Source organism: Acinetobacter sp. UBA3106 (assembly GCA_002365595.1).
Taxonomy (GTDB): Bacteria; Pseudomonadota; Gammaproteobacteria; order Pseudomonadales; family Moraxellaceae; genus Acinetobacter.
The window spans coordinates 137,982-195,652 of record DFAM01000017.1 but is presented as its reverse complement, the minus strand read 5'-3'; the positions used below and the strand labels follow the sequence as shown (position 1 = coordinate 195,652).

Here is a 57,671-nt window from a genome sequence, read left to right as displayed (position 1 = left end):
AATTTCTTACCGCTTACATCGTGGCTTACCCAACAGTTTTAATCTGATCTATGGCAATGCCGATGTAGAACATTATTATTTTAATCGTCAGCAAAAAGAATTTGTATTAAAAGAAGAAAATGCTGATTAAATGAAGAAAGACGTATAGTTGAATAAAAAAAATACAAAAAACAGGACTTTTTTTTTGCTTGCCCCTTGAAGCGTTTTTTTCCATCCCCACAAAAGTGTCATCGAAATTATTTGATGATGACCGAGGGAATAACAAAGTCATCATTACTTCACTATAAAAGACTTAGTCTGATGGAGTTTCCAATGAGCAACATTCGTCCATTACATGATCGCGTAGTTATTCGTCGCGTTGAAGAAGAAACTAAAACTGCTGGCGGTATTTTACTTCCAGGTTCTGCTGCTGAGAAACCTGCTCAAGGTGAAATCATTGCAGTAGGTAATGGTCAAATCACTGATAACGGTGTACGTGCGTTAGACGTAAAAGTTGGCGACAAAGTATTGTTCGGTACTTATGCAGGTACAACTGTGAAAGTAGACGGTGAAGAACTTCTTATTATGAAAGAGTCTGACATTTTAGCTGTGCTTGAAGCTTAATTCTGAGCCAGAAAATTCAGACCTGATTCTTTATATAGATTCTTGAAAATTAAAAATATTTGGAGTAAATCATGTCAGCTAAAGACGTAAAATTTGGTGATTCAGCTCGCAGCAAAATGATTGCAGGCGTAAACGTACTTGCAGATGCGGTAAAAGTAACTTTAGGTCCTAAAGGCCGTAACGTTGTGATCGACCGTTCTTTCGGTGCGCCGCACATTACTAAAGATGGTGTCACTGTAGCGAAAGAAATTTCACTGGCAGACAAATTTGAGAACATGGGTGCTCAACTGGTTCGTGAAGTATCTTCAAAAACCAATGATATCGCAGGTGACGGTACCACAACTGCAACTGTACTTGCTCAAGCAATTTTGAACGAAGGCATCAAGTCAGTGACTGCGGGTATGAACCCAATGGACTTGAAACGCGGTATCGACCTTGCGGTTCGTGCTGTAGTTGAAAACATTAAAGCTACTGCTAAACCAGCGTCTGATACTAAAGCGATTGAACAAGTGGGTTCAATCTCTGCAAACTCTGACGAAACCGTAGGTAAACTGATTGCGCAAGCCATGGAAAAAGTGGGCAAAGAAGGCGTGATCACTGTTGAAGAAGGTTCAGGCTTCGAAGATGCTTTGGACGTTGTTGAAGGTATGCAGTTTGACCGTGGTTATATCAGCCCGTACTTCGCGAACAAGCAAGATACATTGACTGCTGAACTTGAAAATCCGTTCATTCTGCTTGTTGATAAAAAAATCAGCAACATCCGTGAATTGATTACTGTACTTGAAGCAGTTGCTAAAACAGGTAAACCCCTGCTTATCATTGCTGAAGATGTTGAAGGCGAAGCACTGGCTACGCTTGTCGTAAACAACATGCGCGGCATCATTAAAGTATGTGCTGTTAAAGCTCCTGGTTTTGGTGACCGCCGTAAAGCAATGTTACAAGACATCGCAATCTTGACTGGTGGTACTGTCATTTCTGAAGAAATTGGCATGTCACTTGAACAAGCGACTCTAGAGCACTTAGGTACAGCACATAAAGTGACTGTTTCTAAAGAAAACACAGTACTGGTTGATGGTGCTGGTGATGCTGCTCAAATTGCAGATCGCGTTCAACAGATCCGTGCGCAAATTGAAGAATCAACTTCTGAATACGACAAAGAAAAACTTCAAGAACGCGTTGCTAAATTGGCAGGCGGCGTTGCAGTAATCAAAATCGGTGCTGCAACTGAAGTTGCAATGAAAGAGAAAAAAGACCGTGTTGACGATGCGCTTCATGCAACTCGCGCTGCGGTTGAAGAAGGCGTAGTTGCCGGTGGTGGTGTTGCGCTGGTACGTGCAGCTTCTGCGCTTAATGGTGTAACTGGTGCAAACGATGACCAAAATGTCGGTATAAACATTTTACGCCGTGCGATTGAAGCACCGCTTCGTCAAATCGTAGCCAATGCAGGCGATGAGCCATCTGTAGTCATCAATGCAGTTAAAAATGGCGAAGGTAACTTCGGTTATAATGCTGCAACGGGTGAATATGGCGACATGCTTGAAATGGGTATCCTTGACCCAGCAAAAGTAACGCGTTCTGCACTTGAACACGCTGCTTCTGTTGCTGCATTGATGCTTACAACTGAATGCATGATCACAGACATCCCGGAAGATAAACCTGCAATGCCTGACATGGGCGGCATGGGTGGTATGGGCGGTATGATGTAATTCATACAGGTCTCAGATCTTAAAAAAATCCCCGCTTTTTGCGGGGATTTTTTTTAAATTCCTATTCATATTATTAATATCCTTTGTTTGACTAATCACCTCAATTCTCTATTCTAATTATCTATAACCAATAGTTCTTATCTGTTTAAGGTTGGCAAAATCAATGCAAGAGGAGCTGGAAAATATAATTATTGAACAAATTTATGATGCTGCCTTAAATGCCAGCTTATGGCCTAAAGTGATTCAGCAAATTGTTCAATATACTCAAGGTCAGGCAGCTATTTTTACTGCCTTGGACCAATTAAACCCTCCCTATAACTTTGTTCATACGTACAATATTCCGCTAGGCAGTTTGGAAACCTATCAGCAGGAAAAAATAAGAATAATAAGTCAAAAGTTACATTTGCCATTTTGGCTGCAATTGGGTGTTGGAAATGTATCGAGTCAGAATCTAGCGCAATATGCTCACATCTTTGCCACAGATGAAGCTGTATTTTATGAAAAATGTTTAAAAGCGACTGGGGTGGGTTTTATTGCCAACCTATTGCTAGAGCATGGCGATCATCAATGGTCAGTATTGGGGATTCATCGCGGAAAACAGGATCAACCCTTTAGTCAGTATGAATTGGATATTCTAAAAAGATTGGGTGTGCATTTGCGTAGAGCCTTGCAGATTCACAAACAATTGACTTTAGTTCGACTCAAAAACAAGTATTTGTATCGAATTCTCAGTGCAATTAAAACAGGTATTTTACTCATCGATATGAATCGGGAATTGTATTATCACAATCAGAAAGCACAGTATTTTTTCGAACAATCCAAGCTATTCGAACTTGATCAAAATAACCAGCTTAATGTAAGCAAGGTCTATCAATCAGATTTAGAACACTTAATATCAAGTATCAGGCCAGAAGCTAATTACGCGAAAAAACAGGTAGGCGGAGTGTTGGCGCTGGAAGATCAGCATGGACAAAAATTTATGTTAACCATTGCCCCTTTTAGCAGTCCGCGACATTTTACCGATTTAAAAGATCCTTTTAAGCCATATGCCATGCTATTTATTACCGAAACCGAACAGAAATATAAGCTGGCTTCAGCTTATCTCAAACAAATCTATGGTCTATCCCACCGGGAATTTGAACTGTGTGAACTATTTATTAATGGCTGTAATTTGGAAAAAATTGCTGCACATTACCAATTGGCTCTAAGTTCTGTACGAACCTGGCTAAAAAATATCTATGCAAAAATGCAGTGTAAATCCCAAGCAGAATTTTTGTACAAACTTATGGGAGTAAGCATCGATTTTGAGTATGCAGGTTAAAAGTAAATAATAAGAAAAGTTGATCTTGGTGCCGACGCTTAAAATAAGAATATTTTTAACTACAATCCTAGCCTTAGGGGCGCTAAAGTCTCAGGTGATGAAATATTTTTCTATTTATACGGTGTCATAAGAACTACAGAAAAGATGCAATTAAATCGCCATTTTCCAGGTTTTTTAATTGCATGCAGGTCGAGATTTTAATAAAAAATTAATTCATATCTTTTTGCAATTTGTCATTCATTTTGGAATCAATTACTTTTCCTGAACGTGGATCACGTACCTGAATAAAATTTTCGCCAATAAAGAATTTACGATTTTCTCCTGCTTGGTCCAGGCTAATCATGGAAGGATTATTCGGATCAAAACTAAAAGAGCCTTTTACCTTGGACTCCTTGTTTTTTCCCTTACCCAAATATTCTTGGGTCAATTCATAGGTTTTATCTGCTTTTAATTCCAGTTCGGTTTCAATACCTTCGCAGTCAGCGCAGGGTAGGACGCCTTTATATTCACCTGGCCAATCCAGTGATGTTTCAGCAGTATCGTTTGTAGGAGCAGCGGTTTGAGATGGGGCAGCTGATGGGGTAGTGGTTTGAGTCATGGGGCGGTCAGGTGCTGTATTGCTTTCATGAGTATCGGTATTGGGTTTGTTACATCCAATTAAGGCTAAGCTACTCAGTGACAGGATGAATATTATTTTTTTCATGACATTGTTCCTTTTGGCTGGTACAACTTTAAAAACTATATAAAAATGCAAATTGATTAAATATTCATCTTGTTATGCCTTTGTGATTTCTGGTTTGTATGGATTTTAATCTGTAATGAAAATTGGAGATCACCCTAAGAAAATTTTGGTATAAATAAAACGGCAAATTTCAACTTTTTTCTTTAAACCTGCAAAGCTATACATTTATATATTAACTGGTTATTTAATGCTCATATTGCACTTTCATATTTTAATCACGTTGTTAAACTCTGCGCACTTGATTAAGTGGTGGTGTGGTAAGTGTTTGAGAAATTAGCTGAACAAAGTTTAAAAATGATGGGCTGGGAAATCGATAATCATTGGGCACTTGATTTAGATCAATGTGTGATGATTGCTGCACCGCACACCAGCAACTGGGATGCCTTATACGCACGTCTGGCACTCAAGGCATTAGGGGTGAATGTTCGTTTAACCATTAAAGACAGCTATATGAAATTTCCATTTGGTCCATTTGTACGGGCAATGGGTGGAATCGGGATTGACCGGACAGCGAAAAAGGAAGGTGAGCCACGTCCTAGTATGGTTCAAGTAATGGCGGATTTATTCAAGACTCATCCAAAACTGGTGATGCTGGTTACACCGGAAGCCACGCGTGCCAAACAGGAACAATGGAAAACCGGTTTCTACCATGTGGCAATCAATGCAGGCGTGCCCATTGCATTGGCTTATATGGATTATGCCAAGAAGAAAACCGGGGTAGGTAAAATTGTTTATCCTACTGGCGATTATGAGAAAGATATGGCTGAAATCATGGCTTTTTATGCACAAATTCATGCCAAATTTCCAGAACAGTTTAGTGTAGATAAACGTTATTACCCTTAAACATCACTACAAATACAGGGTTTTTCTGTCGAGTCTTTAAGTAAAGCTAAGAGCGCGTAATGGCAACATCTTAGCTTGCTGCAGATGATTGATCATTCAGCATGGAACTCACCTTCGCCTGAAGGAACTAGGGGTTCTGTGCTGGATGAATTCCGCCTAAATGTTGGCATGCTTCCTGATAAATATAATATTGTTCCTCGATTACTTCTGTTAATGGCAGATTAAATAACTCGTCCCCATCTTTATAGCTTTGCACATAGGATTCGGCTTTTTGGCGGCTAGAAGCAAGCGCCTGTTCATGATAAGAGGTGATCGAACTATGCGCCATTTGGGCACTTTCAATTTTATTGCACTGAAAATCTGCAAGCATTTTTTCCGCATGTTTAATCTCACGCGAAGTACTGAGCGAGCAGCCAGAGAGAAAAATCATTCCTGCTAATAAAATCAAGGTTTTCATTTCTGGGAAAATTAATGATGGGGTTAAGTTATTGTATAAAGTTTTCCTGCCGATAAATTTGCTCAGCCTGGCTGATTGGGCGTTTTTTGTTTAAATGAGACTAATCGTCCTTTTGATATGTGGTTATAGATAAATAACACTGCAATATCTCAACATATGCAATTAATTTTTTTCGGCAAGAATTAGTTCTTACAGCAGTGTATTGAAAACCAGGAAGCAGCCCGAAGCAAATAAAAGGCTTAAAACAGTGTGCTTAAACTGTTTTTCCGAAATGTTATAAAATAATTTTGCCCCTAAAATTGCGGGAAAACTGACGCTGATCAGCAGGATAACAATATAAGGCCAGAGCTGGATGTCAAGCGTACCTTGCAGTAAATAGGTCAGCAGCGTAAACAGCTGAATGCCAAAATTAAAATGTCGTAAAATGTAACGTTGTTGCTGTTTGGACAGATTTTTCAGCATGACCCAGGCAGAGGGCAATGAACCGCAAAATCCGCCTAAACCACCCAAAATCCCGCCGATAAATCCAATCAGGCTATCAGCCAGTTTTCCAGATTGCTGTAAGCGGGGAAATGCCGGATTGAAAAACATCACTGGGCACCACAATACCAAAAAAATGCCTAGAACGACTTTAAAGGTTTCAGGTTGAATAATATGCAGCAAATATGTGCCTAAAGGTACGCCAATGAGACCGGCAATTAAATAAGGCAACACCAGAGTTTTATGCAGATGAGGATGCTTTTGTTCATTGGATAATGAAATGATATGGCTCCATACCGAAGCAAAGACCACCAAGGGTGCAGCAATTTGCGGGGGCAAGGCCCACACCCAGAATGACATGGCAATCAGGGCAAAGGCAAAGCCGGTCAGTCCCTGTACAAAACCTGCGACCATTGCACCAAGAATAAATAACAACCAAGTCATAGCGATAGGTACAGATGAAAAGTCAGTAGTATTCAAAAGATACGTCAAAAAGCCAAGCTTATAGTTAGCAATATTTCTGCAAATAAAAGGAGAACTTTGTATAAAACCCACTTCAACATTTAGTGAGGCAATTTAGCTCATGCATAAAAAATGAATAAATCACTACAAGAATTCAACACGGAATCCCATCGCTCTTCATTAAATCATTTAATACTAGATGTATGCAGTAAAAAGGTGAGGAATATGATGAAAAAAGTGATCTTACTTTCTGTATTGGCAGTGTCATTAACCGGCTGTGTCCTTGATCCTTATGATGACGATTATGGTCATCGAGATGGCAATGGACACTATGATCGACACCATGGTGACCGAGACTGGGACAATAGAGACCGTCCGGACTGGAATCATGACAGAACCGATCGGGATAGACATTATAACCGCTAACAGCTTTATAGCCTGAGCTTAAACAGGCAGACTACATTTGACAAAAAAGGATTCCATTCAGGAATCCTTTTTTATTGTAGATTAGGGTGCGTTCTTTTGATACAACCCTGCACGGACGGTGCCTGCCTTGCTTTGTTTAACCTGCTGCCAGGAAGCAGGAAGTTTAAGCTGAGTTAATTCACGATCAGCTTCCACATAAATAAATGCCTGATCTTTAATGAGCGGGTCGGCAAGCTGAGCCAGTTCTTCCCACAAATCTAAACTATAAGGTGGATCTAGAAACACCAGATCAAAGGATTGTTTCAGGCTGGGTAAAGTCTGCTGTGCTGTGGCTACTTTTAATTTGGCGTGTTGACTGGTCACTTTCAGCAACTGCAAATTATCCGTTAAAAAAGCAGCTTGTGCACGATTCGGTTCAATCATCACCACCTGCGCTGCACCACGTGATAAAGCTTCAAAACTTAAGGCCCCTGAGCCGGCGCAGATATCGAGAACCTGTGCATTTTGAATATCCCACATCAGCCAGTTAAATAAAGTTTCACGGACACGGTCGGGTGTAGGACGCAAGCCTTCAATACTGGCAAAAGGAAGCTGACGGCGTTTCCATTCACCGCCAATAATACGGAGTTGATTTTTCATAGATCATTCACCTTCAACTTCTGCGGGTTGTGCACTGGATGCTGCTTGGGTAGTTTGCAGTGTCGCTGCCGTGGTGGTATCCGCCTGAATATTGCTACCGCTACCACTTGGCAATTCACCCGGTTTAATCCCCGCAGTCATTAAACCGCCACTCATTTGATGAGCTGCCGGGCGGATCGGATTCTTTTTACGGGTCAATAACCAATAATCAAAAATAGGTTTAGCCAATTGTGCAGCTGAACCACCGTGTTTACCATTTTCCCAAACAACCGCAATGGCAATTTCCGGATGTTCAGCCGGGGCGAAACCGACAAATAAACCATGGTCAAGTTGACGCTCGGTTAATAAGGCCTCGTTATACTTTTTACCCTGGGCAATACTTTTAACCTGTGCTGTACCGGTTTTTCCTGCGATTTGATACATGGGGGTACGAATACCGCGACCGGTACCGCTTTGAATTACATCCACCATAGCATCACGCATTTTAATCCAGTCTTCGGGTTTGCCATTAAACTGAATTTTGCCATCCGGTGCATTATGCATTTGAAACGGTTTGGCACCGTGACTTTCACGCAATACGTGCGGGGTAATATGCGAACCTTGATTTGCGGTAATCGCAGTCGCCATCGCCAGTTGTAAAGGGGTGGCAGTAAAAGCACCTTGTCCAATACTCACCGAAATGGTTTCACCTTTCAGCCATTTGCTTTTACGGGTACGCATTTTCCAGTCTGGGTTTGGATACAAGCCTGTACTTTCGCTCGGTAAATCCACGCCCGTTTTTTCACTAAAACCAAACTGGCGCATCCAGGCATTCATTTTTTCGATACCCATGCGATAAGACAGGATATAGAAATAAGTATCACAAGATACCACCTGGGCTTTATGCAGATTTACCGCACCATGACCGGATTTTTTATGGTCACGGAAGCGGTGGCTATCACCGGGCAAGGTGAAATAACCGGGGTCAGAGATGGCCGTAGCCCAATCGACATAACCATAATGAATTCCGCCTAAACCAAACATGGGTTTAATGGTTGAACCCGGAGGATAAGCACCTTGCACGGCACGGTTATAAAGCGGCTGGTCCAGATTGTCCCGAAGGGCACTATAATCAGTACTGCTAATCCCGGTCACAAATAAATTCGGATTAAAACTTGGGCTAGAAACCAGGGCCAGAATTTCCCCTGTTTTCGGGTTCATCGCCACAATGGCACCACGACGGCCCGCCAGTTGCTCAGTCGCTGTAACCTGTAAGCCGTAGTCAATTGACAGGTATAAGTCATTACCACGTACCGGTTCTTTACGACCTAAATTACGTAATACATTACCGTGAGCGTCGGCTTCTACAGATTCATTGCCGGGCATTCCATGCAGCAGATCTTCATAAGATTTCTCCACCCCGATTTTACCAATCAGGTTGGTGCCGGCATATAAATCTTTATCAATCGATTTTAATTCTTTGTCGTTAATACGTCCCACATAACCAATCACATGGGCAAACAGGTCACCATGCGGATAATAGCGGGTCATTTGGGTTTCAATATTGACCCCGGGGAACTGAAATTTGACTTCGCTAAATCTGGCAATATCGGTTTCGTTTAAATTTAATTTCAGTGATACGCGTTCGGTTTTTTTAGAGGTTTTAATACGACTGCTAAAACGGTCGATGTCTTCTTGGGTCAGGCTTAGAATGGGGGTTAAACGCTTTACAGTATCTTCAATGTCCTGCACATCAGCTCGAGACATGGTTGCGGAAAAGACGGGATAGTTATCTGCCAGCAAAATACCGTTACGGTCATAGATATAGCCGCGTGCCGGTGCCAAAGGTTGCAGCCGGATACGGTTCTGGTCTGAGGCAGTTGAAAACTCATTAAAATGCGCAATTTGCAAATAGGCATAACGCACAATAAGCAGCAACAGAAAGAATGCCACGATCCCGATGGAGATAAACACCCGATTGCGATAAATGCGCTTTTCTTGTTGAACGTTTTTTAAAGGAAAGTGCTGCTTCATACGCGATCGACTTACATGCAGGGGAGTGAAAAAATCTGGTGGCACATTCTAACGCAAGTCAGCATTTTTTGATATTTGTTCTGGTGAACTGTGGGACTGGTTTAGCTTAAACTTTGACTTTACAGACATTAAAATTGTAAAGTGAAGTATATAAGAGTTCTGATAATTCTGCTAAAGTCAAAATTCAAAAAAAGGACTGTTTCAAAAAATAAAATTTAGGGACAACGATGAAAATAATCACAAAATTATATCCTTTGCTGGCTTTTTTTGCGCTGGCAAACATTGCGCATGCACAAGACAATCCATATTCACCTGAAGCGAAATTGACATCAGACAGTGCTCAACCATGGAATGTGGGCGCTGGATTTACCAAAAAACTTCTGCATTTGAATGCAGAATGGGTGAATCCTTATGGCATCGCTTATGCTAAAGCAGGCGTATTTTATAATGATGACTATAATGCCGGTGGTCAGGTCGGGTTTCGTTATCCTTACTATCTCACCGGAAAAGATAAAAATGGTTACTATGTGGGTGTTTATGCAGGGCATCTGGAAAGTAAAAAAATTGATAATGAATATGAAGCAAGACTGGGTGCAGGTATAGATTTAGCTTATGTCTTGCTGAGTAAAGAGCGGATTAGCAGTTTTAGTATTGGGATTGGCGCTGGTGAAAAAATGGAAGATCAGAATGGCAATGTGGTTGCAGAAACAGAGCCCATGCTACAATTTTCCTATACTCTAAGTGTCGGTTTATAGTGAAAATAGTGAGCTTTTATAATTAAGTATTTTGTGATTAAAAAATTAAATATGGATATCGTGCATGTTTGAGTACGTCAACGAATTGTGGCAAACCTTCTTGAATCGCCCTGATTTCTGGGCAGTACTTAGCATCATTCCTGTGACAGCTTTTGTAACTTGGGCGCATGTGTGGATGGCGCTGAAAATGGTCTTTTATCCCTTGACGTTCTGGGGATTTCATTTAGGACCTCTCCCTGTCGGTTGGCAGGGGATTGTGCCACGTAAAGCCGGTCGCATTTCTGGAATTATTACAGATAATACCTTGTCAAAATTGGGTTCATTGCGTGAATTTCTAGATGCCATGGATCCAGAAGATATGGCACGGGTCATTGGTGAGCAGGTCGGTTTTGAACTTGAACACCTGATTGATGAAATGATGATTGACCGTAATGCGGTGCTTTGGGAAAACTTGCCTTATTCCATTAAACGCCGTATTTATTCTCAAGCACATAAACAGCTGCCGGGTATTTTAAGAGAATTAGTGACTGAGCTGACCATGAACGTCGAGTCACTTGTGGATATGCGTGAAATGGTGGTTCGCCAGATGGAAGGTGATCGCCGTTTAATGGTCAATATGTTTCTTAAGGTAGGTCAAAAAGAAATCAACTTTATTTGGCATATTAGTGCTTTAATCGGGATGTTCTTTGGTATATTCCAGATGATTGTCTGGTTTGTGGTGCCTTGGCACTGGACAGTTCCTTTTTGGGCAGCGGTTTGGGGTTTTTTGACCAACTGGATTGCGATCTGGATGGTATTCAATCCGCTTGAACCGCACTATATACGCTATCCACAGTTTTTTGCACGCACGGACAGTCGCAAGTTTCCATGGCTGAAACCGGTGATTCCGCGTATTGGCACCTATAATATTCAGGGTGCGTTTATGAAACGCCAGGATGAAGTCTCCGATGTTTTTGCGCGAGTGGTCACAGAAGACCTAATTACGTTAAAATCCATCATGACTGAAATGATGTATGGCGGGAAGAAAGATAAAACTCGCCGTATCGTTAAACGCCATATTAATGAAATTATGGAAACCCCGGTTGTTCGGACCTCTTTGCAGCTGTCTTTAGGTCCAAAAGAGTATGCAAAACTCAAGACGGACTTGATCGATCGCTCGATTGAAATTACGATGGTGCCTGTATGCGACCCGGCCTTTAATGCGAGCCGTGCACAGAAAATCTATCAAATGTTTAGAGACCGTATTCGCGAGTTGACGCCAAGAGAGTTTCAGAATTTATTGCGTCCTGCCTTTCAGGAAGATGAATGGATTCTGATTGTCTTGGGTGGCGTAACCGGATTTATAGCGGGTACAATACATTTGTTTGTGGCTTTCTTATAATTAGATGCTGGACTACATGACAAATAGCTAGATTTGTCATGCAAACGCATCACATATATTTGTTAAATGAGGATGTTTTTTTATGCGCATTATATTACTCGGACCACCTGGAGCAGGTAAAGGTACACAAGCTCAGTTGATCTGTAAGCGCTACAATGTCCCACAAATTTCAACCGGTGATATGCTCCGTGCTGCAATTCGTGAAGGTACTGAATTAGGTCTTAAAGCTAAAAGCGTGATGGAAAGCGGCGGTCTGGTATCAGACGAGCTTATCATCGGTCTTGTGAAAGAACGTATTGCTCAGCCTGATTGTGTAAACGGTTGCATCTTTGATGGTTTCCCTCGCACGATTCCGCAAGCAGAAGCTTTGGAAAATGAAGGCATCAGCATTGATCACGTGATTGAAATTGATGTTCCAGACGAAGAAATTGTGAAACGTCTTTCTGGTCGCCGTCAGCACCCGGCTTCTGGCCGTGTTTATCACGTGGTTTACAATCCGCCTAAAGTGGAAGGTAAAGATGATGAAACGGGTGAAGAGCTGGTTCAACGTCCTGATGACCAGGAAGAAACTATTCGTAAACGTTTAGGTTCATACCACACTGAAACTGAGCAATTGGTAGGTTTCTACCAAGGCCGTGCAGCATCAGGTGAAAATGCACCGACTTATGACAAGTTGAATGGTCTTCGTCCAATTGAAGAAGTTCAAACTGATTTGTTCGCCATTCTAGATCAATCAAAATAATTCATCTGCCTTCGCAGTGAATGTTTTGACATTAAAAGAGTCCTAAGTCATATTAGGGCTCTTTTTATTTATCTTACTGATGGGAACGACCACTGTGAAAATGGGTGTTTTGTTTTTAATGTTGTTGTTTCTGGTCATTTTGGTGGCGTTGTTCTATTTGAGTTTTAAAATGCTGAGCAAAATTCGCCAACAAGAGCGCGCAGAAAGTGCAGCTAAAACACTGCAGCGTCAATTACATCCGAAGTTACAGGCGCAACACGAACAACAAAAACGTGAGCAAGAAAAAGCTGAACAAGAAAAAAATAAATAAACTGTTTATCCATCAAAAAAGTTGAACTTAAAGTTCAGCTTCAATGTTTTTGACTGCAATGCTACGTGCAGCACCAAATTCAAAACGGTCTGGCCAGTTGCAGACATCTGCTACCACACATTCGTGACATTTAGGCTTACGGGCAATACAGGTATAACGACCGTGTAGGATCAGCCAATGATGGGCATCGACTATAAATTCCTTTGGAATGACTTTCACCAGCCGATGTTCAACTTCCAGCACATTTTTGCCAATAGCCAGACCAGTGCGATTACCTACACGAAAGATATGCGTATCGACTGCCATAGTGGGATGGCCGAAGGCGGTATTCAGCACCACATTAGCAGTTTTACGTCCAACACCCGGCAATGCTTCCAGCTCAGCCCGATTGTTAGGCACTATACTGTTGTGTTTTTCTATCAGTATTTTGCAGGCTTTAATCACGTTCTCGGCTTTGGCGTTATATAAACCGATGGTCTTGATATATTCTTTTAACCCTTCCACGCCTAAAGCATAAATAGCTTCCGGTGTATTGGCCACCGGAAACAGCTTGTCAGTGGCTTTATTCACGCTGACATCAGTGGCTTGAGCTGAAAGGGTAACGGCCACCAAAAGCTCAAAAGGATTGCTGTAATTCAGTTCGGTTTTAGGGCTAGGTCTTTGCTCACGTAAGCGTTCAAAAAAAATCTGAATCTGCTTTTTGGTCATGTTTTTAACCGCCATCATGAGGCTCCCAAAGCAGTCAACTGCTGTTGCAAATCATCCAGCACGGCACGTTTTTGCGGATCTTCCCGAACACTGAGCTGTTTTTCTAACTTTTTGATTTGCGTACGAATTTTTGCCAGTTGAATAGTAGTTGCTGCATCGTGGCTCACGACAGGTTTAGCTGTTTTTTCCACAACTTGAATCTCTGGAACCTGATCACTTTGCGCGGAAAATTGGGCAAATAAGGCAGTATCAATATTGGCACGGACCACCGGACCCTTACGGTTGATGCGTCGTTTTTCTTCCCGTTGAATATGGGCGTAATAGCGATTGCGCAGGTCGGTTTGTTCAGCAATGCGCATCTCTTCTGAAGGGATGCTGTGGTGATCTTCCACAAGGTCAATACAGTCAACAGGACACGGGGGAATGCACAGTTCGCAACCGGTACACAGGTCAGTCAAAATGCTGTGCATGAGTTTGCCTGAGCCAATAATCGCATCGACTGGACAAGCACTAATACATTTGGTACAGCCAATACATTCATCTTCACGAATAATGGCTTTCATGCGCTGCGGCCGGCCATCACTCTGAATTGGCCAGACACTTTCTTCTGCTTGCAGTTGCGGTCGATCCAGCAATGCAGCCAAAGCATCGGCAACCGGCTGTCCGCCTGGTACACATTTATTGGCTTCCTCACCTTCGGCAATGGATTTTGCATAGGGCAAACATCCATCTCGATGGCCGCAAAGTCCACATTGGGTTTGCGGCAGCAGGGCGTCAATTTTTTGAATTAAGGTAATTTGCGTGTTCATGAATAACCGGGATTGCTGGGCAAGCAGCATGGAACAATTTGCTGGAGAGCAATACTAGCATGTTTTTAGATAGAATTCCTGTGCTCGAAAATGGTACCAAGAGTGCATTAAATATGAGCAAAATATGACATTAAAATATAGCTAAAAGTTATTTAATATATAACTAAAATGACTGAATGATTAATTTAAATATATGTTCTTTAAAGATAATTGAAGTTTTTTTTAAAAAACTATTGCTGAATAGGTGCAAGTGATATTTAATGTTTTGCGCCAAAATATATCATTGATTGAAATATTGACCGATTTTGATCCATTTCTGCTGAGGATTAAGTGTTGAAATATAACAGCCTTAACGACTTCCTAGACTACGTTAAATCACGTGACCAACATCAACCAGAGTTTCTACAAGCTGTAGAAGAAGTGATGACCAGCCTTTGGCCATTCATTGAAAAGAATCCAGAATATGCTGATCATGGATTACTTGAACGTCTGGTAGAACCTGAACGTGCGATTCAGTTCCGTGTTTCATGGGTAGATGACAAAGGCCAAACTCAAGTTAACCGTGCTTTCCGTGTACAGTACAACTCAGCGATTGGTCCATTTAAAGGGGGGATGCGTTTCCATCCTTCAGTGAACCTTTCAATTCTGAAATTCCTGGGCTTTGAACAAACTTTCAAAAATGCTTTGACTACATTGCCAATGGGCGGTGGTAAAGGTGGTTCAGACTTCGACCCTAAAGGTAAGTCTGAAGGCGAAATCATGCGTTTCTGCCAAGCGTTGATGATCGAGCTTTATCGTCACCTTGGTTCAAACACAGACATCCCTGCGGGCGATATCGGTGTAGGTGGCCGTGAAGTAGGCTACATGGCCGGCATGATGAAAAAATTGAGCAATGACACTTCATGTGTATTCACTGGTAAAGGTTTAACTTTCGGTGGTTCATTGGCTCGTCCTGAAGCAACGGGTTACGGTACTGTGTATTTCGCTGAGGAAATGCTAAAAACTCGTGGCGACAGCTTCAAAGATAAAGTTGTAACGATTTCCGGTTCTGGTAACGTTGCACAATACGCTGCTGAAAAAGCAATGTTCCTGGGCGCGAAAGTGGTTTCACTTTCTGACTCTGCAGGTACAGTGTTCGTTAAAGACGGTTTCACTGACGAACTTCTTGCAGAAGTGATGGAACTTAAAAACGTGAAACGTGGCCGTATTTCTGAATTCGCGTCTAAACACGGTTTTGAATATCTTGAAGGTCAACGTCCTTGGGGTATCAAGTGTGATATCGCACTTCCATGTGCAACTCAAAACGAGTTAGATGCAGATGACGCAGCTAAACTTCTTGCAAATGGTGCAATCTGTGTGGCTGAAGGTGCGAACATGCCTTCTACACTGGATGCTGTAGAGAAATTCGTTGAAGCGAAAATTCTTTATGCTCCAGGTAAGGCATCGAATGCCGGTGGTGTAGCAACTTCTGGTCTTGAAATGTCTCAAAACGCATTGCGTTTAGGCTGGACTTTCGAAGAAGTGGATGAGCGTTTACACGCAATCATGAAAGAAATTCACCGCAACTGCGTGAAATACGGTACGAAAGAAGATGGTACTGTGAACTATGTTGACGGTGCGAACATTGCAGGCTTCGTAAAAGTGGCTGATGCCATGCTTGCTCAAGGCGTATTCTAAGTCTGACTTGGTTTAAGCTTTAAAAAACCGGGGCAAAAGCCTCGGTTTTTTTATGTCTTGAATACGCTATTTACTTCACTGTTGAGCGTTCAACGGTCATGTCATGGATATAAGCATATTTCGACTGATCTGCAGCGGGATGCTTGATTTCATAACGTTTGACCCGGATGATCTGGCGTTCATTCGGGGTATGAGTAAAGCCTTCGATTTTGTCATAGAACAAAGTCCAGTCTTTATCGACCTGAGTTTTTACCCCATTTTCGGCATATTTAACTTCACGTACTTGGAGACAGGTTTGTGGAGCAACGCCAGTACAGGGTTTTGTTTCAGGTGATATTTCCAGAAAAATGGTTTCAGCCTGACTTTGATATTTGCTTTCAGGTGTCATGGTGCCGGTGAAAACGTATTTTTGACCTGTCGCTGAAACAATGGTTAATGTCGGTTGCTGTGGATCTTTTAAATCTAAAAGGAACGGTGCTTTACGATTGTCAAGTAAATCGGCAGCAACTTTTTCCTGCTGCATGGCTGAGTCTTCACATGCCATTTGGGTAGAGATCAGGTTGCTGGTGACAATCTGATTATTTTCAACTTTCCAGCTCCCGCCCATACCATTACAGCTGGTCGCAATACTTAAATGCCCTTTATGATCAAAATTCAGAACCAAAGGTTTTGGCGCAGTGCCTGTAGTGGTACTCCATTGATAAGTACTGAGCGTTTGATCTGCATTTTGTTGTTGTAAGACTGAAATGGCAACATCTCCAGCTTTCTGTAGATCACCAGATTGGCAGGCCATAAGCGTAAGAGGGAAAAGGGCAATTGCTAAAAGCTTAAATTTCATTTTAAAAGTATCTGGTTTTGAAAAATTTTTAAGAGCATAAAGTATAAGCATTTATAAAATATGGATACATTTTGGTGAATTCAGTTTCAAAATGTATCCATAATTATAATTTTGTTAATTGTTAATAAAAAGTTATGAGTTGATGAGCGGTTTTTTTAAATGCTGTATGAAAAGTCCACGATTAATGAATTAATCAAAACGGTAAATATCCATGCCCAGAGAACCCATACTGAAACTACTATGTACAATACTAAAACGGTGACCCGTGCCCATGGCAAAGAACAGTGGAGCAAAGTGTTCCAAGGTAGGATGATTACGTTGTACATGGGGAATAGTCTGCCAGTCCAGAACCGCAGCATAATCACTGTGATTCATTTTATTGACCACATAATTCCGGAAAGTCGATGCCCATTCAGGTACTGCAGCAGAGTCGCCATGCCAGGACAGTTCGCTTAAGTTATGGGTAATACTTCCCGAGCCGATCATTAAGATCTGCTTTTCACGTAATGGTGCCAGGGTTTGGCCAATTTTATAAATATCTTCTGCCGACAGGTTCATGGGCAAGGAGATTTCAATGACAGGAATATCAGCCTCAGGATACATATGCAGCAAAGGCATCCATACACCATGATCACGTGGACGGGTGCTATTGGCATGCGCGGAAAAGCCGGCATTGGCTAACAGATGCAGAATTTCTTCTGCAAGTTCAGGCTGACCCGGTGCAGGATAGCGTATTTCATACAGCTCCGGCGGAAAACCACGGAAATCATGCCAGGTTTCAGGACGTACACTGCTACTGACTTCGAGTGCATTACTTTCCCAGTGTGCAGACATCACAATAATGGCTTCAGGCTTAGGCAGATTTAAACTCAATCGCTCCAAAGCAGGACCCACCTGTTCCGGATTAAGCGCCAACATGGGTGATCCATGTGAAATAAATAAACCGGGTAAAGTTTGTAAATTCATGATGACGCGCCTAATTTAAATACTATCGATTGAGGATATGATGCCAAATAAAGAGAAATAGAATAAATAAAATTTATATCAACATATTGTTTCGTTTGTGGAACGATAACGCAGAGCCCGATCTGGTTGATGACTCAAGCTCAGAAATAGCTTAGTTTTACACTATTTTTGCGAGCTTAAATCATCCTGTTATGAAGTTTTAACCGGCTCGGTGATAAGGATGATTATGGTTAATACTCATTGCGCGGTAGAGCTGCTCAATCAGCATGACGCGAACCATAGGATGAGGCAAGGTCAGTTTGGACAGCGACCAGTGCCATGCAGCAGCTTTACGCACCGCTTCAGAGTGGCCATCCGGACCCCCAATTGCCAACACCACATCGTTGCCTTCAAGCATCCAATGTTTCATGGTTTCAGCCAGTTTTTCAGTACTGAATTCTTTGCCACCAACTTCAAGGGCAATCAGGGTTTCATTATGCTTAAGCGCATTCAGAATACTGTCACCTTCAATCTGGCGATATTTCAGGATATCGGCTTCGGAATCGTTTTTGCCGCGTTTTGCCATAGGTAATTCAATAATTTGAGTCTGCACAAAAGGCTGAATACGTTTGAAGTAATCTTCAAAACCGGTGAGCACCCAGGCTGGCATTTTTTGACCGATGGTAATAATACGGATTTTCATAAGATTCGACGATTTGAAAGTCATCTTCATTATAAACGTTAAAACGGGTTTTACCTGTTTTTGAGCAACAAATTGCAATTGAAAAGCCGTATGAGATGCTGCTTTAATCTTCGGTAATGGATGAAAGATGAATAAGAAAAGAGGAAGAAGAATTAAATGCGATTAAAAAGGAATAAACATTTAGGCTTATCATTGAGCATCTTCCTTTGCACTATGTTGTTAACTACTTCAAGTTGGGCATTACCGAGTATAACTCCCGCCAGTAGCGATAATTTAAAAGTGTATCTCGAGCAAATCATCGGCCAACAGGGACATCGTCATTATAAAAACAGAGAACAATTACAACGTGTTTCTGCATGGATTAAAGAACAGATGCGTTTGTTTGGTATTCCATGCCAGTATCAGAATTACATGGTCAATGGTTTGGGTTATCGCAATGTGGTCTGTACCTTAACAGCAGGTCACGCTGACAAAGTGATTGTCGGTGCGCATTATGATGTGTTTGGGGAAACGCAGGGTGCAGATGATAATGCCTCAGGAGTGGCAGGAGTGATTGAAACGGCGCGCATACTCTCACAGCTGAAATCTCAATTGGCCCATAATGTCGAATTTGTGTTTTATACCTTGCAAGAACCGCCATTTTTCAAGACCGAGCAGATGGGCAGTTTTGTGCATGCGAAATCAATCCAGGCTCAAAAAAATCAAATCCGGGGCGTTTATATTTTAGAGATGATCGGGTTTTTTGATGAAAATCTGGTGCAGCAATATCCTACGGGCTTGAAATGGGTCTATCCGCAACATGGAAACTTTATTGCCGCGGTCAGTAATTTGCAGTCCTATGACTTGAGTGCGAAATATTGTGAATCGATGCGCATACTGGACCGGTTGGAATGTCAACGACTGGTCGCACCGTCCTTTATTGCGGGAATGGAATTTTCAGATCATCTGAATTACTGGAAGTTCGATATTCCCGCCATGATGATTACCGATACAGGTCATTTTCGTAACAAGCACAATCATAGCGCGACTGATACTTTAAAAACCCTTAATATTTCCAAAATGGCCAATGTCATAAATGGACTGACTTATAGCTTAATGCTTCAGCCTGATGAATAGGTACAATAAAAAACGCAGCCCCTGAATAGAATACTGGGACTGCGATCAAAAAGGTCATCCACCTGGAGATGTAGATGACCATTCACATAACTTGTTAACTATAAATAAATTAGAAATCTACACTACATCTATAGCGTATCTGTGCCTCTATAATAAAACATGAGGGCTACATGTATTTTTTTCAAGCTGATGCTCTATCAATATCGTAAAACTTTTACACAAAAAAAGAGAGCCGAAGCTCTCTCTTTTTTGTATCGAAATACGATTAATGACGGGCTGCTTTACCTTCTGCAATCGGCTTCACAATTGGTGCTTTCACCAAAGGTTTTGGCGCTTCGGTCAAGGCGAATGGCAAGATCTCATCGATGCTTTTCACCGCCTTAATTTCCAGGCCAGCTTTGACATTTTCTGGAATTTCCACCAAGTCACGTACGTTTTCTTGAGGGATGAATACCGTCTTAATGCCACCGCGATGTGCAGCTAAAAGTTTTTCCTTTAAGCCACCAATGCGCATTGCACGGCCACCGAGGTTGGTTTCACCAGTCATGGCAATATCAGCACGTACCGGAATGCCTGTGAAGGCTGAAACCAATGCAGTGGTGAGTGCCAAACCTGCTGACGGACCATCTTTCGGTGTTGCACCTTCAGGTAAATGCACATGAATATCGGTTTCTTCAAATCTTGAAGATTCAATACCAAGCGCATCTGCACGGGTACGCACCACAGTCATTGCGGCAGTAATCGATTCTTTCATGACATCACCGAGTGAACCGGTGGTAATGAATTTACCTTTACCTTTGACCGCAGCAACTTCAATCGAAAGTAATTCGCCACCAACTGATGTCCAAGCCAAACCATTGACACGACCGACTTGCGCTTCTTCTTCTGCCATACCGAAGTCGAACTTGTGTACGCCTAGATAATCAGACAGGTTGTCAGCAGTCACATCGATATGCAGGTTTTTAGCTTTTTTGCTGACCGCTTCTTTCACGACTTTACGCGCAATTTTTGATACTTCACGTTCCAAGCTACGCACACCTGCTTCACGCGTATAGCGGCGCACGATGTCACGAATGGCTTCTTCATGAATGGTCAATTCTTTGCCACGTAAACCATTGTCCTTAATCGCTTTAGGAACCAGGTAGCGCTCAGCAATATTCACTTTTTCCTCTTCGGTATAACCCGGAAGACGAATTACTTCCATACGGTCTAAAAGAGCCTCAGGAATATTCATGCTATTTGCAGTACAGATGAACATCACTTCAGACAAGTCCAGATCAAGATCAAGGTAGTGATCGTTGAACTTGCTATTTTGTGATGGATCAAGTACTTCAAGCAAGGCAGAAGCAGGGTCGCCGCGGTAGTCTTGTGCCATCTTGTCAATTTCGTCGAGCAAGAACAGTGGGTTCTTTACGCCGACCTTGGTCAACGACTGCACCACTTTACCTGGCATCGCACCGATATAAGTACGACGGTGACCACGGATTTCCGCTTCGTCACGCACGCCACCTAAAGCCATACGCACAAATTCACGACCTGTGGCTTTGGCAATCGATTCACCCAGTGAAGTTTTACCTACCCCTGGAGGACCCACCAGGCAAAGAATCGGACCTTTAAGTTTTTTCACGCGTGATTGAACCGCTAGGTATTCAACAATACGTTGTTTCACTTCGTCCAAACCATAGTGGTCGGCATCCAGAATCTCTTGCGCCTTGTTCAGGTTAATACTGACTTTGCTGGCTTTATTCCAAGGCGTATCTAAAATCGCCTCGATATAATTGCGCACCACAGCCGCTTCACTTGAAGCAGGTTGCATCGCTTTCAGCTTACGGAATTCAGACTCGGCTTTTTTACGCACATGTTCAGGTAAATCAGCCTCTTCCAGACGACGTTCAATTTCTGCAACATCATCTTCAGCACCGCCGTTCATGTCAGAAAGTTCGCGCTGAATCACCTTCATCTTTTCATTCAGGAAATATTCGCGCTGGTTTTTCTCCATCTGACGTTTGACCGAGTCATGCAAAGTTTGTTCAATCTGCTGTTCTTCAGACTGTTGTAACAAATAAGTCATGAGCTCAGTCAAATGTGCTTCAAAGTCATCATGTTCCAGGAACTTTTGCTTGATATCGATGTTTAATGGCACACGAGTGGCCACAAAGAACAACAGTTGCAACAAGTCATCGATTTTATTTGCAGCAGTAATCAATTCACGTGCATTACGTAATTTGGCTTCCGCATATTGAGCAAATAAAGCTCGCAACTCTTGCACACGTGTTTCTTGAGCCTCAGATTCAACATTCACAGTCATTGGGCTGAGAGCATGTTCGGCTGATAAATATTCATCGTTGTCGATGATTTTGACCAGTTTAGAACGATGTAAACCTTCAATGAGTACTTTTATACAGTTTTCATCATTTTCATGATTCACAACTTGCACAATCTTCGCGACAGTACCGTATTGATATAAGTTGTCGTGATCAATTTCTTCTGTAAGAGAATCTTGTTGTGCAACTACAAATACGAGATTGTCACTGTTACGGGCCACGTCAACTGCTTTGATCGATTTTTCACGACCTACGAATAACGCAATTTGCATATGTGGGTAAACCACCACATCACGTAGCGCTAAAAGGGGTAATACGTTTGGAACCTGTGTAGCTGAGGTTTCTTGATTCATAATAATTTCAGACATGGGCACTCCTAATGAATAACAATGGTGTTGCCATATTTTTATAGTGAAGTGTATTTCAAAAAATACAAGGGCAGGGCAAATGAAAATGTATAAAAAATGAGTAAATGTGTGATTCTACAGTGTTCCTGAGTGACCAAAATGACAGTTTAACGTTTGAAAGATAAATATTCTGAAGGCGTCAGTAGGGCATCTAGCGGTTGATCCCATGCTTCGCGTAGCAAGCGTTGCTGGATCAACTGAAAGTCATGCGCAATCCCCAGGCGAAAAGGATTATTTGGCGCACTGGCCAAGGTTTTGTCATAGAAACCGCCGCCCATACCAATGCGTGTACCATAAATATCACAGGCTAATAAAGGCATGATTAAAAAGTCCAGCGTCGAAACATGCACACCGCGTCCGGCCATAGGTTCCTGCATACCAAAAGGATGATAGGAAAAACGCTTATTTCGGTATTGTTGCAGACTGATTCGAACCCAGTGCAATTGCTGGTTCATGGTACAAATCATTGGCAGATAAACCTGCTTATGCTGTTTAAAACAGTACTCGATAATTTGATTGGTATTAATTTCTCCAAAAGCATGCAGGTAAACCCCCACTTTTTTTGCATGCTGAAAAGATTTTAGCCGGATCAGTTGCTGGAGTACTTTTTGTTGAGCTTGTTTTTGTTGAAAGTCGGAGACGGCTCTACGTTGATGTCGAAGTTGCTTGCGTAAAACTTTTAAATCCACTGACATCTTTTATTCGTTCCCAAAAAATATATCAATATTCATGCTAAAAGGAGTTTAACTGTTTTTCAGCTCTTTCAGAATCGGGCAGCCGCTTTGATTTGTGCTCTTGCATTCATCTACCCAACTGCTTAAACGGGTTTTCAGCGCCTGCAATTCCTGAATCCTTTGATCAATTTTTTCTAGGCGTTGTTCGATGACATGTCTTACCTGTTCACGGTCCTCGAGTTGAAGTTGCAGTAACTCCTGTATTTCACTGAGTTGCAAACCTGCATCTTTACCTTTTTGAATAAAGCTTAAAGTTTCAATGTCTTTGTCATTGTAATAACGGTAACTCTGGGTAGTTTCAGGCACGCGCATTAAACCGATGCGTTGATAATAGCGAATGGTTTCGACATTAATATGACACTGTTTGGCCAGTTTTCCGATGGTGAGCATAAAATATCCTCAAATGACTTGACTCTGTACCTAGGTACAGACTTTATGCTAACACAATGCAAAAATAAAACAGGTGAGTCGGATGAATGAGCAACAAAAATCTTCCTGCTGTGCAAAACAGGATTCAGTTCTTGAATTAGTGAAAGTTGATCCGGTTTGTGGCATGAGCGTTTCTGAACCTTCAGAGCATGCTTTTGAATTTGAGGGGAAAAAATATTTATTTTGTTGTGATGGCTGCAAACAAAAGTTTATTAAAAATCCTGAAACTTACCTTCAACAAACCAAGCCTAAATCAGGCTGTGGCTGTGCAAATAAAGCTAAAGTTGTAACGGCCTCATCTTCATGTTGTGGTGGTGAGAAAAAACCACAGCAGCAATATGTTGATCCGGTCTGCGGCATGACCGTGACAGATTTATCCAAACCGCATATCGAATATTCAGGACAACTTTATTATTTTTGCTGTCCGGGCTGTTTAAGTAAATTTCAACAAAATCCGCAACAATATCTGGCAAAAGAATCTGCCAAAATTTCGGGTTGTGGTTGTGCATCGCAGCCTAAAACACTAGAACAAAAAGGATGTTGTAGCGGCAATTCACAAGCTAGATTAGATATGCAAACTGTCACCGATCCAGTCTGTGGCATGCAGGTTAAAACAGATTCTAAATTTCACACTCAGTTTGAATCGCAAGACTATTATTTCTGTTCAGAACGCTGTTTGACTCAATTTACCCAGCAACCTGAGCAATATCTACAAATAAGTCAGAAAGCATCCTCTTGCTGTGGTTCACAAGCCAAAAAGATAGTGGAAGAAAAGACATCTGACTGTTGTTGCGGAGCGCATCCTGAATCAGTGCAGAGTGCGGAAATTGATCCTGTTTGCGGTATGTCGGTGGATACTTCAACCGATTTAAAAACAGAGTATCAGACTAAAACTTACTATTTCTGTAATCCGTCTTGCCTAGACAAGTTTAAGGCTGATCCTGAGTTTTATCTGATTCCAGCCGATCAGCGACCTGTACCTGAAGGCGCGGCGGATATGGATTATACCTGTCCGATGGACCCTGAAATTGTGCAGAAAGGGCCGGGAACGTGTCCGATCTGTGGTATGGCTTTAGAGCCAATGCAACCAAGCTTAAATGATGCACCGAATCCTGAACTGGTCGATTTCAGTCACCGTTTCTGGATGACGTTGCCGCTGACTTTAAGTGTATTTGTCATGGCCATGGGTTCGCATATTCATGCCTTTATTCCGCAGCATATTCAGCCGTGGATTGAACTGGTGCTTTCTATTCCCGTCATTCTGTGGGCAGGAAAACCCTTTATTGAACGTTGCTGGATTTCGTATAAAACCCGCAACCTGAATATGTGGAGCCTGATTGGGGTCGGGGTGCTGGCGGCCTTTATTTACAGTGTTGTGGCGACGGTTTTTCCCTCCCTGATTCCCATGCAGGCCAAAACCGGTCATGGCGTCGCCGTGTATTATGAAGCAGCCTGTATGATTGTGTCCTTGAGTTTGCTCGGACAAATCATGGAACTGAAAGCCCGTGCCAAAACCGCAGATGCATTAAAATCATTGCTGAAACTGCAACCGCACACCGCAAAACTGGTGCAGCATGATCAGGTGGTGGAAGTGGATGTGGGTATGGTGAAACAGGGCGATATCTTGCAGATTTCTTCAGGGGACCAGATTCCACTCGATGGCATTGTGGTGGAAGGCAAAACCTATGTCGATGAAGCGATGATGACGGGTGAACCGGTTCCGGTGAAAAAAGAAGTCGATGATCGGGTCATTGGCGGTACGGTGAACCAGCAGGGCAGTATTCGCATCCAAACCACGGCAGTGGGCGCAAATACCACTTTAGCGAAAATGATTCAGACCGTGGCCGAAGCACAGCGTTCCAAGGCGCCGTTACAAAGACTCGCCGATGTATTTGCCAAATATTTTGTGGTGATTGTTTTAGCGATTAGTGTGCTGACCTTTATGGCCTGGATGGTGTTTGGTGAAGCACAGTTTGATCTGGCGCTGATGTGTGCGGTGGCTGTACTCATTATTGCCTGTCCATGTGCCTTAGGTCTGGCAACGCCAATGTCGGTGATGGCAACCACAGGTCGTGCCGCGCAAAAAGGCGTGCTGTTTAAAGATGCGGAAGCCATTGAAGCCTTAAGTAAAGTTACGACTTTAATTGTCGATAAAACCGGGACCCTGACCGAAGGTAAACCGAGCCTGAAAGAGATTAAACTGCTTTCAGATAAGGTTCATCAAACCCAAGTAGAACAATGGATTGCCTCTATTGAACAGTATTCAACCCATCCAATTGCGCAAACCCTGACAAAACTTATTCCACATGAGCAATTGCTAAAAGTCAGTGACTTTGAAGATGTCACCGGTTTTGGAGTGAAAGGGCAGATTGATGATCAAACCCTCTATGTAGGCAGCCAAAAACTACTGGATCAATTGGGTTTAAAACTAGATAGAGCAAGGCAGGCAAAGCTAGATCAGCAACGCTCTACAGGGAATGTGATTAGCTTTTTGGCCAATGAGCAGCACGTTCTGGCTTATATCTCGATTCATGATGCGATTAAACACAATGCCCATCAGGTAATCGACCAACTGATTGCCGACGGCGTTGAAGTGGTGATGGCGACAGGTGACCATGAACAAAATGCCAAACTGGTTGCAGCTGAGCTGGGAATTCAGCAGGTCTATGGCAACTGTAGCCCGACTGAAAAATTAGATATCGTGAAAAAATATCAGGCTCAAGGCAAAGTTGTAGCAATGGCAGGCGATGGCATTAATGATGCACCGGCACTGGCCCAGGCCAATGTCGGCATTGCAATGGGTAATGGTACCGATATTGCCAAACAAACAGCTCAGGTGACTTTGGTGAAAGGAGATATTCGTGGTGTGGCGGATGCCATTCATATGGCGAAACTGGGTGTGAAAAACATGAAGCAGAATCTGGCCTTTTCCTTTGTCTATAACGGTTTGGGTGTGCCGGTGGCGGCGGGTGTTTTTTATCCATTGACTGGACTGTTATTGACCCCGATGCTTGCTGCGGTTGCCATGTCATTGAGTTCTTTGTCTGTCGTGATTAATGCACTTCGTTTGCAAAAGTCTGAATAACTGAACCTGTAAAGGAAAGTAATAAACCCAAGATACAAGTCTTGGGTTTTTTGCATAGATGATCGGTGAATAGATGGAGGAGCACGAAATCAATTTAAAAATGAAAATTTTTTAAAATGAAAATAGGTGAATAGATCTTGTAATAAATATGACTAAGAAAAAGAAAAAACACTCCGAAGATGCCGCTGCATGTCGTTACCCTGAACCCGAAGAAGTTCAAGGTGGACGCGACGCATACTTGCTGGGTTTCCCATACGAAGATGGGCATACACTCTAAATATGCAGAACACAATCCGTAGATTTAAGTATCGGCAGGGATATAGACTCGCTGGCGAACACCTCAGAGATAGAGTAAGTATAACCAATAATGAAGTATTGGCAAATCCTCAGTGTTCAACAACTGTAAAGTTAAATCCTAAATGATGATTGTTTATGCAATTTAAATCAGAAATTAAACCAAATCATCGACATCTTCTAAAATGGTGGTCAACAGGCGTTCACAATGTGCATATTCTTGCAGAGACTTATTCATGGCCAGTACTTCCTGCATCAGTTCAAGCGCCACCATAATAATCAGTTTGCTCGGTTCAAGACGTGGTGCTTTACGGCGAAAATCATCATATTTTTCATTTAATAATTCAGCTGCACGCTGTAAATCAGCTTTTTCCTTTTCAGTGGTTGCTAAACGAAAATTATGACCCAATACCCGCAATTCAACCGCAATTTGTTCACTCATGATTAAATGTCCTCATTGGCATCGGTAGGATGTGCAAGTTGCTGAATTTCTTGCGCATGCTGGTCTTGAGCTGTACCTAAAATAGAGAGGCGCTGAATAATCGCTTCTACTTTAGCTTTGGCGTGTTCATTTTTTTGTAACAATCTTTCACGTTCCTGCTGCAAACCCTGAATTTCCTGTTGAGCCAGGCGCTGTTCATTTTGCATTTTTTCTTTAATGATACGTAATTCATTACGTTCAGCCAGAATTTCCTGAAAGCGGTTTTTAAGATCGGTACAGCTTTTTTCCAAACGGCTATAACGGTCAGCTAAAGAAGCTGCATCGGTATTCAATTGCTTGAATTGCGATTGGGTTTCGTTTAATTGCTCGCTCAGATTATCTATTTCTTCTTGTTTCTGGGTGATAATGCCATTTTTTTGCACAATTTGGGCATGATGGTGCTCATTGGAATCTGCTTTTGCAGCATTGAGTGCATCATTTTCACTTTTAAAATGCGCAAGTCGCGTTTTTAAAACGCCAATATGCGCCTGTAGACGCTGTAATTCTTCTAACATATCGTAGTCGCACAGTATCGCAAACAAAGGTAATATATACGAAGTATAGAGATTGGATAAACGAATGCAAGACGATATTTCAGGTTGGTCGGAATGGCACCACAATTTTTCAAAAATTGAAGAGATTTCAAGCCCAAGTGAGTTACATGGGCTGCTAACGGGTATTGTTTGTGTTACTCAAGCACCGACATCAGATGAGTGGCAACAAATTTTAGCCACCCTGGAAATTCCGGCACTCGAGCAGCAGGTTTTAGAGATATTAGCCGATGAAGCGGAAGATATTGCCCATGCTTTATCTGAAGATGAACTCGACTACTTACCTTTGCTCCCGGATGATGAACACGTTCTTGCGGATCGTGTACAAGCCTTGGCGGACTGGTGTGCCGGTGTGGTATTGGGATTTGGTCTGGCCTCTGGACATATCCGTCCGGATGAAATGGAACTGATTGAACATCTGCAAGATGTGGCTGCAGTTGAGTTTGATGAATCGGATGATGACGAAGAAGGCGAAGAAAGCTATCAGGAGCTTTACGAATTTGTGCGTTTAATTCCTGTGAGCCTGTCATTGGGACGTAAAAAAGTGGAAATTGCAGAAACTCCATTGCTGCAAAATATCCAGCCACAATTGCAAAAAAATAATGCTACTGAAGCCAGCAGTGTTGTTGAAATGTTTACACCGCATCGTCCGAGCTAATTCGGGCGATTGTGTTCACAAACAGAGCATTTAAAATTTATAACCTATTCATAAAAGACAAAAGTACACTTAATGATGAAACTGACTCAAGCAGATTTTCAGGAACGTCGTGACCGCCTGGCAGAAGAAATGGGTCCGCACAGTATTGCAATTATTGCAACCAGTCCGGTGGCCATGCGTAACCGCGATGCAGATTATAAATTCCGTGCAGACAGCAGCTTTTTCTATCTGACAGGGTTTGCAGAGCCTGAAGCTGTGGCGGTGATTGAGACTTTTGAATCGATTGATGAAGGTTATACCTATAGTCTGTTCTGTCGTGAACGTAACCGCGAGATGGAAATTTGGAATGGTTACCGTGCCGGTGTAGATGGTGCAGTGGATGATTATGAGGCGGATGAAGCCTATGCCATTGATCTGCTCGATGAAGAAATTATCGAGAAATTGCACAATAAACAAAAGCTGTTCTATCGTATTGGCCAGCAGGCGGATTTTGATGCCCGCGTAGCGAAATGGCTGGTCAAAGCCAATGGTGAATCACGTAAAGGTACTTCAGCACCGGCACAAGTGATTCAGCTGGATCGCATTCTGGATGAAATGCGTTTACATAAATCTGAAAAAGAAATCAGGTTAATGCAGCTTGCATCAGATATTTCAGCAGAAGCCCATACCCGTGCCATGCAAATGGTACGTCCGGGCATGATGGAATATGCATTAGAAGCAGAATTGAATTATGTTTTTGGTAAAAATGGCTGCTTGCCTTCATACAACAGTATTGTTGGGGGAGGGGCAAATGCCTGTATTCTGCATTATGTGGAAAATGACAAAGAGCTGAGAGAGGGTGATCTGGTACTGATTGATGCTGCCTGCGAATATCAATTGTATGCTTCAGACATTACCCGTACTTTCCCGGTGAATGGCAAATTCAGTACTGAGCAAAAAGCCTTATATAACTTGGTACTCGATTCGCAAATTGCTGCAATTGATGCGGTGCGGATTGGGAACTCCTATAAAGAACCTCACAATGTGGCAGTACGCATTTTGGTTCAAGGCTTATTAGACCTCTGCATTATGCAAGGTGATCTTGAGGAAATTATCGCAAAAGAAACTTTCCGTCAGTTCTACATGCATGGCACCGGCCACTGGTTAGGAATGGATGTGCACGATGTCGGTTCATATAAGCAAGATGGTGAATGGCGTGCTTATGAAGAGGGTATGGTCGTCACGGTAGAACCGGGGCTATATATTGCACCGGACGATGAAACTGTCGATGCTAAATGGCGTGGTATTGGTATCCGTATAGAAGATGATGTGGTGGCTACCGAAAACGGGCCACTGGTGCTCACCAAAGATGTAGTAAAAACAGTCGAAGATATTGAATTACTGATGGCAAAAGCCAAAGTAGCCTAAGCGATTTTGGGTAGGTAAAGCCGGTCAAATGACCGGCTTTTTTCAAGATGCAATATTGCTTGAAACCAAGTTGGTGAATATTTTATGAAATTAACCTGATTCGGGCAGTGCATGTAAATGTAAAGCATGCACATTTTGTTCTTCATCAGCGTGCTTCTTACAGCCTAGAATCGTTGAAGAAGTTTTTAGTTATTCTGAAACCTATTTAGGAAAAGTCCAATGTTGAAATATAACGATTGAATGTAACTGAAAAGAATACTCATTGAAGCAAAATGCATTTTAATTTACCTAGATCGCGAATAATTCAAATAAAAATAACCAAGTTAAAATTTAGAAGCTATAAAGTGACATGAATTCAACATAGGAAATCGGTTTTTTGCATCAAAGCAACATATTAATTCTAGTTTCTTTCACATACTTTCTCTGATCCTTAAATAAACTTAAAGAAGAGTGGGAGAAAAACTATGAGATTAAATACTATAGACTGGATTGCCTATGCTTTAACCATTATTGGTGGCATCAACTGGGGCTTAGTTGGTGCATTTGACTTCAATTTGGTCTCTGCAATCTTTGGTGAAATGAGCACCTTATCGCGAATTGTGTATGTCTTGGTGGGTTTATCTGCACTTTATTTAATCTATACAGGAACTAAGTTAGGTAAATCAGTACATCATGAGCCTCAGGCCAGAGTTGTGCGTTAATAGCCAATCAGTAAATAGAGAACGTATTTAGATCTGCATGAAGCTAATTTCTGTAATTGAGATTATTGGCTGATTTGGCTGACCTGATTTTGTTAAACGGAGCTTAAGCTCCGTTTTTTATGCGAGCGGTAAAGCTTATATCTCTTTCCGTTAATAATTTTATCTTCAGATACAAGCTAGATAGCTGAAATTTACTCACACTCTTGCCTCACTCAGAACCGAAGCGCTAATTCATTATAAAAATGAAAATCTTTGAGGTAATATAAAATCAATTATGATTAGACGTATCTAGACTTTATAGATACCACAGATAAGGATCAAAGCATGCAGCAAGAAGTCATCATTGTCGGTGGTGGGATGGTGGGCTTAAGCCTCGCACTGATGTTGGCGAAAACCAAAATTGCCGTAAAACTCTTAGAAGCAATCAAATACCCAAATTATGACGATGCTCATCTTGCGCCTTATCACTCCAGTTTTGATGCACGTAATAGCGCATTATCTCGTCGTACGGTACAAATCTATCAAGAACTCGGTTTGTGGAATGCCTTGCAGGAACATGCCACGCCTATTTTAGAGGTGAATATTACCGAGCAAGGCAGTTTTGGTAAGGCACGTTTAAAAGCAGAACAAGAAAAAGTCGAAAGTTTTGGGCAGGTTATCGAAAATGCCTGGCTGGGGCGTGTGTTACTCACGGAAGTGCGCAAGCAGCCATTAATTGAACTGATCGATGGCATACAGGTGACTTCATTAACGCAAGATTCAGACCATGCATATATTGAAGCACAACGTGGTGATGATTTACTGAAACTGCAATCTAAAATTGTGATTGCTGCCGATGGTCGTGATTCGTTTTGCCGTAAAGCTCTAGGCATTGGTGCCTCTGAGCATGACTATGACCAGGTTGCTATTGTCACAACGGTACAAACCTCTAAACCGCATAATCATGTCGGTTTTGAACGCTTTAGCCCGCTTGGCCCTCTAGCCTTATTACCACTACCGGGTGAATACCGCCGTTCAGTGGTTTGGCCAGTGAAAAAAGGTACCGAAGGCGAGTGGTTAGGTGAAGAAAATGATCAACATTTCTTGGATGCCTTGCAGCACACCTACGGTGATCGTGCGGGTAAATTCCAAAAAACAGGTCGCCGTTTCAGCTTCCCGCTCTCACAAGTGTTGGCGGAAAAACAGGCAGTGGGTCGTGTAGTACTAATGGGAAATGCAGCCCATACCATTCACCCGGTTGCAGGTCAGGGCTTTAACCTGTGTATGCGTGATGCCCATGTCCTGGTGCGTTATTTAAGTGAACAAGTCGCACAGCAAGCCGATTTAGGTGATGCCGCAATGCTGCAAGATTATGAAAAATCCCGTCTGACCGATCAACAACGTGTGATTAAATTCTGTGATTCGGTCGTGCGTGGTTTTAGCAACGCCAACCCTTTTTTAAAATTCATTCGTAATACTGGCTTGGTCGCTTTTGAGACCATTCCGGGGATTAAACCTCTGGTGGCCAACTATGCCATGGGGTTAAAAGCATGAGCCAAGTTCAATCAGATGTTTTAGATGTCGTCATTATTGGTGGTGGTCTGGTCGGTGGTCTGACTGCATTATTATTGGCCCAAGGCGGGGTACAGGCAACTGTACTGGATGCTGCTCCAATCCTGGATGCCGAGAAAACCAAAAGTGTTGCTAACCCGCGGGTCTTGGCACTCAGCCAGGCGACCATTCATTTATTGAAAACGGTCGGAGTCTGGGAAAAGCTTGCCCGTCAAATGCCTTATAGCGGTATGCAGGTCTGGAATAAGAATGGCTATGGTGAAATCAATTTTGGCCAGGCTTCGATAAAAACGCCATCTGCCGATCAGACTTTGGGCTCGATGGTGGAACCCAGTATTTTGAATCTTGCGATTCAGCAAAAAATGCTGGAGCAACTTGAGGATTATCGTACACAGGTCAAGGTCACCGGTGTAGAGCAGGGTATTGCAGGAATTTGGCATATTCATCTAGCGGATGGAACACAGCTTAAAACCAGACTGGTGATCGGCGCGGATGGTGCAAACTCCTTTGTCCGTGAGCAAGCCTTTATTGATCTGGATGTTCTGGATTATAAGCAGGCCGGTTTGACCTGTGCCATTCGAACTGCTCAGCCACATCAACATGTAGCCCGTCAGATTTTCCTTGAAACTGGACCATTGGCATTGTTACCTATGGCGAGTTTAAATCCGCAACAGGATGGCTATTGGCAATCCATCGTTTGGACACTACCAGATGATTATGCCGAAGAATATGCAGCTTTGAATGATACCGACTTTACTGCCTTACTTACGCGTGAAAGTCATCACATGCTGGGTGAGGTTTTAGAGGCCACACCACGGGCACAATTTCCACTCAAGGCGCGTGCCGCACAGCAGTATGTTAAAGCTGGTTTGGCCCTGATTGGAGATGCTGCGCATGTCATTCATCCGCTGGCCGGTCAAGGGGTCAATATAGGCTGTCTGGACGCAGCCATTTTATCTGACGCCCTGCTGCATGATTTAAAACGTGGCGTATGGGCACATGAACAAACCTTGCAACGCTATGAACACCGCCGAAAAGGTCAGAATGATGCCATGATGCATAGCATGTCTGCGATTGGATGGATGGAAACGACCCAGCTTTTCCCCGTAGTTTGGGCGCGCAATTTTGGCTTAAAGCAAGTGGAGCAGCATGCAGCATTAAAAGATAGCTTTATGTCACAAGCCAACGGTTTGCAGATATTAAAAGATACACGTTATGCAGTTTGAGGCTGAAAAAATCGTTTTTTGTACAAATATTTATACAAGGTTACTTTTTTGATTAAAAAAGATACGATTTTTTTAAAATTGACTCTATGCGAAACGTGCAGAGATTGTTAAATTTCTTCCTAGTTCGCAATCAAATTTAAATTGGATTGATATAAGTCATTTTTGGGGAGAAATAAAGATGACAGATATGAATGACTACGATGATGTAGAAGAAACCGCAGTCGATGAAGATGAAGCAAAAGCCGCTGAAAAAGGCGCGTCTGACAGTGATACAGTTGCAACTGATGGTGATGTTGCAGAAGCTGAAACGCTGACAGTGACTGCCAAACTTAAACAGCGTCAAGCGCTGGAAGATGAAGTGGCTGCTTTCCTTGCTCGTGGTGGTCGCATCACTGAAGTGCCTGCAGACGAGTCAGTAAAAGATTAATTCAATCTTGTACCGGTTTTAACTGTGGTATAAAAAAGCATCACTTTGTGATGCTTTTTTGCTTTTGAACCCAAAGTCCCTCAGATTTTATTGCTGAGTTCCAAAGCGCGTTGATACGCCACTTTCTTTTTTATTCCAGTTAAATCTGCCGCCAGTTGCGAAGCGGCCTTAACAGATAAGTCCTGTAGTAAACGGGTCAATAACTTGTCCAGTTTTTCTTGGTCCAGATCCTTTTCTGCAGTTGCACCGCCAATCACTAGTACAATTTCACCTTTTTGCTGGTTATGGTCAGCTTCAATAAACTGAACCAATTCTGCCAAAGTCATTTTTTTAATGGTTTCAAAGGTCTTGGTAATTTCACGGGCAAAACCCACAGCTCGGTCTGCACCAAACACCTGTGCCATATCTTTAACCGACTCTAAAATACGATGCGGCGCTTCGTAAAAAATCAGGGTCTGGGTTTCATCTTTCAGCTTTTCTAACTGAATCAGGCGTTGTGACTGGCGAGAAGGCAAAAAGCCTTCGAAACTAAAACGGTCACTGGGCAAGCCGACAGAACTGAGTGCCGCAATCGCTGCACAGGCACCAGGCACTGGTACAACACGAATATTGTTTTCTTGGGCTGCACGAACCAGTTTAAAACCCGGATCGCTAATCAGCGGCGTACCTGCATCACTGATCAGTGCCATATTTTCGCCCTTCAGCAATCGCTGGATCAATATGTCAATTTTATTGCTTTCATTATGTTCGTGACAGGCAGTAAGCGGAGTTGTAATATTAAAGTGCTTTAATAATTGAGCAGAAGTACGTGTATCTTCTGCCGCGATGACGCTTACAGACTTTAGAATATCAATAGCACGATAAGTAATGTCATCTAAGTGCCCAATTGGGGTCGCTACAACAAATAACTGAGCACTCATAAGGTTTCTCCAATGTTGAATAATAAAAAAATATTGATGAGCTTCATCCTGTATTGCATTTTTAACCACGCCCAAGCTGAAGTGCTGGTCATTTTACCCGAATCGGGACCTTTGGCGCGAGCCGGATTAAGTATCAAACAGGGTTTTATGGGTGCTTATCAGGCATCAGAGCTGAAAACCGCAATTAAATTTGTAAACTCGGACAAAAAACAAATTGCGCAGTTGCTTAAACAAAATGTCAATAAAAAAACTCAAATGGTGGTTGGACCTTTGGCACGTCAAGATGTAGAAGCAGTAATTAAGGCGCAGCCAAAGGTTCGGGTTTTGGCCTTGAATGAAGTGTCATCACAACTTGCCAATGTGGGACAATTTAGTTTGTCCAAGCAGGATGATGCAGTGGCGCTGAATCAGGTATTACAAAATGACCAGATCAAGGAACTGTATGTGTTGCAGCAAAAGGATGCCGAAATTGATAACGAACTGTTTCTGATTTCCTTACTGACCCAGACAGATTATCCGCTGAATATCATCGAGGAAGCACCAAAAAAGTTAAATAAGCACACCGGTTTATTGTTGCTAGGCAATAATGCCTGGCTGAATAACCAGACCAAGTTGCCGCATAAAAATATCTATATTTTACCCAATTCTATTGAACAAGGTCAGATATTACCTGTAGGTGTGAAATTTTGTGATGCTCCGGCCTTATATGGCTCAGAATGGCCGGATGTGATACCAGCCAATCAGCCAAACGCGGTTTCTATGGCTTATCAGCGTCTGATCGCTTTTGGCGGAGATGCCTGGCATATTGCAAGCCAATATCTGGCAGAGCCCGACTTAAAAAGTATGCAGTTTCAGGGGCGCACCGGATTAATTCAAATTAATAATAATCAAATCCAGCGCATTCCACATTGTTATGAAAATACTAAAAAGGGAATTCGGGCATTGTAATGTCAAATCTTCCGACACCTTTAAAGTTAGGCCAATGGGCGGAACAGCAGGCTTTGAACGTATTACAGGCTCAAGGCTTTCAGCTGGTTGCAGCAAATTATCATTGTCGTTACGGTGAAATTGACCTGATTGTACAGCATGCTCAGGAACTGGTTTTTGTTGAAGTCAAAGCACGTTCAGTGACTCAATATGCTCATTCCTTTGAAAGTATTTCTTTATCCAAACAGCGCAAAATTATGAAGTCGGCAATGTGCTTTTTAGATGCCCATCAGGAGTTTCAAAACTTTTATAGCCGTTTTGATGTGATTTGTTTTGATTTTCTTCAACAATTTGCAAAAACCATACAGCAAGATTTTTCTAAATTCACTTATGATCAACAATGGATTGAAAATGCTTTTACTTTTGATCAAGAGTTTATTAATCTTTGAACAAAATCATAGCGTAAATGCTGACATAAAATAGAACTGAATAATGAGGAGTCTTGCTGAGTGTTTAACCGTATTGCAATGACGTTACTGTGTGTAGCAAGTTTATCTGGTTGTGCAAGTTTTATCTCGAGTGGCACAGGATCCGCCCCGGTAGGTACAGAAAGTGGAGCGCGTTCTCTTGGACAGGTGTTTATCGATTCCTCTATAGAGCGTACCGCCAAAATCAATTTATATAAATTAGACAGTCGCTTTAAACAATCTCGCATCAATATTGAAAGTTTTCATGGCAATGTATTATTAACAGGTCAAGTGCCTGATGCCCACTTAAAACAGTTGGCTGAAGATAATGTGCGTGCCATGAGCGATGTGAAAACCGTACATAATTATATTGCTGTCGGTAACCAGATTGGTTATAGCACGATTATGCAAGATACCACGGTCACTGCGAATACGCGTGGCCTGATTATGAAAGCGGTAGTTGTTTCTGACAGTAAAGTGCGTATTCACACCGAAAATGGTGTTTTATATGTCATGGGACGTTTAAATACGGCAGAAATTAATGATTTAAATCAGGTGCTGCAACAAGTGGGCAATGTCAGCAAAATCATTACGCTGATTGATAATGTAGAACAGTCCGGTGCAGTGACTTCAAGTTTTAGCAGTCCTGTAGTGAATGCTCAGCCGGTTGAACAGACACCGGTAGCGATTGATCCGGATCAGGCTGAACCAACCTATGCTCAATAAGGTTGTACAAGCGGTTAGAAAGGAAATCCAGCAAAAAGTCGAAAAAGTGAAAATACAGTACAAGAATTTTCGCCTTTACGATTTTGGTAGTTATGCATTGAATCGTTTAACCCCGCGAAAGGGTTATACGCTACATGAAAATATTGCTTACGGCTTAAAAGCACGACAACGCCTCGATATTTTCTCTGCTGCATCACCTCTCGAGCAGCGGCCTTTAATCGTGTTTGTTCATGGCGGCGCATGGCTGCATGGTGATAAAAAAGATTATCACTTTGTCGGTGAGGCCTTTGCCAAAGAGGGCTATGATGTTGCAGTGATCAACTATCATCTTGCGCCGCAGCATGTGTTTCCCAGTTATATTGATGATCTGAGTCTGGCGCTGAATTATTTGACTCAGCATCAGTCCAAATTAAATATCCAGACTGAAAAAATAGTGCTGATGGGGCATTCTGCCGGTGCATTTAATATCATGTCAGCCCTTTATCATCCGACGCCTTACAGTTTGCAATGCCGCAGTCAAATTCGTGCCATTATTGGATTGTCTGGACCTTATCATTTTGATTATAAAGGTGATCCGATTTGTGCGGATGCCTTCGATCAGACTGTGCCATATCAGCAGGTAATGCCTTATTATTTTGTAGAAACCAATACGGTGCGACATTACCTGTTCTTAGCTGCAAATGATCAGGTGGTGGGTCATAGTAATTCAGAAGATTTACATCGTATTTTGCAGGAAAAGGGCAATCACAGCCAGATGATTACCATTCCCGGTACCGGTCATGTGTCGATTATGGGATCAGTTTCCAGTTTGTTTAGTCGCTATTTCCAGACCAAAAAACAGATTTTAACGGTGCTGGAAGAGGCGCTAAAACCCTAACTTAGAGCCATTCTCGGGTGTCATCTGCAACCGGATGACCTTCGGTAATGTGTTTAATCATGGCGTAGGCAATACTGCCTTTAAATGGAATTTCAGGCAGTTGATCCATTTTAAAGAATTGCGCATCGCTAATTTCTTCCTCTTGTAGCTGAATATCGCCAGATGCATATTCAGCACGGAAGGCGAGCATCAAGTTACTTGGAAAAGGCCAAGGCTGACTGGCAAGATACTGAATATTTTTTAATTTTAAACCCACTTCCTCAAAAGTTTCACGGCGTACCGCTTCTTCCAGGGTTTCTCCTACTTCAACAAAACCAGCAATCAGACCATACATATTGCTTTTGTTGTTCGCATTTTTTGCCAGCAGAATTTCATCGTCGCCCCGTGTAATGACCGTGATGACACAAGGTTGTACCCGCGGATACTGATGATAACGACAGGCAGGGCAAATCATGGCATATTCAGTCGGATGGGCTTCGGTTTTATGCCCACAATGGCTACAGAACTGATGATTTCTACGCCATTCTAAGAGCTGGATGGCACGGCTGGCCGTTTCAAACTGTTTGCTATCCCAGAGTGTTAATAATTGGCGGATAGGAACCAGTTGCAAGCCTGCGGGAAGCGGCTCATTTTCGAGAAGATCACGGGCAATCACCTGATCACCCGTGTTGACCTGAAGGTCACTTGCCAAACGTTCTACCCGGGGGAGTTGAAAGTTTTCATCGACTAAAAGTTGATGTTGATGAAAGATATAAGCAAGTGACAATTCAGACATTAGGCTACAGTTTTCAGTTTTTCACTACTTTCCAATGCTACATTAAACATCGACTGTAATACAGGCTGTTTCGATTTTAAATTGTCAATCAGCATATCGGCACTGGCCAAGGTATCAAGCGTGTGATTGATTTGTTCAGTACTGATAGTCGCAGAATTTTCAATTTGCTGTTGAACAAACGCTGCGGCAGTATTTAATGACTTCTGACCAGATTCAGCATTTAAGAACAGCAGGGCGCCACCAATTTCACGTAATTGGGTTGGAATGTTTTCCAGAGCTGCCAGGTTCTGATCTTGCAAATATTGCATTAAAGATTCACTAGTCTGGCCAACCGCTGCTTTAGTTTCATTGAGTAAAGCATCATGCGCTTCATCTAAGCGGTCTAAAGAGATGTTCATGTTGTGGACGCGAAGCTGTAAACGGCTTGAAGTGTGGTGACGTTCCAGAACGCCAATGGAATTCATGGCCGATAAAATACAATTCATCAATTGTTGAGCAAAACTTTCATCTTTCAGCACTTCGGTCTTGTCCAGCAAGCTGGCTTGACGAGATAAATCATTGAAGGCTTCATTCAGATTGAGCACTTTGAAAATGTTGGCAAGACTGATTAATTTGTCTTGGAGTTCCCGCGTTTTCTCGGCGGTCATGTTTTGATAATTGAATTCGATATCATTACGAATTTGTGCCATTTCCGTGGTCACAAGTTCACTAATGGTATGCATGGTATCAAAGTCAGGTCCATAAAGATGGCGGCTAAATACCTGCAATTGCGTATCGGTCAGATGATCTTCACCAACGTTTAACTGGCTACGAATATGCTGGGCCGTGTCATCTTCCTGACTAATACACAAACTCAAGATGTTAGATAAATCCGGCAGCGTTGGCTTGAAGCGATCTGAAGCACTGAAATATTGCGCCATATTTCGTTCAATACTGATCAAGGTGCGTAAACGTGGATCGTTTAACAGCAAATGATCCATTTGACTAAATGCCACATGTACCAGATTCCAGTATTGCTTGCTTGGCGTGTTTTCTGCCAGACCTGCCAAATATGCACCGACCAATTTGATCGCTTGCAAATCAAATTCAGTTTCTTCCTGCTTAATCAGCTTGTTTAAAGACAATTTATACAGGCGGTGTACATATTGTGATTTTTCCAGACTTGGCGCTTGAGGCAGCTGAAAATCAGGCGTGATACAGTCCAGTAATGACTCGATATGCTGACCTTCATGGGTAAGAGGTTTACCCAGTACAATTTCCAGGCGATTCAGTGTGTCGAGCAGGAATTGCGGAATTTTAACTTCACGCAAGCAAATAAATTCGATATAGCGTTTCAGCATGGTGGTGCCTTCACTTAAGGCAATCACTTCCTGAGTATTAATTTGCGCAGGATTCCCCATAATCTTGCGCATTAACTCTGCTGAATACTGGGCAATTTTAGCCAGGCTTTGCATATCAATCAGGGCAAGAACCTGGGCACATTGCTCAAACTGATTCAGTGCATCATCAATACCAAAAGGTAAAGTCTGGTCTTCTGCCAAGGAACTAACCGCTGATTCAACTAATTTAATTGAATTATCAACCTCATTTTTTATTATCAGCAATGCAGTCGGGTCAAAATGAATAGAGGTTTGGTAAGACATGTATCTGCACCTTTCCTAGTGTTTTATCTGTTTATGAGTCGCCTGTTCAAGGCGAGACTTCTTTGCGTTTAACTATAACTTAACTGTTAAACGTTTAAATACAAAAAACCACTAGAAATGTAGATTTTATTTTGCAAAAAGACAAGCTGTTCCATGTTTTTCTTCAAATAGTTTGATCCAATTCTCATGTGCTTCCAGTTCTTCAGCGGAAGGTAAAATCACAGGCAGGTCTATTTGCACAGTAGAACGGGTGATTTGTGCCTGTTGCTGCTCGCTTTCGGTCAGGGTATCCATATCGAAAGAAACCTGACCACCGGTCATGGCCAGATAGACATCCGCTAGAATTTCGGCATCCAGTAAGGCACCATGGAAAGTACGGTCACGCTGCGGAATTTCATAACGGCGCACCAAAGCATCGAGGGAGTTCTTTTGTCCCGGATGTTTGCTCTTGGCCATGGCCAGGGTATCGGTGACTTCACACACCTCCGATAAGGCAACAAAGCCTGCTCGTTTGAACTCCATATCCAGGAAGTTCATATCGAAGGTCGCGTTATGCGCAATAATTTCTGCACCTTTTAAATAGTCAAACAGCACATCGGCAATTTCTGCGTATAGGGGTTTGTCTTTCAAGAACTCGTCTGAAATACCGTGAATATTTTCAGATTCACCGACGGGTTTTTGCGGATTAATATAAATATGAATGGAGCTGCCGGTCAGTTTACGGTTGACCATTTCAATCGCGCCGACCTCAATAATGCGGTCGCTGTCCTGAAAATAGAAACCAGTGGTTTCGGTATCCAGAATCAATTGACGTGGGCCATGGACTTCTTTGCTTCGCGGCGTAATCACGATATGCGGGTGTAACGGTTTTTCCGAAGCAGCAGATATACTTTGTGGAAGAGTATCTTGAACTTCCTCTGGTTCCTGCATGCTGTTTGCCTGAAGAGTGTTTTGTTCTGTATTTTCTATTGCTTCACTTTCTACAGATTCATTTTCTACAGATTCATTGGCTAAAATTTCACTGTCATCTTGCAGTTCGGTTTCCATCAGGTCGAAACCAAAGGGGTCATCTAATAACCAGTCTTTTTCAGCTTTTTTTTTATCTAGCGTGTCGGGTTGTTCAGGTACGATTTTGGCAGATAACGATGTATTTTTCATGGCTTTTAAGGCTTGGTCTGCACCCAGATTGGCCAGCTGATCGGCCATTTCATTCCCCGGATGTCCAGCATGGCCTTTAATCCAGTTCCATTCAATTTCACGGCCCTGACAAGTGGCATCCAGCAATTTCCACAGGTCCGGATTTTTGACATCTTTCCAGTTTTTCTTTTTCCAGCCATGAATCCATTCGGTAATACCTTGTTTGACATATTTGGAGTCGGTCCAGATGATCAACTTGGCATTGTTCGGACAGAATTTAATACCTTCAATCGCCGCGGTGAGTTCCATACGGTTATTGGTGGTTTCGGCTTCTCCGCCATAAATTTTATGTTTTTCTGATTCTGTAATGATATATGCACCCCAACCGCCTAAACCAGGATTGCCACGACAAGCGCCATCGACATAGAGAGTGATTGTTTGAGTCATATAAACCAAATCCGAACGCTAAAATGAGAGTCAAAATAAACCAGGTGAGTGGCATATTGTATAACGCAATTCCACTTTAAAAGTGTATTACATGGTTATTTTTTAAATTCTTGTAACATTTATAGTGAAATCGCGCTAAATTAATCCCTTGTGTCTACCACATGCTTCACTACAATGGCAGATCTAAAAAATAAATTTTATACGAGTTGTTTGGATTTTTTTATGTATAAACCAACCGCGATTTTGTGGCAGCCTGCATTACCCAATTTTTTAAAAATAACTGTACTGGGTTCAGCTCTAGCTGCATTGGGACTGTCGGGCTGTTCCTCAAGCCAGAGTGCAACACACAGCTCAAAATCGAAAATGGTCGGTTCTTCTGGATATCTAGATGCCAACAGCTTGGATTCATTAGAAGATTTATTGTCTGCAACCGATATGAGAGCAGTAGAAGGCGATCGTTTGCTAATCTTGAAGCATGGTGACGTCTGGAAGCGCATGACGGTTGGTTTTAAGATGGATCACACCCATTGGGACTCTCGTATTGAAGCCCAGCGCGGCTGGTTTATTTCCCGACAACCTTATCTGGACCGTTTGAGCGCACGTGCTTCACGTTATCTTTACCATACGGTGAAAGAAGCGGAACGTCGTGGTTTGCCGACAGAACTGGCTTTATTGCCGATTATTGAAAGTTCCTATGACCCTGCAGCAACCAGTAGTGCAGCAGCGGCCGGGATGTGGCAATTTATTCCAAGTACCGGGCGGATTTATGGTTTAAGACAAACCAGTTTGTATGATGGTCGTCGTGACGTGGTGGAATCCACCCGTGCAGCTTATGAATTTTTAGGTGGCTTGTATAATCAGTTTGGTTCATGGGAATTGGCTCTGGCTGCGTACAATGCCGGTCCGGGACGAATCCAGCAGGCGATTAACCGTAATAAAGCGGCAGGTTTGCCGACTGATTACTGGTCACTGAAACTGCCTCAGGAAACCATGAACTATGTGCCACGTTTTTTAGCAGTGGCACAAATTATTAAAAATCCGGGTGCATATGGGGTGTCTTTACCACCGATTGCCAACCGTCCTCACTTTAGGGAGGTATCGGTAGGACCGGTGAACTTGAATGAAGTCGCTTCTATTACCGGTTTAAGCCGTGCCGAACTATATCAGCTCAATCCGGGGCATCGTGGGGACTGGATTGATAGCCAAAGCCCAATGAAAATTATTATTCCTGCGGATTTAAGCCCGGCTATTGATGCCCGGCTGAAAAAGCTTTCACCAAGTTCAGGGGCATTATGGGCCAGCACAGCTCAACCTTTCACCCCACAAAGAAGCAATCCGCCTGAGTTAAATACTCAAGTGATTAATCCGGTAAAAACGGCACCACCAGTATTAACTACGACTACCACCAAAAGCGCTCAACCAGCGACCACTGCACCAGTTAAAGCAGCGAACCCTGTAACGGCAACAAAGCCTTCTACAACTGCACGTATAGCTACGCCTCAAGGCTCTGATGCCTTGGCATCTTTTGCTGCAAATAGTGATATTCCAAGTGCGCCACGTATTCCTGTTGCAGTGAGTCAGGTGGCGAATGTCAAGCCTGTCACTGTAGAGCCACCCTTGTCTGCGACTGAACGTGAACAAATTATGGCGGTCGTGAAAGCAGAAGGTGAAAATAAAACGGTAGAACAGGTACTTCAACCTGTAGCCAGTAAAGCTGAACAGGAAAAAGTAGTCGCAGAAATTAAAGCCATTGCACCGCAAGGCACCGAAATTGTTGATCCATTTGACGGCAAGATTAAGTTAACAGCCATTCAAACCAGCCTGTCAGTCGCCGAACAGCAAGGTAAAGAATTAACCAAAGGTTTCGCTTATCCAAAAGGTGTGGCGGAAAGTACCAAGGCTGACTCTGAAGAAGCTAAACGCAACCAGGGTAAAAACTACATTAAGACCGATTCAGAAGTGGTTGTGGTACCGCCTAAAGGAAAACGCACGACTTATACTGTTCAGCAGGGAGATACCTTAGCTGTCATTGCCATGAAAAATGGTCTGAACTGGCGTGATGTGGCGAAATGGAACCAGATTGATCCAAGTTCACCGCTATATGTCGGTACCAGTATTTATCTGTATGATGCCAAGCCACAAAATACCGAAACATCTGCATCGGCTAAATCTAAAGCACAGCCTGAAAGCTATGTGGTTCAAGCCAATGATAGTCTGACCGGTGTTGCTGGCCAGTTTGGCTTATCGGTTAAACAGCTGGCAGATTTTAACAATTTGTCGGTAAGTAGCGGTTTACGTGTCGGGCAAAAATTATCTTTAAAAGAAAGTGCGCAAAGCAATTCAGATCCTGCTGAAACTAGAAGCAATAATTCAAAATCTACTGCATCTACTGCCAAAGTGAAAACCAAGTCTTATGTAGTGAAACGTGGTGAATATCTCAAACTGATCGCAGACCGTTATGCCTTGTCCAATCAGGAATTGGCCGATTTAACTACCGGTTTGAGTGCGGGCAGTAGCCTCATAGTGGGACAAAAAATTAATGTGCCATTGAATGAAGTCGAAACCAGAACAGAGACCAAGCCGGAAGAAAAATCCATTTCTGTGAAAACAGAAACGGCTACTGGAGAATCTGCCTATAAAACTGAAAATTATCGCGTTCAACGTGGTGATACTTTAACGAGTATCGCGGCACAGTCGAAAATTTCCTTAACTGAATTGGCGCAGCTGAATAAATTATCCAATACTCAGGGTTTACAGGTAGGTCAGACCCTGAAAATTCCTGCGAGTTTAACGGTTCAGGACAGTTATACGGTGCAATCAGGCGATAGCTTGTCTGCCATTTCTGCAAAATACAATTTAGGTATGGATTATATTGCCAATATCAACGGGATTAACCGCAATACTGGCTTACGTGTGGGACAACGTTTGAAACTCACGGGTGAAGAGCCTGTTGCTGTCTCGAACAAAGCAGAAGCAAAAATTGAAAAAGTCAGCTTTGAAAAGAGTGATAGCCATGTGGTTAAACCTGGCGAGACCTTAAGCAATATTGCGAAAAAATATCATTTACAGCTGGATTATCTAGCTGCATTGAATGGCCTAACCCGTAATTCCAGCGTGCGTATCGGGCAACGTTTAAAAATTGACGGAGAACTTCCGAAACTGGAAGCAAAAGTGGCTGAACCTGTAGCAAAAGCAGTGAAATCATCGAAAAATACCGATGCCTATACCGTAAAAGCAGGTGAATCTTTAAATGCCATTGCCAACCGGACAGGAGTATCGGTTGCTGAATTGGCAGCGATGAATGATCTGAATACCCGTGCCGGTTTACGTGTGGGTCAGCAGATTGTGGTGCCTAAAACTGTGGTTGAATATAAAATCAAACGCGGGGATACCCTGATTGGCCTGGCCAACCGTTATGGTTTAGATAGTGCGAAACTCGCCGAAATGAATGATCTGCAACCCAATAAACAATTGCGTATTGGTGATGTGATTAAAGTTCCGAACTTATAACAATACGTCACGACAGGGAGTCAGTTTAGATGTCATTTGCCAGGGCGAAATATTGGGGTTTTGCATGGGGTTTTAGTCTTTTGACGCAAGGGCTATGGGCTGCAGTGCAGACCACGCCTTATATTGCCATTCATAGCCAACCCAAATATGCAGGTTTGTCGGTCATGCCTTATGCCAATGCCCAGGCGCCTAAAGGAGGGTATTTAAGTACGGCAAGCAATGGCACGTTTGACAATTTAAACAGCATGAATGGCAAAGGCAGTTCAACCGATGGGGTGGAATATCTGTTTGATTCACTGATGTCGAATTCGCTGGATGAGCCGGGGGTCATGTATCCCTTGCTGGCAGAAAAAGTGACCTATGATCCCAAGCAAACCCAATATGTCATTTTCCATCTCAATCCCCGGGCACGTTTTAGCGATGGCAGTGCAGTGACTGCCGAAGACGTCAAATTCACTTTTGATACCTATAAAACCAAGGCCAATCCAGGACTGCAAATGTATTTGTCCGATCTGGATAAAACCGAAGTGTTGTCCAAATATGCAGTCAAGATGAGTTTCAAGTCTGACAATAATGCAGAAATGCCGCTGATTCTGGCGCAGATGCCGATCTATTCAAAACGCGATTGGCAAAAGAAGGATTTCACCCGTGTCACCATGCAACCGATTTTAGGTTCAGGGCCATATCTGATTGACCGTATAGATGCCGGTCGCAGCATCAGCTATAAACGCAATCCGAATTATTGGGGCAAAGACTTGGCGGTGAATAAAGGCCGCTATAATTTTGACCGCTTAAAATATGTTTATTACCGTAATCTGGACATTGCCTTTGAAGGCTTTAAGTCGGGTCAATATACCCTGCATGAAGAATTTACCGCGCGAAAATGGGTGACTGAATATCGTTTCCCGGCTGTTCAAGCAGGCATGGTGGTGAAATACCGCTTTCAGCATCAGAACCCGATTCCAACACAAAGTTTTGTGTTTAATAGCCGCCGTGCGCCTTTTCAGGACATTAAATTTCGTCAGGCCATTACTTATGCTTACGATTTTGAATGGCAAAACAAGGCGCTGTTTTATGGACAATATCTGCGCTTACAGAGTTACTTTGCCAATAGTGAACTGGAAGCCAAAGGTGCTCCAAGTCCTGCAGAGCTGGCCATTTTAAAACCCTATTTAGCCAGACTGAACCCAATTCAGCGGCAGGGTGTTTTGAAAGATTGGAAATATCCAGTGTCTGATGCCAGCGGATTTAACCGCAATAATCTGCTGACTGCACGCCAGCTACTCATAAAAGCTGGCTATACCTTTAAAAATGGCCGTTTGCTGGATACCCAGGGTAAGCCGATTCGGATTGAATTTTTAATTCATCAGGATGGTTTGCAGCGCACCTTGATGCCTTTTATTCGCAATATGAAGCGCCTGGGAATCGAAGTTGCTATCCGTCATGTCGATGTACCGCAGTATATCGAACGCATGCGGACCAAGGATTTTGACATGACCACCAGTGTGATGCCGCAGTCTTTAAATCCGGGGAATGAGCAGGCGCAGTTCTGGGGCAGTGCATCGGCTGATCAGCCGGGCAACTACAACTATGCTGGCATTAAAAATCCTGTGATTGACGACATGGTACAGCAAGTCATTCGTGCACCGAGCCGTGAGCAACTGGTCATCAGAACCCGGGTGCTGGATCGTTTGTTGCGTGCCGGCTATTATCAAATTCCGACCTATGGCAAAGGTGAAAACTGGTTTGCTTACTGGAATATGTATCATCAGCCGAAGGTCAAACCGAAACTGTCATCGGGCATTGATTATTGGTGGAGTAACGCTGGACAAGCCAAAAAAGTCACCCAGTATTTAGGTCAAAAATAAACAATAAGGCATAACGCAGGCACAAGGAACGCTGTTTCGATGGGCATATATATATTAAAAAGACTGCTGCTGATTATTCCAACGCTGTTTTTCATTTTATTGATTAACTTTGTGGTGATCCAGATTGCACCGGGTGGACCGGTGGAGCAAGCCATTCAACAGGCAGAAACTTTTCAGGGCTTGGGGGCAACGGGTGGTGAAACCGCCACGGCCAAAAGTAATTATCAGGGGGCCAAAGGTCTAAGTGAAGAAATGGTGGAGAAGATTAAAGCCCAATACGGCTTTGATCAGCCTGCGCACATCCGCTTCTGGGATATGTTGAAAAGTTATGCCAGTTTTGATTTTGGCAGCAGTTTTTTTAAAGACAAGCCGGTGACGCAATTGCTGTGGGAAAAAATGCCGGTATCGCTGTCTTTGGGTTTGTGGAGCACTTTGCTGATTTATCTGGTGTCTATTCCTTTGGGCATTAAAAAGGCTCGTCAGCATGGTATGCTGTTTGATAAATCTACCTCATTGTTACTCGCAATTGGCTATGCCGTGCCTGCCTTCGTATTTGCAGTCTTACTGATTGTATTCTTTGCCGGTGGTTCCTATTTTCAGTGGTTCCCGCTACAAGGACTGGTTTCGGAAAATTTCAGTGAACTGAGCATATTGGGAAAAATTAAAGATTATTTCTGGCATATGACTTTGCCTTTATTGGCGATGGTAATCGGTGGTTTTGCAGGACTGACTTATCTGACCAAATATTCCTTTATGGAAGAATTAAACAAGCAGTATGTGCTGGCAGCGCGTTCTAAAGGTTTAACAGAATCACGGGTGCTGTATGGTCATGTGTTTCGTAATGCCATGCTGATTGTGATTGCCGGTTTGCCTGAAGCCCTGATCGGGATTTTCTTTGTCGGCAACCTGTTTATTGAAATCATTTTTAATCTGGATGGTTTGGGATTGCTCGGTTTTGAAGCGATTCAGCAGCGTGATTATCCGGTTATTTTTGGCACCCTGTACTTATTTACCTTGCTGGGTTTGATTCTGCGCTTAATTAGCGATGTGCTGTATCAGGTGATTGACCCGCGGATTAATTTTGATTCGCGAGGTGCTGAATAATGTCACCTTTAATGCATGCGCGCCTGAAACGCTTTCAGGAAAATAAACTCGGGTTTGGTTGCTTAATCCTCTTTGCCGTGATTTTTGTATTGTCGCTGGCTTCTGAATTAATTGCCAACGATAAACCGCTGTTGGTGAAATACGATGATTCACTGTATGTGCCGGTATTAAAATCTTATCCGGAAACGGCTTTTGGCGGCGTATTTGAAACCGAAGCCGATTATAAAGATCCGGCAGTACAGCAACTGATCAATGAAAAGGGCTGGGCAATCTGGCCGCTAATTCAATATTCCTATCAAACACCTAATCTGGAACTGGCAGTACCGGTACCTTCTGCTCCGACCTCGCAAAACTGGTTAGGTACCGATGACCAAGGACGAGATGTATTGGCGCGCATACTGTATGGTTTGCGCGTATCGTTACTTTTTGGCTTTGCACTCACCATTGCATCAGCACTTTTAGGCATTGCAGTAGGCGCAATTCAGGGTTATTACGGTGGCTGGGTCGATTTATTGGGACAGCGGATTTTAGAAGTATGGGGCGGTTTGCCGATGCTATTCATGGTGATGATTCTGGTCAGCATGTTTACCCCAAACGTCTACTGGCTGTTTCTGATTATGCTGTTATTCGGCTGGACCACCTTGGTGGGATTGGTTCGGGCAGAATTTTTAAAGGCACGTCATTTGGACTATGTCCGTGCTGCACGCAGTCTGGGGGTTACAGACCGGACCATCATGCTGCGCCATATCTTGCCGAATGCCATGAGTTCCAGCCTGTCGCAGTTACCGTTTATGTTAACCGCCAATATCACTGCACTTACCGCATTAGACTTTTTGGGCTATGGCTTGCCACCCGATGCAGCATCATTAGGTGAATTATTATTACAAGGCAAATCCAATTTGAATGCACCATGGTTGGCGTTGTCAGGCTTCTTTACCTTGGCCATTGTTCTATCTTTATTGATTTATATTGGGGAGGCGACACGTGATGCATTCGATCCAAGACGCCAATAATCCGCAAGCGTTATTAAGCGTGCAGCATTTAAATATCCGGCAAGCAGAACATGTGCTGGTAGATGACCTGAATTTTCAGCTGCATGCTGGTGAAACCGTTGCCTTGGTCGGTGAAAGCGGTTCGGGCAAGTCGATTAGCAGTCTCGCTTTGCTTGGACTGTTACCCAGCACACTAAAAATAAAAGGTCAGGCCTTATTCGGACAGCAAAATCTACTGTCGCTGAAGACCGAACAGCTGCGGCAAATTCGTGGCCATAAAATTGCCATGATTTTCCAGGAACCGATGACAGCTTTAAATCCTTTGCATCGGGTCGAGAAAATTATCGGTGAAACTTTATTGCTGCAAGGCTGGTCCAAACAGAAGACCCGGGCACGAATTATTGAATTGTTAAAAGATGTCGGCATTCCAGACCCGGAAGATAAATTACGCCGTTACCCGCATGAGCTTTCCGGCGGGCAACGTCAGCGTGTGATGATTGCCATGGCGCTGGCCTTAGATCCGGACATTCTGATTGCCGATGAGCCGACTACAGCTTTGGATGTGACTTTACAGGCGCAAATATTACATTTGCTTAAATCGTTACAGCAAAGCCGAAATATGGCCATGATCCTGATCAGTCATGACCTCAATCTGGTACGTCGCTATGCCGATCAGGTGATTGTGCTGAATAAAGGCAAGGTAGAGGAACAGGGCAGTGTTGCGGAAATTTTTAAAAACCCGAAACAAGCCTATACCCGCGATTTACTGAACCATGATTTTGGTGAAGCCATTCAAATTGCAGAAGCTCCCAATCTATTGGCTTTACATAAGGTCGCGGTGAAGTTTCCGGTTAAGCAGGGGTTGTTAAATCGGGTCAAAGATTACTTTGTGGCGGTGGAACCCTTGGATTTACAGTTAATGCAAGGTGAATCGATTGGCATTGTCGGTGAAAGCGGATCGGGTAAAAGCTCACTGGCCTTAGCGATTACCCGACTGATTAAAAGTGACGGTGAAATTGTGCTGCTCGGTACCGATTTAAACCGGTGCAATGAAAAGCAGTTACGACCTCTACGCGCCGAATTTCAGATTGTATTTCAAGACCCGTTTAGCAGTTTAAATCCGCGATTAAACGTGGAACAAACGATTGGTGAAGGATTGGGCTTAAAAAAACTGTCAGTCACAGAAATATCACAGCGGATTGATGAAGCTCTGGAAAAGGTCGAATTGCCGATCAGCTTTAGAACACGTTATCCGCATGAACTTTCGGGTGGGCAACGTCAGCGTGTCGCATTGGCACGAGCATTGGTATTACGACCGAAGTTACTAATTCTGGATGAACCGACCTCGGCACTGGACCGCACCACTCAGCGTGCGATCGTGAAACTGTTAAGACGATTACAACAGGAACATCAGATCAGTTATCTGTTTATCAGCCATGACCTGCAAGTGGTCAAAGCTTTGTGCCAGAAAGTGCTGGTGCTGCGCCGTGCACAGGTCATGGAATTTCAAAGTACAGAACAATTGTTTTTAAATCCGCAAACAGAATATACCCGTCAATTGATTGAAGCCAGTCAGTACGTATAAATATACTGACAAGTCATATTGTCAGAATTATCATTGACGGATGGCATAATCAGTTTAGAGTCTTAACTCTATATAAATACAAACAAATCAGGATTGAGATATGAGTCATCTGGCTGAAGCAACCACAATTCGAAATATCATTTTTAAAAATCGCATTATCAAGGGGGCGATGAGTGAAGCCTTGGCAAATGACGCAGGTCAACCCAGCCAGTTGCATTTTAATCTTTATGAAGCCTGGGCAAAAGGTGGTCTGGGCTGTGCCATTACCGGTAATGTGATGGTGGACTTCCGCGCCAAAAATGAACCGGGCGTGGTAGTGATTGAATCAGAGCGTGATCTTGCTCAGTTGAAGCAATGGGCAGAAGTCGGTAAACGTCATGGCATGGTGCAGCTGATTCAATTGTCCCATCCGGGGCGTCAGTGTCCTAAAGGTTTAAATAAAGAAACGGTGGCGCCATCGGCGGTGCCTTTTAGCCCAATGCTGGCCACTACCTTTGGTACACCACGTGAATTACGTGAAGATGAAATCCTCGATATTATTCAGCGTTTTGCAACTTCTGCCCAAATTTGTGAGAAAGCCGGTTTTGAAGGCGTACAGTTGCATGGGGCACATGGTTATCTGATCAGCCAGTTTCTATCACCCTTGACCAATAAACGTCAGGATCAATGGGGCGGTCCAATTGAAAACCGCATGCGCTTTTTGCTGGAAATTTATAAAGCGGTCCGTGCAGTGACTTCCGATCAATTTATCATTTCCGTAAAACTGAATTCAGCAGATTTCCAGCGTGGCGGAATTACCGAAGAAGAAGTAGTTACGGTATTTAAGGCGATTGATGAAGCTGGAATTGATCTGATTGAAATTTCAGGTGGAACTTATGAAGCCCCAGCCATGGCCGGTGCCAAGGCAGAAAAACACAAAGCCAGCAGTATTGCCCGCGAAGCCTATTTTCTTGACTTTGCCGAAAAGATTCGCAAAGAAGTCAAATGTCATTTAATGGTGACAGGAGGTTTTCGTACGGCTGCAGGGATGAATGCAGCGCTGGACAGTGGAGCTTGTGATTTTATTGGTATTGCCCGTCCATTGGCAGTGGAAACCGATTTAACCGACCGTCTGATTGCAGGGCAGGACGTGCGTTATGCAGTAGATAAAATCAAAACCGGCATTCCAATGGTTGATAAAATGGCGATCATGGAAATTATCTGGTATGCCGCGCAGTTTAAAGATATTGCCCAAGGTAAACGTCCAAATCCGAAACTGTCACCGCTGAAAGTTTTCTTTAAATATGCCAAAGGCAATATCACGGCAATCATTAAAGGTCAGATTAATTCACGTCGTAGTGCTTAAGTTTGGTTGATTCAGCTTTAGACCGGTAAGATTGAAATTCTAGCGCAGACCATTGTCCTTTCTCTAATATTAGTTGAAAGGCAGGTTTGCTTTTTTATAGCTAGATATTTTGAGACTGCATTATTTTTCTTAAGCTAAAAAATTAAAGATAGAAAGCTAATGTAGATTGAATACTGTTAAAAACAAAAAAGCCTGATTCAAAATGATCAGGCTTTTTTGTGAGATATTGCTATCTCGAATATGGCGACCCTACGGGGATTCGAACCCCGGTTACCGCCGTGAAAGGGCGATGTCCTAGGCCTCTAGACGATAGGGTCATCTAAGAAATTGGCGTCCCTACGGGGATTCGAACCCCGGTTACCGCCGTGAAAGGGCGATGTCCTAGGCCTCTAGACGATAGGGACGTTTCAGAGGTGGGCGTATAATAGGGTGGATAGGACACCCTGTCAAACCTTTTTCCGGGATAATTTTTAAAAATAGATTCAACTGAATAAAAATAAAACAAATATGTGAAATGTACTGTGTAATGCGCTATTTTTCGGTTGTTAGACCATTAATGATGCTGTTGACCACCGCCGGATTTTGCAAATAGCCGGTAATACTGTGAGGATTATACAGGGAGGTGGTAATCGCCTGGTTAATGATCGGTGGTTCAAAATCGAAGGGTGCTTCGGATAAAGGGAAAGCAGTTAAAAAGTCATCAGGTGAATAAAAGTTAAACCAGTCACCCTCTAGTTGAGGTGGCCGGGATATCGGAGTAATAAGTTTTTCCTGTATGACCCTAAAAGCAAGGGGCGAGCCCAAGGTAATAAAACGCTGAATTCTAAATTGGGGATATTGATGCAGCAGGTTATAGGTGATGACCGAACCCAGAGAATGCGCCACAATAATATGATCCAACTCGGGACGAAGATAAGACATGATCCGCTGATGGACTTCATGCATGAAATCCGGATTGGATAAATATAAATAGGTTTCAATCAGGAATTTATGGATAAATGTTTCATGCAGTTTGGGATAATGATTCAGAAATAGGGCCAGTTCCTTAAATGCGTGATCTCTGGTGAGTGCGGTAATCAGGGCCAATCGCTGAGTGAATGACTCGGAGCATTCGGGATTTACACTCGGTAATCTGCTCGCACAGGGATGATGTTCGGGAACAATCGTATTGTTATGCCTTAAATGAAAGGGAAGATGGATATGGGAAATGGACTTGGGTAAAAAGGTATCTATATCCAGGCTGTTATATAAATGATGTTTGCTAAGCAAATCGCCATAAAAAGGGAAACGTATCTCCAGAGCGTTGAGATCGATATTTTGCTGGGAATGGGACAAGCCTGTCTTAAAAGCAGATAGCCAATGTTGTTTTAATGAGGGTTGATCATAATTCTGTTGATTCATGCCGTGAATAAAAATAATTTTCATACAAGGTCAGATGATGTAGAGATGTAATTATCTATCTTGAGCTTAAAAAAAAGAGTGGTACTTGACCACTCCTTTTTTGTGTTAGTTTTGCTTTCGGTAGAAAACAAAGTAACTGAGATAACAGGCTGCAATAAAGATCAGGCATCCAATAAAGCCAGGCAGCATTTCAGGATCGAAAGCCATACTTATTGCGGTGATAAAACAGAACACAAAACCTAAAATCGGTACAAGAGGAAACAAGGGTGCCGCAAAGCCCAAGTCTTTTGCGCTGTGGCCCTGTTTATACCATTGACGACGGAAATTGAACTGGCTTAAACAGATACTCATCCAGACAATCACCATGGTGAAAGCGGCTACACCGAGTAAATTCTTAAAGATAGTCTCTGGCGCAAACTGTTCAGACAATAGGCCTGGTAAAGCACCCATCATGGTGACGATCACGGCCACAAATGGAATGCCACGATGATTGACTTTGGAGAACACCGCAGGTAATTGTTTTTTGTCAGACAACGACCACATCATACGTGAGGCAGCAAATAAGCCTGAGTTTGCCGCAGACAATAATGCCGTAATAATTACAAAACGAATAATGTCTTCAGCATATGGAATGCCGATATGGGTAAATACAGTCACAAAGGGACTGCTACTGACACCTTCAGCATCCAGGCCGGCCATCTGGTGGGGTAAAAGCGCACTAATGACAACAATGGTACCGACAAAGAAAATCAATAAACGCCAAATAGCCGCATTGATGGCTTTAGGTACATTTTTCGCAGGATCTTTGGTTTCACCGGCGGCCACACCAATCAATTCAGTACCGGAGAAGGCAAAATTGACAATCAGCATGGTTGCGAAAATAGGGAACAAGCCTTGAGGAAACCAGCCTTGAGCGGTTAAGTTGCTAAACAAAGGCGCAGATTCATAGCCATTAAAGTTTAAAATACCGAAAATAGCCAATAGGCCCAGTAAAATAAAGGCAATAACAGTCAGTACTTTAACTAAGGATAACCAAAATTCAGATTCGGCAAACCAGCGCGTTGAACTCATATTTAAGCCGAAAACCACTGCAGCAAAAATAATGGTCCATAACCAGACGGAAATGTGCGGAAACCATTCCTGCATCAGCAACGCAGCAGCGGTAAATTCCGTCCCCAGCGTTGCGGTCCAGGTCAGCCAATACAACCAGGTGATCATATAGCCTGTACCCGGACCAATGTATCTGCGGGCATAAGTACCAAACGAACCTGATTCAGGCATATGTACCGCAAGTTCGCCTAGGCATAGCATGACTGCATAAGCGATTAAACCGCCTAATACATAGGAGATGATGGCACCTACAGGCCCCGTTTGTGCAATGACTTCACCCGAACCTAAAAATAAACCTGTACCGATTGCGCCGCCCAGCGAAATCATGACCAGATGTCGAGTACTCATAGCGCGTTTTAATGGCGCAGAATTGCCCTGATGCGAAGCATCATTCGGAGTATGAGATGACTGCATAAGAGAAGAATGAATAAAGATAAATGAAGCGAGCTATTGTAGTGAAAAACTACAAATCTGCAATGTAATAATGATAACTATTGGAATTTGAATGATCGTATGAAACGATATATGGCGACCCTACGGGGATTCGAACCCCGGTTACCGCCGTGAAAGGGCGATGTCCTAGGCCTCTAGACGATAGGGTCGTTAGGAGGTGATGCGTATATTATGGATTTTTAATCGGACTGTCAAACCTGTAATTGTGTTATTTTTAAAATATTGAATTAACTGGATAAAAAATGACAAATCTAAAATAAAAAAGCACAGTTTTTAAACTGTGCTTAAGCTGTAGCTATAACAGAACATTACTTTTTAGGGTGATATAACCAGTAATAACTTGCATAACAGGCAGCCATAAAGAGCAAGCAGCCAATAAAACCTGAAAGCATTTCAGGGTCGGCAGCCATACTTAAACCCGTCGCGGTACAACAAATAAAACCTAGGATCGGTACCAGAGGAAACCACGGCGTACGGAATTTAAGTTCCGCAACGCTATGGCCTTGCTTCAACCATTGACGTCGGAAATTAAACTGGCTCCAGCAAATACTCATCCACACGATAACCATGGTAAATGCCGCCACGCCCATCAGGTTTTTAAAGATGACATCTGCACCAAACTGTTCAGACAACAGTCCCGGTAAACCGCCAATCATGGTCACCAATACTGCAATGACCGGAACTCCAGATTTGCTGACTTTGGCAAAAATCCGAGGCAGCTGGTTTTGAGCCGCCAAAGCCCACATCATGCGTGAAGCGGCATACAGGCCCGAGTTAGCGGTCGATAGCAATGCAGTAATAATTACGAAGCGGATAATATCCACCGCATAAGGAATGCCCATCAGATTAAACACCGACACGAATGGACTGCTGCTTAAACCGTCACCTTGAGCACCGGCATTTAGACCTGCATCGCTATAAGGAAGCAATGAACTGATCACGATAATGGTACCGACAAAGAAAATCATTAAACGCCACACCGCCGCATGAATGGCTTTAGGGACATTTTTTTCAGGATTTTCGGTTTCACCGGCCGCAATCCCGATCATTTCTGTGCCATTAAAGGCAAAGTTGACGATCAACAACGTGGCAAAGAGCGGGAACAAACCATTCGGAAGCCAGCCATGTTCAGTCAGATGATGAAACATCGGTGCAGTTTCATAACCCTGGAATGGAATGAAACCAAAGATGCTGCTAAAACCGAGAATAATAAACACCAGTACGGTGGCAACTTTAATCAGTGATAACCAGAATTCGGACTCGGCAAAAGTACGGGTTGAACTTAAGTTGGAAATGAGCACACCGCTGGCAAAGATGAGCGTCCATAACCAGATTGAAGTTTGTGGAAACCATTCCTGCATGAGAATGGCCGCTGCGGTAAATTCTGTACCCAAGGTCGCCGACCAGCCGAGCCAGTACATCCAGGACACCATATAGCCTGTACCTGGGCCAATATAGTTCGAGGCAAATGCACCAAAAGAGCCGGATACCGGTAAATGTACAGCCAATTCACCAAGACACAGCATCACCATATACGCGATTAAGCCGCCAATGATATAGGCAAGGACTGCACCAAGTGGTCCGGCTTGTGAAATGACTTCACCAGACCCCATAAAGAGACCAGTACCGATGGCACCACCGAGCGACAACATAATGAGGTGGCGTGTGGTCATCGCTCTTTTCAGCGATGGCTTACGCTCCCCGGCAGACGAATGCTGCGAAGGTTGAGAGGGAGATTGCATAAGATCAATAATAGGTTGAAAGTATTATTTTAAGTGTTTGTTATGTGAAATTTCAAATAAATCATTTTTCATGAATGGAGGGAAGGCAGTTAAAGAATTTGAAATACAAAAGACCGCAAATTAGTGGTCTGGAGTCTGGTATTTCTGGGGCTGCTCCTGAGCTGGAGTTGATGCAGGCGAAGCAGATGAGTCTTTGGATGGAGGAGTGTCTTTACTGACAATATATAAATATAAAGCAGAGGGGAGGAGAATGATTAATACAAGAAAAACTTTTTTCAACATGAGTGCAGGTTCATTAATTCGAATAGCATGAAATTAACATGCAACTTGAGATAAAAAAAGGGCAGCGAAGTGCCCAGCAGTTAAACTTAAAATTTATAACTGATATCGGCAATAAAGCGGCGAACTTCATCTGAATAGGGTTTTGCTGAGGTTTCATTCACGGACTGATTCTTTGACTTCTACAATAACTGGTACTAAATCTATAAGGATGATCAATTTATCCTGTTCTGTGTTGGTGCAGTTTCAGCAGAAGTACTAGAACTTAACATGGCTAAAATAGCAAAGCTAAGAGGGGAGGAAGCAAAACGTATAATTATTAGAAAGTCCTATAAAATGTAATGCTGGCGATATCATTAACTTTAAAATCTTAATCAATATAAATGAGAATTATTTTCAATAAAAATTAATA

Annotated in this window: 51 protein-coding genes, 3 tRNA genes and 1 other RNA gene (1 of these 55 only partly in view); 29 read left to right on the top strand and 26 right to left on the bottom strand. The window is 42.9% G+C overall.

Annotated features, from left to right (window positions below):
* The 4 genes from B4C48_RS10480 to B4C48_RS10465 form a co-directional block, all read left to right on the top strand.
* Nucleotides 1-130, top strand: the 3' portion of a protein-coding gene (locus B4C48_RS10480) for a metallophosphoesterase family protein (protein ID WP_291356216.1). The gene continues 644 nt to the left of window position 1, outside the view; the window shows 130 of its 774 coding nt (coding positions 645-774); its start codon lies beyond the left edge, outside the window; it ends in the stop codon at nucleotides 128-130.
* A 182-nt stretch (nucleotides 131-312) separates the two neighbouring features.
* Nucleotides 313-603, top strand: a complete 291-nt coding sequence (locus tag B4C48_RS10475) for a co-chaperone GroES (protein ID WP_067729023.1) — start codon at nucleotides 313-315, stop codon at nucleotides 601-603.
* Between the two features lie 71 nt (nucleotides 604-674).
* Nucleotides 675-2,309 carry a chaperonin GroEL gene (gene groL, locus B4C48_RS10470; protein WP_291356213.1) on the top strand — a complete coding sequence of 545 codons (1,635 nt, stop codon included), beginning with the start codon at nucleotides 675-677 and terminating at the stop codon, nucleotides 2,307-2,309.
* 163 nt (nucleotides 2,310-2,472) lie between these two features.
* Nucleotides 2,473-3,630, top strand: coding sequence for a helix-turn-helix transcriptional regulator (locus B4C48_RS10465; RefSeq protein ID WP_291356211.1), 1,158 nt, complete (start codon nucleotides 2,473-2,475; stop codon nucleotides 3,628-3,630).
* A gap of 208 nt (nucleotides 3,631-3,838) precedes the next feature.
* Here B4C48_RS10465 and B4C48_RS10460 read toward each other — a convergent pair whose 3' ends face one another.
* Nucleotides 3,839-4,333: a copper resistance protein NlpE gene (locus tag B4C48_RS10460; protein WP_291356209.1), complete on the bottom strand. Its 495-nt coding sequence runs from the start codon at nucleotides 4,331-4,333 to the stop codon at nucleotides 3,839-3,841.
* 300 nt (nucleotides 4,334-4,633) lie between these two features.
* Here B4C48_RS10460 and B4C48_RS10455 point away from each other — a divergent pair, with 300 nt between their 5' ends.
* Nucleotides 4,634-5,215 (top strand): 1-acyl-sn-glycerol-3-phosphate acyltransferase, encoded by a 582-nt coding sequence (locus tag B4C48_RS10455; RefSeq protein ID WP_291356207.1) that lies wholly within the window; start codon nucleotides 4,634-4,636, stop codon nucleotides 5,213-5,215.
* Between the two features lie 127 nt (nucleotides 5,216-5,342).
* On the opposite strand, the gene B4C48_RS10450 is transcribed toward B4C48_RS10455, so the two are convergent.
* Together B4C48_RS10450 and B4C48_RS10445 are read right to left on the bottom strand one after the other, a co-directional pair.
* Nucleotides 5,343-5,672 (bottom strand): hypothetical protein, encoded by a 330-nt coding sequence (locus tag B4C48_RS10450; protein WP_291356205.1) that lies wholly within the window; start codon nucleotides 5,670-5,672, stop codon nucleotides 5,343-5,345.
* 189 nt (nucleotides 5,673-5,861) lie between these two features.
* Nucleotides 5,862-6,596 (bottom strand): sulfite exporter TauE/SafE family protein, encoded by a 735-nt coding sequence (locus B4C48_RS10445; RefSeq protein ID WP_291356203.1) that lies wholly within the window; start codon nucleotides 6,594-6,596, stop codon nucleotides 5,862-5,864.
* A gap of 246 nt (nucleotides 6,597-6,842) precedes the next feature.
* Here B4C48_RS10445 and B4C48_RS10440 point away from each other — a divergent pair, with 246 nt between their 5' ends.
* Nucleotides 6,843-7,040 carry a hypothetical protein gene (locus tag B4C48_RS10440; protein WP_409514826.1) on the top strand — a complete coding sequence of 66 codons (198 nt, stop codon included), beginning with the start codon at nucleotides 6,843-6,845 and terminating at the stop codon, nucleotides 7,038-7,040.
* Nucleotides 7,041-7,121: 81 nt separating this feature from the next.
* Here B4C48_RS10440 and rsmD read toward each other — a convergent pair whose 3' ends face one another.
* Nucleotides 7,122-7,679: a 16S rRNA (guanine(966)-N(2))-methyltransferase RsmD gene (gene rsmD / locus B4C48_RS10435; RefSeq protein WP_291356199.1), complete on the bottom strand. Its 558-nt coding sequence runs from the start codon at nucleotides 7,677-7,679 to the stop codon at nucleotides 7,122-7,124.
* Between the two features lie 3 nt (nucleotides 7,680-7,682).
* Entirely contained in the window at nucleotides 7,683-9,692 is a 2,010-nt protein-coding gene (mrdA, locus tag B4C48_RS10430) for a penicillin-binding protein 2 (protein WP_291356197.1), read from the bottom strand.
* Between the two features lie 236 nt (nucleotides 9,693-9,928).
* On the opposite strand from mrdA, the gene B4C48_RS10425 reads away from it, so the two are divergent.
* From B4C48_RS10425 to B4C48_RS10410, 4 genes are all read left to right on the top strand, one after another.
* Complete coding sequence (locus B4C48_RS10425; protein ID WP_291356301.1) at nucleotides 9,929-10,447, top strand: hypothetical protein; 519 nt, start codon at nucleotides 9,929-9,931, stop codon at nucleotides 10,445-10,447.
* A gap of 64 nt (nucleotides 10,448-10,511) precedes the next feature.
* Entirely contained in the window at nucleotides 10,512-11,828 is a 1,317-nt protein-coding gene (locus B4C48_RS10420) for a hypothetical protein (protein ID WP_291356195.1), read from the top strand.
* An 82-nt stretch (nucleotides 11,829-11,910) separates the two neighbouring features.
* Entirely contained in the window at nucleotides 11,911-12,570 is a 660-nt protein-coding gene (gene adk / locus B4C48_RS10415; protein WP_291356193.1) for an adenylate kinase, read from the top strand.
* Between the two features lie 94 nt (nucleotides 12,571-12,664).
* Nucleotides 12,665-12,880: a hypothetical protein gene (locus B4C48_RS10410; RefSeq protein WP_291356191.1), complete on the top strand. Its 216-nt coding sequence runs from the start codon at nucleotides 12,665-12,667 to the stop codon at nucleotides 12,878-12,880.
* Between the two features lie 27 nt (nucleotides 12,881-12,907).
* On the opposite strand, the gene nth is transcribed toward B4C48_RS10410, so the two are convergent.
* Together nth and B4C48_RS10400 are read right to left on the bottom strand one after the other, a co-directional pair.
* Nucleotides 12,908-13,603 (bottom strand): endonuclease III, encoded by a 696-nt coding sequence (gene nth / locus B4C48_RS10405; protein WP_291356299.1) that lies wholly within the window; start codon nucleotides 13,601-13,603, stop codon nucleotides 12,908-12,910.
* Nucleotides 13,603-14,427: an RnfABCDGE type electron transport complex subunit B gene (locus B4C48_RS10400; RefSeq protein WP_291356189.1), complete on the bottom strand. Its 825-nt coding sequence runs from the start codon at nucleotides 14,425-14,427 to the stop codon at nucleotides 13,603-13,605. The genes nth and B4C48_RS10400 overlap by 1 nt, the downstream gene beginning before the upstream one ends.
* Nucleotides 14,428-14,730: 303 nt before the next feature.
* Between B4C48_RS10400 and gdhA the strand changes: the two genes are divergently transcribed.
* A complete protein-coding gene (gene gdhA / locus B4C48_RS10395; protein WP_409449793.1) occupies nucleotides 14,731-16,074 on the top strand; it encodes an NADP-specific glutamate dehydrogenase in 1,344 nt (447 codons plus the stop codon).
* A gap of 70 nt (nucleotides 16,075-16,144) precedes the next feature.
* On the opposite strand, the gene B4C48_RS10390 is transcribed toward gdhA, so the two are convergent.
* The 3 genes from B4C48_RS10390 to rlmH form a co-directional block, all read right to left on the bottom strand.
* On the bottom strand, nucleotides 16,145-16,912 hold the full coding sequence (locus tag B4C48_RS10390) for a DUF4377 domain-containing protein (protein ID WP_291356187.1): 768 nt from the start codon (nucleotides 16,910-16,912) through the stop codon (nucleotides 16,145-16,147).
* 189 nt (nucleotides 16,913-17,101) lie between these two features.
* Nucleotides 17,102-17,878, bottom strand: a complete 777-nt coding sequence (locus tag B4C48_RS10385) for a dioxygenase (RefSeq protein ID WP_291356185.1) — start codon at nucleotides 17,876-17,878, stop codon at nucleotides 17,102-17,104.
* A 199-nt stretch (nucleotides 17,879-18,077) separates the two neighbouring features.
* Entirely contained in the window at nucleotides 18,078-18,560 is a 483-nt protein-coding gene (rlmH, locus tag B4C48_RS10380) for a 23S rRNA (pseudouridine(1915)-N(3))-methyltransferase RlmH (protein ID WP_291356183.1), read from the bottom strand.
* A 156-nt stretch (nucleotides 18,561-18,716) separates the two neighbouring features.
* Between rlmH and B4C48_RS10375 the strand changes: the two genes are divergently transcribed.
* The gene (locus B4C48_RS10375; protein ID WP_414631505.1) at nucleotides 18,717-19,676 is read left to right on the top strand and encodes a M28 family peptidase; all 960 of its coding nucleotides are present in this window, start codon (nucleotides 18,717-18,719) and stop codon (nucleotides 19,674-19,676) included.
* Between the two features lie 265 nt (nucleotides 19,677-19,941).
* Here B4C48_RS10375 and lon read toward each other — a convergent pair whose 3' ends face one another.
* The 3 genes from lon to B4C48_RS10360 form a co-directional block, all read right to left on the bottom strand.
* Nucleotides 19,942-22,368 (bottom strand): endopeptidase La, encoded by a 2,427-nt coding sequence (gene lon / locus B4C48_RS10370; RefSeq protein WP_291356179.1) that lies wholly within the window; start codon nucleotides 22,366-22,368, stop codon nucleotides 19,942-19,944.
* Nucleotides 22,369-22,514: 146 nt separating this feature from the next.
* Nucleotides 22,515-23,102, bottom strand: a complete 588-nt coding sequence (locus tag B4C48_RS10365; RefSeq protein ID WP_291356177.1) for a 5-formyltetrahydrofolate cyclo-ligase — start codon at nucleotides 23,100-23,102, stop codon at nucleotides 22,515-22,517.
* Between the two features lie 48 nt (nucleotides 23,103-23,150).
* On the bottom strand, nucleotides 23,151-23,531 hold the full coding sequence (locus tag B4C48_RS10360) for a MerR family transcriptional regulator (protein WP_291356175.1): 381 nt from the start codon (nucleotides 23,529-23,531) through the stop codon (nucleotides 23,151-23,153).
* Between the two features lie 82 nt (nucleotides 23,532-23,613).
* Between B4C48_RS10360 and B4C48_RS10355 the strand changes: the two genes are divergently transcribed.
* Nucleotides 23,614-26,655, top strand: a complete 3,042-nt coding sequence (locus B4C48_RS10355) for a heavy metal translocating P-type ATPase (protein ID WP_291356173.1) — start codon at nucleotides 23,614-23,616, stop codon at nucleotides 26,653-26,655.
* Nucleotides 26,656-26,821: 166 nt separating this feature from the next.
* Here the strand turns inward: B4C48_RS10355 and ssrS are convergent.
* From ssrS to B4C48_RS10340, 3 genes are all read right to left on the bottom strand, one after another.
* A non-coding RNA gene (ssrS, locus tag B4C48_RS10350) (6S RNA) lies at nucleotides 26,822-27,005 on the bottom strand.
* A gap of 101 nt (nucleotides 27,006-27,106) precedes the next feature.
* A complete protein-coding gene (locus B4C48_RS10345) occupies nucleotides 27,107-27,391 on the bottom strand; it encodes a cell division protein ZapA (protein ID WP_291356171.1) in 285 nt (94 codons plus the stop codon).
* Between the two features lie 2 nt (nucleotides 27,392-27,393).
* Nucleotides 27,394-27,945, bottom strand: a complete 552-nt coding sequence (locus B4C48_RS10340) for a hypothetical protein (protein WP_291356169.1) — start codon at nucleotides 27,943-27,945, stop codon at nucleotides 27,394-27,396.
* A gap of 64 nt (nucleotides 27,946-28,009) precedes the next feature.
* On the opposite strand from B4C48_RS10340, the gene B4C48_RS10335 reads away from it, so the two are divergent.
* The 6 genes from B4C48_RS10335 (at nucleotide 28,010) to B4C48_RS10310 (ending at nucleotide 33,951) form a co-directional block, all read left to right on the top strand.
* On the top strand, nucleotides 28,010-28,639 hold the full coding sequence (locus B4C48_RS10335) for a UPF0149 family protein (RefSeq protein WP_291356167.1): 630 nt from the start codon (nucleotides 28,010-28,012) through the stop codon (nucleotides 28,637-28,639).
* Between the two features lie 75 nt (nucleotides 28,640-28,714).
* Nucleotides 28,715-30,046, top strand: coding sequence for a Xaa-Pro aminopeptidase (gene pepP, locus B4C48_RS10330; protein ID WP_291356297.1), 1,332 nt, complete (start codon nucleotides 28,715-28,717; stop codon nucleotides 30,044-30,046).
* A gap of 464 nt (nucleotides 30,047-30,510) precedes the next feature.
* Nucleotides 30,511-30,747, top strand: a complete 237-nt coding sequence (locus B4C48_RS10325) for a DUF378 domain-containing protein (protein ID WP_291356166.1) — start codon at nucleotides 30,511-30,513, stop codon at nucleotides 30,745-30,747.
* A 324-nt stretch (nucleotides 30,748-31,071) separates the two neighbouring features.
* On the top strand, nucleotides 31,072-32,280 hold the full coding sequence (ubiH, locus tag B4C48_RS10320) for a 2-octaprenyl-6-methoxyphenyl hydroxylase (protein WP_291356164.1): 1,209 nt from the start codon (nucleotides 31,072-31,074) through the stop codon (nucleotides 32,278-32,280).
* A complete protein-coding gene (locus B4C48_RS10315) occupies nucleotides 32,277-33,524 on the top strand; it encodes an FAD-dependent monooxygenase (RefSeq protein WP_291356162.1) in 1,248 nt (415 codons plus the stop codon). The genes ubiH and B4C48_RS10315 overlap by 4 nt, the downstream gene beginning before the upstream one ends.
* 178 nt (nucleotides 33,525-33,702) lie before the next feature.
* Nucleotides 33,703-33,951, top strand: a complete 249-nt coding sequence (locus B4C48_RS10310; RefSeq protein WP_291356160.1) for a hypothetical protein — start codon at nucleotides 33,703-33,705, stop codon at nucleotides 33,949-33,951.
* A gap of 80 nt (nucleotides 33,952-34,031) precedes the next feature.
* On the opposite strand, the gene rsmI is transcribed toward B4C48_RS10310, so the two are convergent.
* The gene (rsmI, locus tag B4C48_RS10305; protein ID WP_291356158.1) at nucleotides 34,032-34,871 is read right to left on the bottom strand and encodes a 16S rRNA (cytidine(1402)-2'-O)-methyltransferase; all 840 of its coding nucleotides are present in this window, start codon (nucleotides 34,869-34,871) and stop codon (nucleotides 34,032-34,034) included.
* 12 nt (nucleotides 34,872-34,883) lie between these two features.
* Between rsmI and B4C48_RS10300 the strand changes: the two genes are divergently transcribed.
* Genes B4C48_RS10300 through B4C48_RS10285 form a run of 4 tightly spaced genes read left to right on the top strand, consistent with a single transcriptional unit; the run spans nucleotide 34,884 to nucleotide 37,868 of the window.
* Nucleotides 34,884-35,819, top strand: a complete 936-nt coding sequence (locus B4C48_RS10300) for a penicillin-binding protein activator (RefSeq protein ID WP_291356156.1) — start codon at nucleotides 34,884-34,886, stop codon at nucleotides 35,817-35,819.
* Nucleotides 35,819-36,247, top strand: coding sequence for a YraN family protein (locus B4C48_RS10295; protein ID WP_291356154.1), 429 nt, complete (start codon nucleotides 35,819-35,821; stop codon nucleotides 36,245-36,247). Before B4C48_RS10300 ends, B4C48_RS10295 begins: the two co-directional genes overlap by 1 nt.
* Before the next feature lie 60 nt (nucleotides 36,248-36,307).
* Nucleotides 36,308-36,991: a BON domain-containing protein gene (locus B4C48_RS10290; protein WP_291356152.1), complete on the top strand. Its 684-nt coding sequence runs from the start codon at nucleotides 36,308-36,310 to the stop codon at nucleotides 36,989-36,991.
* Nucleotides 36,981-37,868, top strand: coding sequence for an alpha/beta hydrolase (locus B4C48_RS10285; protein WP_291356150.1), 888 nt, complete (start codon nucleotides 36,981-36,983; stop codon nucleotides 37,866-37,868). The genes B4C48_RS10290 and B4C48_RS10285 overlap by 11 nt, the downstream gene beginning before the upstream one ends.
* A gap of 1 nt (nucleotide 37,869) precedes the next feature.
* Here the strand turns inward: B4C48_RS10285 and nudC are convergent, their stop codons facing one another.
* The 3 genes from nudC to dnaQ all read right to left on the bottom strand — a co-directional run bounded on the left by nudC (nucleotide 37,870) and on the right by dnaQ (nucleotide 41,870).
* Nucleotides 37,870-38,643: an NAD(+) diphosphatase gene (nudC, locus tag B4C48_RS10280; protein WP_291356148.1), complete on the bottom strand. Its 774-nt coding sequence runs from the start codon at nucleotides 38,641-38,643 to the stop codon at nucleotides 37,870-37,872.
* Nucleotides 38,643-40,286 carry a chemotaxis protein gene (locus tag B4C48_RS10275; RefSeq protein WP_291356147.1) on the bottom strand — a complete coding sequence of 548 codons (1,644 nt, stop codon included), beginning with the start codon at nucleotides 40,284-40,286 and terminating at the stop codon, nucleotides 38,643-38,645. Before B4C48_RS10275 ends, nudC begins: the two co-directional genes overlap by 1 nt.
* Before the next feature lie 126 nt (nucleotides 40,287-40,412).
* Complete coding sequence (gene dnaQ / locus B4C48_RS10270) at nucleotides 40,413-41,870, bottom strand: DNA polymerase III subunit epsilon (protein WP_291356146.1); 1,458 nt, start codon at nucleotides 41,868-41,870, stop codon at nucleotides 40,413-40,415.
* A 222-nt stretch (nucleotides 41,871-42,092) separates the two neighbouring features.
* On the opposite strand from dnaQ, the gene B4C48_RS10265 reads away from it, so the two are divergent.
* From B4C48_RS10265 to B4C48_RS10240, 6 genes are all read left to right on the top strand, one after another.
* Nucleotides 42,093-45,380: a lytic transglycosylase gene (locus tag B4C48_RS10265; protein ID WP_291356144.1), complete on the top strand. Its 3,288-nt coding sequence runs from the start codon at nucleotides 42,093-42,095 to the stop codon at nucleotides 45,378-45,380.
* Between the two features lie 29 nt (nucleotides 45,381-45,409).
* A complete protein-coding gene (locus B4C48_RS10260; RefSeq protein WP_291356142.1) occupies nucleotides 45,410-47,248 on the top strand; it encodes an extracellular solute-binding protein in 1,839 nt (612 codons plus the stop codon).
* Nucleotides 47,249-47,287: 39 nt separating this feature from the next.
* Nucleotides 47,288-48,352: a microcin C ABC transporter permease YejB gene (locus tag B4C48_RS10255; protein WP_291356141.1), complete on the top strand. Its 1,065-nt coding sequence runs from the start codon at nucleotides 47,288-47,290 to the stop codon at nucleotides 48,350-48,352.
* The gene (locus B4C48_RS10250; RefSeq protein ID WP_291356139.1) at nucleotides 48,352-49,365 is read left to right on the top strand and encodes an ABC transporter permease; all 1,014 of its coding nucleotides are present in this window, start codon (nucleotides 48,352-48,354) and stop codon (nucleotides 49,363-49,365) included. The genes B4C48_RS10255 and B4C48_RS10250 overlap by 1 nt, the downstream gene beginning before the upstream one ends.
* Nucleotides 49,340-50,929 (top strand): ABC transporter ATP-binding protein, encoded by a 1,590-nt coding sequence (locus B4C48_RS10245; RefSeq protein WP_291356295.1) that lies wholly within the window; start codon nucleotides 49,340-49,342, stop codon nucleotides 50,927-50,929. Before B4C48_RS10250 ends, B4C48_RS10245 begins: the two co-directional genes overlap by 26 nt.
* A 100-nt stretch (nucleotides 50,930-51,029) precedes the next feature.
* Nucleotides 51,030-52,274, top strand: coding sequence for an NADH:flavin oxidoreductase/NADH oxidase family protein (locus tag B4C48_RS10240; protein WP_291356137.1), 1,245 nt, complete (start codon nucleotides 51,030-51,032; stop codon nucleotides 52,272-52,274).
* Between the two features lie 241 nt (nucleotides 52,275-52,515).
* Here B4C48_RS10240 and B4C48_RS10235 read toward each other — a convergent pair.
* From B4C48_RS10235 to B4C48_RS10210, 6 genes are all read right to left on the bottom strand, one after another.
* Nucleotides 52,516-52,591, bottom strand: a tRNA-Glu gene (locus B4C48_RS10235).
* An 11-nt stretch (nucleotides 52,592-52,602) separates the two neighbouring features.
* Nucleotides 52,603-52,678: transfer RNA gene (locus B4C48_RS10230), tRNA-Glu, on the bottom strand.
* A gap of 127 nt (nucleotides 52,679-52,805) precedes the next feature.
* A complete protein-coding gene (locus tag B4C48_RS10225; protein WP_291356135.1) occupies nucleotides 52,806-53,699 on the bottom strand; it encodes a hypothetical protein in 894 nt (297 codons plus the stop codon).
* Between the two features lie 81 nt (nucleotides 53,700-53,780).
* Nucleotides 53,781-55,199 (bottom strand): amino acid permease, encoded by a 1,419-nt coding sequence (locus B4C48_RS10220; RefSeq protein WP_291356133.1) that lies wholly within the window; start codon nucleotides 55,197-55,199, stop codon nucleotides 53,781-53,783.
* 112 nt (nucleotides 55,200-55,311) lie between these two features.
* Nucleotides 55,312-55,387: transfer RNA gene (locus B4C48_RS10215), tRNA-Glu, on the bottom strand.
* A 159-nt stretch (nucleotides 55,388-55,546) separates the two neighbouring features.
* A complete protein-coding gene (locus B4C48_RS10210) occupies nucleotides 55,547-56,980 on the bottom strand; it encodes an amino acid permease (RefSeq protein WP_291356131.1) in 1,434 nt (477 codons plus the stop codon).
* Nucleotides 56,981-57,671: the final 691 nt, after the last annotated feature.

Bases quoted from the DNA above. Each gene is read 5' to 3' on its own strand.
- B4C48_RS10475 (WP_067729023.1), top strand. From the start codon at position 313: ATGAGCAACATTCGTCCATTACATGATCGCGTAGTTATTCGTCGCGTT.
- groL (WP_291356213.1), top strand. From the start codon at position 675: ATGTCAGCTAAAGACGTAAAATTTGGTGATTCAGCTCGCAGCAAAATG.
- B4C48_RS10465 (WP_291356211.1), top strand. From the start codon at position 2,473: ATGCAAGAGGAGCTGGAAAATATAATTATTGAACAAATTTATGATGCT.
- B4C48_RS10460 (WP_291356209.1), bottom strand. From the start codon at position 4,333: ATGAAAAAAATAATATTCATCCTGTCACTGAGTAGCTTAGCCTTAATT.
- B4C48_RS10450 (WP_291356205.1), bottom strand. From the start codon at position 5,672: ATGAAAACCTTGATTTTATTAGCAGGAATGATTTTTCTCTCTGGCTGC.
- B4C48_RS10445 (WP_291356203.1), bottom strand. From the start codon at position 6,596: ATGACTTGGTTGTTATTTATTCTTGGTGCAATGGTCGCAGGTTTTGTA.
- B4C48_RS10440 (WP_409514826.1), top strand. From the start codon at position 6,843: ATGAAAAAAGTGATCTTACTTTCTGTATTGGCAGTGTCATTAACCGGC.
- rsmD (WP_291356199.1), bottom strand. From the start codon at position 7,679: ATGAAAAATCAACTCCGTATTATTGGCGGTGAATGGAAACGCCGTCAG.
- mrdA (WP_291356197.1), bottom strand. From the start codon at position 9,692: ATGAAGCAGCACTTTCCTTTAAAAAACGTTCAACAAGAAAAGCGCATT.
- B4C48_RS10420 (WP_291356195.1), top strand. From the start codon at position 10,512: ATGTTTGAGTACGTCAACGAATTGTGGCAAACCTTCTTGAATCGCCCT.
- adk (WP_291356193.1), top strand. From the start codon at position 11,911: ATGCGCATTATATTACTCGGACCACCTGGAGCAGGTAAAGGTACACAA.
- nth (WP_291356299.1), bottom strand. From the start codon at position 13,603: ATGGCGGTTAAAAACATGACCAAAAAGCAGATTCAGATTTTTTTTGAA.
- B4C48_RS10400 (WP_291356189.1), bottom strand. From the start codon at position 14,427: ATGCTGCTTGCCCAGCAATCCCGGTTATTCATGAACACGCAAATTACC.
- B4C48_RS10390 (WP_291356187.1), bottom strand. From the start codon at position 16,912: ATGAAATTTAAGCTTTTAGCAATTGCCCTTTTCCCTCTTACGCTTATG.
- B4C48_RS10385 (WP_291356185.1), bottom strand. From the start codon at position 17,878: ATGAATTTACAAACTTTACCCGGTTTATTTATTTCACATGGATCACCC.
- rlmH (WP_291356183.1), bottom strand. From the start codon at position 18,560: ATGAAAATCCGTATTATTACCATCGGTCAAAAAATGCCAGCCTGGGTG.
- B4C48_RS10375 (WP_414631505.1), top strand. From the start codon at position 18,717: ATGCGATTAAAAAGGAATAAACATTTAGGCTTATCATTGAGCATCTTC.
- lon (WP_291356179.1), bottom strand. From the start codon at position 22,368: ATGTCTGAAATTATTATGAATCAAGAAACCTCAGCTACACAGGTTCCA.
- B4C48_RS10365 (WP_291356177.1), bottom strand. From the start codon at position 23,102: ATGTCAGTGGATTTAAAAGTTTTACGCAAGCAACTTCGACATCAACGT.
- B4C48_RS10360 (WP_291356175.1), bottom strand. From the start codon at position 23,531: ATGCTCACCATCGGAAAACTGGCCAAACAGTGTCATATTAATGTCGAA.
- B4C48_RS10355 (WP_291356173.1), top strand. From the start codon at position 23,614: ATGAATGAGCAACAAAAATCTTCCTGCTGTGCAAAACAGGATTCAGTT.
- B4C48_RS10345 (WP_291356171.1), bottom strand. From the start codon at position 27,391: ATGAGTGAACAAATTGCGGTTGAATTGCGGGTATTGGGTCATAATTTT.
- B4C48_RS10340 (WP_291356169.1), bottom strand. From the start codon at position 27,945: ATGTTAGAAGAATTACAGCGTCTACAGGCGCATATTGGCGTTTTAAAA.
- B4C48_RS10335 (WP_291356167.1), top strand. From the start codon at position 28,010: ATGCAAGACGATATTTCAGGTTGGTCGGAATGGCACCACAATTTTTCA.
- pepP (WP_291356297.1), top strand. From the start codon at position 28,715: ATGAAACTGACTCAAGCAGATTTTCAGGAACGTCGTGACCGCCTGGCA.
- B4C48_RS10325 (WP_291356166.1), top strand. From the start codon at position 30,511: ATGAGATTAAATACTATAGACTGGATTGCCTATGCTTTAACCATTATT.
- ubiH (WP_291356164.1), top strand. From the start codon at position 31,072: ATGCAGCAAGAAGTCATCATTGTCGGTGGTGGGATGGTGGGCTTAAGC.
- B4C48_RS10315 (WP_291356162.1), top strand. From the start codon at position 32,277: ATGAGCCAAGTTCAATCAGATGTTTTAGATGTCGTCATTATTGGTGGT.
- B4C48_RS10310 (WP_291356160.1), top strand. From the start codon at position 33,703: ATGACAGATATGAATGACTACGATGATGTAGAAGAAACCGCAGTCGAT.
- rsmI (WP_291356158.1), bottom strand. From the start codon at position 34,871: ATGAGTGCTCAGTTATTTGTTGTAGCGACCCCAATTGGGCACTTAGAT.
- B4C48_RS10300 (WP_291356156.1), top strand. From the start codon at position 34,884: ATGTTGAATAATAAAAAAATATTGATGAGCTTCATCCTGTATTGCATT.
- B4C48_RS10295 (WP_291356154.1), top strand. From the start codon at position 35,819: ATGTCAAATCTTCCGACACCTTTAAAGTTAGGCCAATGGGCGGAACAG.
- B4C48_RS10285 (WP_291356150.1), top strand. From the start codon at position 36,981: ATGCTCAATAAGGTTGTACAAGCGGTTAGAAAGGAAATCCAGCAAAAA.
- nudC (WP_291356148.1), bottom strand. From the start codon at position 38,643: ATGTCTGAATTGTCACTTGCTTATATCTTTCATCAACATCAACTTTTA.
- B4C48_RS10275 (WP_291356147.1), bottom strand. From the start codon at position 40,286: ATGTCTTACCAAACCTCTATTCATTTTGACCCGACTGCATTGCTGATA.
- dnaQ (WP_291356146.1), bottom strand. From the start codon at position 41,870: ATGACTCAAACAATCACTCTCTATGTCGATGGCGCTTGTCGTGGCAAT.
- B4C48_RS10265 (WP_291356144.1), top strand. From the start codon at position 42,093: ATGTATAAACCAACCGCGATTTTGTGGCAGCCTGCATTACCCAATTTT.
- B4C48_RS10260 (WP_291356142.1), top strand. From the start codon at position 45,410: ATGTCATTTGCCAGGGCGAAATATTGGGGTTTTGCATGGGGTTTTAGT.
- B4C48_RS10255 (WP_291356141.1), top strand. From the start codon at position 47,288: ATGGGCATATATATATTAAAAAGACTGCTGCTGATTATTCCAACGCTG.
- B4C48_RS10250 (WP_291356139.1), top strand. From the start codon at position 48,352: ATGTCACCTTTAATGCATGCGCGCCTGAAACGCTTTCAGGAAAATAAA.
- B4C48_RS10245 (WP_291356295.1), top strand. From the start codon at position 49,340: ATGCATTCGATCCAAGACGCCAATAATCCGCAAGCGTTATTAAGCGTG.
- B4C48_RS10240 (WP_291356137.1), top strand. From the start codon at position 51,030: ATGAGTCATCTGGCTGAAGCAACCACAATTCGAAATATCATTTTTAAA.
- B4C48_RS10225 (WP_291356135.1), bottom strand. From the start codon at position 53,699: ATGAAAATTATTTTTATTCACGGCATGAATCAACAGAATTATGATCAA.
- B4C48_RS10220 (WP_291356133.1), bottom strand. From the start codon at position 55,199: ATGCAGTCATCTCATACTCCGAATGATGCTTCGCATCAGGGCAATTCT.
- B4C48_RS10210 (WP_291356131.1), bottom strand. From the start codon at position 56,980: ATGCAATCTCCCTCTCAACCTTCGCAGCATTCGTCTGCCGGGGAGCGT.